Source organism: Pseudomonas faucium, from assembly GCF_021602585.1.
Lineage (GTDB): Bacteria > Pseudomonadota > Gammaproteobacteria > Pseudomonadales > Pseudomonadaceae > Aquipseudomonas > Aquipseudomonas faucium.
This window is the reverse complement of the sequence record NZ_BQIP01000025.1, coordinates 1-56,403: the sequence shown is the minus strand read 5'-3', so window position 1 is coordinate 56,403 and position 56,403 is coordinate 1. Positions and strand designations below refer to the sequence as shown.

Annotated in this window: 47 protein-coding genes, 1 rRNA gene and 1 pseudogene (1 of these 49 only partly in view); 22 read left to right on the top strand and 27 right to left on the bottom strand. The window is 64.6% G+C overall.

All coding sequences use genetic code 11. The features are described from left to right. The 3 genes in view from aguB to L6D75_RS22975 are tightly spaced (at most 3 nt apart) and all read left to right on the top strand, a layout consistent with a single transcriptional unit that may run on beyond the window. Positions 1 to 803: the 3' portion of an N-carbamoylputrescine amidase gene (gene aguB / locus L6D75_RS22985; protein ID WP_176510867.1), read on the top strand. The gene continues 94 nt to the left of window position 1, outside the view; only the last 803 of its 897 coding nucleotides appear in the window; the start codon falls outside the window, past its left edge; its stop codon occupies positions 801 to 803. Positions 804 to 805: 2 nt separating this feature from the next. Further along, a complete protein-coding gene (locus L6D75_RS22980; RefSeq protein WP_176510866.1) occupies positions 806 to 1,891 on the top strand; it encodes an extracellular solute-binding protein in 1,086 nt (361 codons plus the stop codon). A gap of 3 nt (positions 1,892 to 1,894) precedes the next feature. After that, the gene (locus tag L6D75_RS22975; RefSeq protein WP_176510865.1) at positions 1,895 to 2,998 is read left to right on the top strand and encodes an agmatine deiminase family protein; all 1,104 of its coding nucleotides are present in this window, start codon (positions 1,895 to 1,897) and stop codon (positions 2,996 to 2,998) included. Positions 2,999 to 3,126: 128 nt separating this feature from the next. Here the strand turns inward: L6D75_RS22975 and L6D75_RS22970 are convergent, their stop codons facing one another. Then, positions 3,127 to 3,669, bottom strand: a complete 543-nt coding sequence (locus L6D75_RS22970; RefSeq protein ID WP_176510904.1) for a cytochrome b/b6 domain-containing protein — start codon at positions 3,667 to 3,669, stop codon at positions 3,127 to 3,129. Further along, positions 3,669 to 3,935, bottom strand: coding sequence for a PepSY domain-containing protein (locus tag L6D75_RS22965; RefSeq protein ID WP_176510864.1), 267 nt, complete (start codon positions 3,933 to 3,935; stop codon positions 3,669 to 3,671). The genes L6D75_RS22970 and L6D75_RS22965 overlap by 1 nt, the downstream gene beginning before the upstream one ends. Positions 3,936 to 4,126: 191 nt before the next feature. On the opposite strand from L6D75_RS22965, the gene L6D75_RS22960 reads away from it, so the two are divergent. Both L6D75_RS22960 and L6D75_RS22955 read left to right on the top strand, forming a co-directional pair. Then, positions 4,127 to 5,305, top strand: coding sequence for an acetyl-CoA C-acetyltransferase (locus L6D75_RS22960; protein WP_176510863.1), 1,179 nt, complete (start codon positions 4,127 to 4,129; stop codon positions 5,303 to 5,305). A gap of 189 nt (positions 5,306 to 5,494) precedes the next feature. Continuing rightward, the gene (locus tag L6D75_RS22955; protein ID WP_176510862.1) at positions 5,495 to 6,982 is read left to right on the top strand and encodes a methylenetetrahydrofolate reductase C-terminal domain-containing protein; all 1,488 of its coding nucleotides are present in this window, start codon (positions 5,495 to 5,497) and stop codon (positions 6,980 to 6,982) included. Here L6D75_RS22955 and yjiA read toward each other — a convergent pair. From yjiA to L6D75_RS22940, 3 genes are all read right to left on the bottom strand, one after another. Then, positions 6,942 to 7,919: a GTPase gene (gene yjiA, locus L6D75_RS22950; RefSeq protein WP_236193848.1), complete on the bottom strand. Its 978-nt coding sequence runs from the start codon at positions 7,917 to 7,919 to the stop codon at positions 6,942 to 6,944. The genes L6D75_RS22955 and yjiA overlap by 41 nt on opposite strands. A 144-nt stretch (positions 7,920 to 8,063) precedes the next feature. Then, the gene (locus L6D75_RS22945) at positions 8,064 to 8,261 is read right to left on the bottom strand and encodes a YbdD/YjiX family protein (RefSeq protein ID WP_008094130.1); all 198 of its coding nucleotides are present in this window, start codon (positions 8,259 to 8,261) and stop codon (positions 8,064 to 8,066) included. 13 nt (positions 8,262 to 8,274) lie between these two features. Then, a complete protein-coding gene (locus L6D75_RS22940) occupies positions 8,275 to 10,341 on the bottom strand; it encodes a carbon starvation CstA family protein (RefSeq protein ID WP_176515003.1) in 2,067 nt (688 codons plus the stop codon). 164 nt (positions 10,342 to 10,505) lie between these two features. Between L6D75_RS22940 and L6D75_RS22935 the strand changes: the two genes are divergently transcribed. After that, entirely contained in the window at positions 10,506 to 10,868 is a 363-nt protein-coding gene (locus L6D75_RS22935; protein WP_176515005.1) for a PilZ domain-containing protein, read from the top strand. Between the two features lie 263 nt (positions 10,869 to 11,131). Next, positions 11,132 to 12,649 carry a nucleobase:cation symporter-2 family protein gene (locus tag L6D75_RS22930; protein ID WP_176515007.1) on the top strand — a complete coding sequence of 506 codons (1,518 nt, stop codon included), beginning with the start codon at positions 11,132 to 11,134 and terminating at the stop codon, positions 12,647 to 12,649. 114 nt (positions 12,650 to 12,763) lie between these two features. Here L6D75_RS22930 and radA read toward each other — a convergent pair whose 3' ends face one another. Beyond that, on the bottom strand, positions 12,764 to 14,131 hold the full coding sequence (gene radA / locus L6D75_RS22925; protein ID WP_176515009.1) for a DNA repair protein RadA: 1,368 nt from the start codon (positions 14,129 to 14,131) through the stop codon (positions 12,764 to 12,766). 177 nt (positions 14,132 to 14,308) lie between these two features. Here radA and mscL point away from each other — a divergent pair, with 177 nt between their 5' ends. Further along, positions 14,309 to 14,728 carry a large-conductance mechanosensitive channel protein MscL gene (gene mscL, locus L6D75_RS22920; RefSeq protein ID WP_176515011.1) on the top strand — a complete coding sequence of 140 codons (420 nt, stop codon included), beginning with the start codon at positions 14,309 to 14,311 and terminating at the stop codon, positions 14,726 to 14,728. A 33-nt stretch (positions 14,729 to 14,761) separates the two neighbouring features. On the opposite strand, the gene L6D75_RS22915 is transcribed toward mscL, so the two are convergent. After that, on the bottom strand, positions 14,762 to 15,538 hold the full coding sequence (locus L6D75_RS22915) for a ferredoxin--NADP reductase (protein ID WP_176515013.1): 777 nt from the start codon (positions 15,536 to 15,538) through the stop codon (positions 14,762 to 14,764). 210 nt (positions 15,539 to 15,748) lie between these two features. Here L6D75_RS22915 and L6D75_RS22910 point away from each other — a divergent pair, with 210 nt between their 5' ends. Together L6D75_RS22910 and L6D75_RS22905 are read left to right on the top strand one after the other, a co-directional pair. After that, a complete protein-coding gene (locus L6D75_RS22910) occupies positions 15,749 to 16,456 on the top strand; it encodes an autoinducer binding domain-containing protein (protein ID WP_176515014.1) in 708 nt (235 codons plus the stop codon). A gap of 97 nt (positions 16,457 to 16,553) precedes the next feature. Beyond that, complete coding sequence (locus tag L6D75_RS22905; RefSeq protein WP_176515015.1) at positions 16,554 to 17,678, top strand: methyltransferase; 1,125 nt, start codon at positions 16,554 to 16,556, stop codon at positions 17,676 to 17,678. A 122-nt stretch (positions 17,679 to 17,800) separates the two neighbouring features. Here L6D75_RS22905 and L6D75_RS22900 read toward each other — a convergent pair whose 3' ends face one another. From L6D75_RS22900 to L6D75_RS22890, 3 genes are read right to left on the bottom strand one after another with little or no spacing between them, the layout of a single operon-like run. Then, complete coding sequence (locus L6D75_RS22900; RefSeq protein ID WP_081663495.1) at positions 17,801 to 17,956, bottom strand: DUF2474 domain-containing protein; 156 nt, start codon at positions 17,954 to 17,956, stop codon at positions 17,801 to 17,803. An 8-nt stretch (positions 17,957 to 17,964) separates the two neighbouring features. Further along, positions 17,965 to 18,972: a cytochrome d ubiquinol oxidase subunit II gene (cydB, locus tag L6D75_RS22895; protein ID WP_176515016.1), complete on the bottom strand. Its 1,008-nt coding sequence runs from the start codon at positions 18,970 to 18,972 to the stop codon at positions 17,965 to 17,967. Positions 18,973 to 18,975: 3 nt separating this feature from the next. After that, positions 18,976 to 20,412, bottom strand: coding sequence for a cytochrome ubiquinol oxidase subunit I (locus tag L6D75_RS22890; RefSeq protein WP_176515017.1), 1,437 nt, complete (start codon positions 20,410 to 20,412; stop codon positions 18,976 to 18,978). Between the two features lie 343 nt (positions 20,413 to 20,755). On the opposite strand from L6D75_RS22890, the gene L6D75_RS22885 reads away from it, so the two are divergent. From L6D75_RS22885 to L6D75_RS22865, 5 genes are all read left to right on the top strand, one after another. Further along, positions 20,756 to 21,976, top strand: coding sequence for an MFS transporter (locus L6D75_RS22885; RefSeq protein ID WP_176515018.1), 1,221 nt, complete (start codon positions 20,756 to 20,758; stop codon positions 21,974 to 21,976). Positions 21,977 to 22,170: 194 nt separating this feature from the next. Next, positions 22,171 to 23,466: an NCS2 family permease gene (locus tag L6D75_RS22880; RefSeq protein WP_176515019.1), complete on the top strand. Its 1,296-nt coding sequence runs from the start codon at positions 22,171 to 22,173 to the stop codon at positions 23,464 to 23,466. Beyond that, positions 23,463 to 24,548, top strand: coding sequence for a tRNA (uridine(54)-C5)-methyltransferase TrmA (trmA, locus tag L6D75_RS22875; RefSeq protein ID WP_176515020.1), 1,086 nt, complete (start codon positions 23,463 to 23,465; stop codon positions 24,546 to 24,548). The genes L6D75_RS22880 and trmA overlap by 4 nt, the downstream gene beginning before the upstream one ends. A 53-nt stretch (positions 24,549 to 24,601) precedes the next feature. Beyond that, positions 24,602 to 25,501 carry a LysR family transcriptional regulator gene (locus tag L6D75_RS22870; protein WP_176515021.1) on the top strand — a complete coding sequence of 300 codons (900 nt, stop codon included), beginning with the start codon at positions 24,602 to 24,604 and terminating at the stop codon, positions 25,499 to 25,501. A 103-nt stretch (positions 25,502 to 25,604) separates the two neighbouring features. Continuing rightward, positions 25,605 to 26,030: a cupin domain-containing protein gene (locus L6D75_RS22865; RefSeq protein ID WP_176515022.1), complete on the top strand. Its 426-nt coding sequence runs from the start codon at positions 25,605 to 25,607 to the stop codon at positions 26,028 to 26,030. A gap of 116 nt (positions 26,031 to 26,146) precedes the next feature. Here L6D75_RS22865 and pcaG read toward each other — a convergent pair whose 3' ends face one another. Continuing rightward, positions 26,147 to 26,752, bottom strand: a complete 606-nt coding sequence (gene pcaG, locus L6D75_RS22860) for a protocatechuate 3,4-dioxygenase subunit alpha (protein WP_176515024.1) — start codon at positions 26,750 to 26,752, stop codon at positions 26,147 to 26,149. Between the two features lie 10 nt (positions 26,753 to 26,762). After that, positions 26,763 to 27,482 carry a protocatechuate 3,4-dioxygenase subunit beta gene (gene pcaH, locus L6D75_RS22855; RefSeq protein WP_176515026.1) on the bottom strand — a complete coding sequence of 240 codons (720 nt, stop codon included), beginning with the start codon at positions 27,480 to 27,482 and terminating at the stop codon, positions 26,763 to 26,765. Between the two features lie 222 nt (positions 27,483 to 27,704). On the opposite strand from pcaH, the gene ypfJ reads away from it, so the two are divergent. Further along, on the top strand, positions 27,705 to 28,592 hold the full coding sequence (ypfJ, locus tag L6D75_RS22850; RefSeq protein ID WP_176515028.1) for a KPN_02809 family neutral zinc metallopeptidase: 888 nt from the start codon (positions 27,705 to 27,707) through the stop codon (positions 28,590 to 28,592). Positions 28,593 to 28,784: 192 nt separating this feature from the next. Further along, positions 28,785 to 30,704 (top strand): methyl-accepting chemotaxis protein, encoded by a 1,920-nt coding sequence (locus L6D75_RS27665; protein WP_176515030.1) that lies wholly within the window; start codon positions 28,785 to 28,787, stop codon positions 30,702 to 30,704. A gap of 117 nt (positions 30,705 to 30,821) precedes the next feature. Here L6D75_RS27665 and ggt read toward each other — a convergent pair whose 3' ends face one another. From ggt to mdaB, 3 genes are all read right to left on the bottom strand, one after another. Beyond that, positions 30,822 to 32,489: a gamma-glutamyltransferase gene (gene ggt, locus L6D75_RS22840; protein WP_176517458.1), complete on the bottom strand. Its 1,668-nt coding sequence runs from the start codon at positions 32,487 to 32,489 to the stop codon at positions 30,822 to 30,824. A 117-nt stretch (positions 32,490 to 32,606) separates the two neighbouring features. Further along, positions 32,607 to 33,503 (bottom strand): LysR family transcriptional regulator, encoded by an 897-nt coding sequence (locus tag L6D75_RS22835; RefSeq protein ID WP_176517459.1) that lies wholly within the window; start codon positions 33,501 to 33,503, stop codon positions 32,607 to 32,609. Between the two features lie 60 nt (positions 33,504 to 33,563). Then, positions 33,564 to 34,154, bottom strand: a complete 591-nt coding sequence (gene mdaB, locus L6D75_RS22830; RefSeq protein WP_176517460.1) for an NADPH:quinone oxidoreductase MdaB — start codon at positions 34,152 to 34,154, stop codon at positions 33,564 to 33,566. 158 nt (positions 34,155 to 34,312) lie between these two features. Between mdaB and L6D75_RS22825 the strand changes: the two genes are divergently transcribed. Beyond that, positions 34,313 to 34,627 carry a putative quinol monooxygenase gene (locus L6D75_RS22825; protein ID WP_176517461.1) on the top strand — a complete coding sequence of 105 codons (315 nt, stop codon included), beginning with the start codon at positions 34,313 to 34,315 and terminating at the stop codon, positions 34,625 to 34,627. On the opposite strand, the gene L6D75_RS22820 is transcribed toward L6D75_RS22825, so the two are convergent. Next, entirely contained in the window at positions 34,617 to 35,381 is a 765-nt protein-coding gene (locus L6D75_RS22820) for a sulfite exporter TauE/SafE family protein (protein WP_176517462.1), read from the bottom strand. The genes L6D75_RS22825 and L6D75_RS22820 overlap by 11 nt on opposite strands. 78 nt (positions 35,382 to 35,459) lie before the next feature. On the opposite strand from L6D75_RS22820, the gene L6D75_RS22815 reads away from it, so the two are divergent. Both L6D75_RS22815 and L6D75_RS22810 read left to right on the top strand, forming a co-directional pair. Continuing rightward, positions 35,460 to 36,350, top strand: coding sequence for a LysR family transcriptional regulator (locus tag L6D75_RS22815; RefSeq protein ID WP_176517463.1), 891 nt, complete (start codon positions 35,460 to 35,462; stop codon positions 36,348 to 36,350). Positions 36,351 to 36,513: 163 nt separating this feature from the next. Beyond that, complete coding sequence (locus L6D75_RS22810) at positions 36,514 to 36,858, top strand: cupin domain-containing protein (protein ID WP_176517464.1); 345 nt, start codon at positions 36,514 to 36,516, stop codon at positions 36,856 to 36,858. Positions 36,859 to 36,975: 117 nt separating this feature from the next. Here L6D75_RS22810 and mmsB read toward each other — a convergent pair whose 3' ends face one another. Then, complete coding sequence (gene mmsB / locus L6D75_RS22805) at positions 36,976 to 37,863, bottom strand: 3-hydroxyisobutyrate dehydrogenase (RefSeq protein ID WP_176517465.1); 888 nt, start codon at positions 37,861 to 37,863, stop codon at positions 36,976 to 36,978. A 13-nt stretch (positions 37,864 to 37,876) separates the two neighbouring features. Further along, a complete protein-coding gene (locus L6D75_RS22800) occupies positions 37,877 to 39,403 on the bottom strand; it encodes a CoA-acylating methylmalonate-semialdehyde dehydrogenase (protein ID WP_176517466.1) in 1,527 nt (508 codons plus the stop codon). Positions 39,404 to 39,535: 132 nt separating this feature from the next. Between L6D75_RS22800 and L6D75_RS22795 the strand changes: the two genes are divergently transcribed. Then, the gene (locus tag L6D75_RS22795) at positions 39,536 to 40,486 is read left to right on the top strand and encodes a LysR family transcriptional regulator (RefSeq protein ID WP_176517467.1); all 951 of its coding nucleotides are present in this window, start codon (positions 39,536 to 39,538) and stop codon (positions 40,484 to 40,486) included. A gap of 398 nt (positions 40,487 to 40,884) precedes the next feature. On the opposite strand, the gene L6D75_RS22785 is transcribed toward L6D75_RS22795, so the two are convergent. Both L6D75_RS22785 and L6D75_RS22780 read right to left on the bottom strand, forming a co-directional pair. Next, positions 40,885 to 41,175, bottom strand: a complete 291-nt coding sequence (locus tag L6D75_RS22785) for a hypothetical protein (RefSeq protein WP_176517468.1) — start codon at positions 41,173 to 41,175, stop codon at positions 40,885 to 40,887. Positions 41,176 to 42,859: 1,684 nt separating this feature from the next. Next, positions 42,860 to 44,008, bottom strand: coding sequence for a tyrosine-type recombinase/integrase (locus tag L6D75_RS22780; RefSeq protein ID WP_176517469.1), 1,149 nt, complete (start codon positions 44,006 to 44,008; stop codon positions 42,860 to 42,862). Between the two features lie 244 nt (positions 44,009 to 44,252). Here L6D75_RS22780 and L6D75_RS22775 point away from each other — a divergent pair. Further along, a pseudogene (locus tag L6D75_RS22775) lies at positions 44,253 to 44,390 on the top strand (LysR family transcriptional regulator); the annotation flags it as partial. Positions 44,391 to 44,522: 132 nt separating this feature from the next. Here the strand turns inward: L6D75_RS22775 and yfiB are convergent. The 7 genes from yfiB to rrf form a co-directional block, all read right to left on the bottom strand. Then, positions 44,523 to 45,011 (bottom strand): outer membrane lipoprotein YfiB, encoded by a 489-nt coding sequence (gene yfiB / locus L6D75_RS22770; RefSeq protein ID WP_176517470.1) that lies wholly within the window; start codon positions 45,009 to 45,011, stop codon positions 44,523 to 44,525. Between the two features lie 3 nt (positions 45,012 to 45,014). After that, positions 45,015 to 46,286 carry a diguanylate cyclase DgcN/YfiN gene (gene dgcN, locus L6D75_RS22765; RefSeq protein ID WP_176517471.1) on the bottom strand — a complete coding sequence of 424 codons (1,272 nt, stop codon included), beginning with the start codon at positions 46,284 to 46,286 and terminating at the stop codon, positions 45,015 to 45,017. After that, positions 46,283 to 46,849: a regulatory sequestration protein YfiR gene (yfiR, locus tag L6D75_RS22760; protein WP_176517472.1), complete on the bottom strand. Its 567-nt coding sequence runs from the start codon at positions 46,847 to 46,849 to the stop codon at positions 46,283 to 46,285. Before yfiR ends, dgcN begins: the two co-directional genes overlap by 4 nt. 148 nt (positions 46,850 to 46,997) lie before the next feature. Next, entirely contained in the window at positions 46,998 to 49,073 is a 2,076-nt protein-coding gene (gene recD, locus L6D75_RS22755) for an exodeoxyribonuclease V subunit alpha (RefSeq protein WP_176517473.1), read from the bottom strand. Then, on the bottom strand, positions 49,070 to 52,741 hold the full coding sequence (gene recB / locus L6D75_RS22750) for an exodeoxyribonuclease V subunit beta (protein WP_176517474.1): 3,672 nt from the start codon (positions 52,739 to 52,741) through the stop codon (positions 49,070 to 49,072). The genes recD and recB overlap by 4 nt, the downstream gene beginning before the upstream one ends. Next, complete coding sequence (gene recC / locus L6D75_RS22745; protein ID WP_176517475.1) at positions 52,738 to 56,211, bottom strand: exodeoxyribonuclease V subunit gamma; 3,474 nt, start codon at positions 56,209 to 56,211, stop codon at positions 52,738 to 52,740. The genes recB and recC overlap by 4 nt, the downstream gene beginning before the upstream one ends. Positions 56,212 to 56,326: 115 nt before the next feature. Beyond that, positions 56,327 to 56,403, bottom strand: a 5S ribosomal RNA gene (rrf, locus tag L6D75_RS27660); the annotation flags it as partial.

Genomic DNA, 56,403 nt, shown 5'->3' with positions numbered 1-56,403 from the left:
CCGCCCAGGGCGCCCAGGTGATCCTGCTGCAGGAGCTGTTCGCCACGCCCTACTTCTGCATCGAACAGGACCACCGCCACCAGGCCCTGGCCCAGCCCTACGCCGACAGCCCGATCCTGCAGCGCTTCGCCGCGCTGGCCGGCGAGCTGGGCGTGGTGCTGCCGCTGAGCTGGTATGAACGGGCCGGCAATGCCTTCTTCAACTCGCTGACCGTCGCCGATGCCGACGGCCGCCTGCTCGGGGTCTACCGCAAGACCCACATCCCCAACGCCATCGGCTACCAGGAAAAGGAATACTTCAGCCCCGGCGACACCGGCTTCAAGGTCTGGGACACCGCCTTCGGCCGCCTGGGCATCGGCATCTGCTGGGACCAGTGGTTCCCCGAAACCGCGCGCTGCCTGGCGCTGCTGGGTGCCGAGGTGCTGCTGTTCCCCACCGCCATCGGCTCCGAGCCCGGCGCCGCCGAGCTGGACTCGCGCGACCACTGGCAGGTCGCCATGCGCGGCCACGCCGCCGCCAACCTGCTGCCGGTGGTGGCGGCCAACCGTGTCGGCGAGGAAGTCGCCGGCAGCGACCCCGGCCTGTCCATGCGCTTCTACGGCTCGTCGTTCATCTGCGACCACAAGGGCGCGCTGCTGGAACAAGCCGACCGCAACAGCAGCGGCATCTGGCTGCACGACCTGGACCTGGCGCGCATGCGCGAGGACCGCCTGAGCTGGGGCATCTACCGCGACCGGCGCCCGGACATGTACGCGCCGCTGCTGACCCTGGACGGCAACCACTCCCACCTTGCGAGGGCCTGACCATGAAACTGCCACACCTGGCGGCACTCGCCCTGGCCCTGTGCACCGCCCACGCCCAGGCCGAGCAGCCGACGCTGCGCCTGTACAACTGGGCCGACTACTTCGCCGCCGACACGCTCAAGCAGTTCACGGCCGAAACCGGCATCCAGGTGATCTACGACGTGATGGACGGCAGCGAAGTGCTCGAAGCCAAGCTGATGTCCGGGCGCAGCGGCTATGACCTGGTGTTCCCCGGCGACACCGTGGCCGAGCGCCTGATGCGTGCCGGCAGCCTGCAGAAACTGGACCGCAGCCAGCTGCAAGCGCTGGACGACATCGACCCTGGCCTGCGCAAGCTGCATGACCAGTACCCCAAGGCCAGCCAGGCCACGGTGCCCTACACCTGGGGCACCATCGGCCTGACCAGCAATGCCGGGATGATCCGCCAGCGCATGCCCGATGCCCCGCTGGACAACCTCGATTTGCTGTTCAAGCCGGAGCTTGCCGCCAAGTTCGCCGACTGCGGCATCTCGATCATCGACTCGCCCGACGAAGTGCTGGCCGTGGTGCTCAACTACCTGGGCCGCGAACCGCGCAGCGCCAAGCGCGAAGACCTGGCCGCGGCCAGCGAACTGCTCAAGGCGGTACGCCCGTACATCCGCAAGTTCCAGTCGCAGCCGGTGACCGAGCTGGTCAACGAGAACCTGTGCCTGTCGCTGGGCTACAGCGGCGACGTGATCCAGGCCCAGCGCACCGCCGAGGCCGCCGGCAAGCAGCTGGACTTCCAGTACCGCGTGCCGCGCCAGGGCACCACGGTGTGGATGGACACCATGGCGATACCTGCCGATGCCAAGCACCCGGAATACGCCTATCGTTTCATCAACTTCGTCATGCGCCCGCAGAACATGGCCGCGATCAGCAACTTCACCGGTTACCCCACGGCCAGTGCCAAGGCGCGCGAGGCGGTCGAGCCGCGGCTGCGTGACAACCCCGATATCTACCTCGACGAAGCCACCTATGCCCGGCTGATCCCGGGCCGCGACATCCCCCAGGCCGACATGCGCGCGCGCATGCGGGTGTGGACGCGCTTCAAGACTGCACAGGACTGACCCATGCCAAGCCGTAGAACCTTCCTGCAACTGTCACTGGCCGCAGGCCTGGGCGCCAGCCTCGGCTTGCCCCTGGGCCTGGCCCGCGCCGACCAGGCGGGCCGCTGGTTCATGCCCGACGAGGGCGAGCCGCAGCAGCGCGCCTTCATCGCCTTCGCCGCCCAGGACGCCATCTGGGAGGACTTCACCGCCGACGTGCAAGCGGCCCTGGGCCGCATCGCCCAGGCCATTGCCCGCTACCAGCCAGTGACCGTGTTCTGCCGCGAAAGCGAGCGCGCGCTGGCCGAGCGGCACTGCGCCAGCGCCAACACCCAGTTCGTCACCTGCGCGCTGGATGACATCTGGATGCGCGACATCAGCGCCAACTTCGTCGTCGACGAGGGCGATGGGCTGGCCGCGGTGGACTTCAACTTCAACGGCTGGGGCAACAAGCAACGCCACCGCAACGACGCCCAACTGGCCAAGCGGGTGGCCGCCCTGGCCGGCGCGCGCTACCAGCGCAGCGAGCTGGTGGGCGAAGGCGGCGCCATCGAGGTGGACGGCCACGGCACCGGCATCATGACCGAGAGCAGCTGGATCAACGCCAACCGCAACCCCGGCTGGAGCAAGGCCGAAGTCGAAGCCGAACTCAAGAAGCGCCTGGGCCTCGACAAAATCATCTGGCTGCCGGGCATCGCCGGCGAGGACATCACCGATGGCCATGTCGACTTCTATGCCCGCTTCGTGCGGCCGGGCGTGGTGATTGCCAACCTCGACAACGACCCCGAATCCTTCGACTACGAGGTCACGCGCAAGCACCTGGAGATTCTCAAGAAGGCCACCGATGCCGAAGGCCGGGCCTTGCAGGTGCACCTGGTGTCGCCGCCAACGCGCGGGCGGCGCAACAGGTTCAGCAAGAGCGCCGATTTTGCCGCTGGGTACATCAACTACTTCGTCATCAATGGCGCCGTCATCGCCCCGCAGTTCGGCGATGCCCAGGCTGATGAGAAGGCCCGGGCGCTACTGGCCGCGCTGTATCCGGGGCGCGAGATCGTGCAGCTGGACATCGATGCGATCGCCGCAGGTGGCGGGGGCATTCATTGCGTCACCCACCAGTGCCCGGCCTAGCAGGCAGGTCTGGCCTCTTCGCGGGGCAAGCCCGCTCCCACAGGAGCACCACCGGACTCAAGACTTGTGGGGTACCTGTGGGAGCGGGCTTGCCCCGCGAAGAGGCCAGCCCAGGCAAAGCGGCTGCTTCATTCTAAGTGCTCATCAGGCATACGCCGCCGCCCGGTCAGCATCGACAACGGCAGGTTCTCGCGCAACCGCACACTCTCGACGATCGCCGCCAGCACATGCACGCAAACCAGCGCCAACACGGCATCGGCCAGGAAGCTGTGCACCTGCATGGGCCAATCGGCCCCCCATAGCGCGTCAACCTCCTGCGAGGCCCAGCCGGTCAGCCCAAGGCCAGTAATGCCTGCGAGCATCAGCAGCATCACCAGCGCACCAATCGGCGAATGCCCCAAGCGATGGTAGGGCTGGCCCTTGAACAGCGCCCGGGCATGGGCCGCCAGGCGCACAGGGGTTGGCCAGAAATCGGCCCAGCGCGCACTTCGCGGCCCGACGAAGCCCCACACCAGGCGCACCAGCACGCAGCCCAACGCGTAGTAACCGAGCCACTGGTGCCAGTCGTCACCCTCTTCGTTGAAAAAATAATCGGCAAAGAACACGGTGGCGAACGACAGGTGGCACAGGCGCAACAGCGGGTCCCACAGCGTGACGGTCGCGCGTTGCATCATTTGTGGTATTCGGTCTTGACGGCCTTGCCCGAGACCGGGTCATGGTAGATCTCGACCTTCTTGCCCTCCTTGTCGAACCCGTAGATCTCGTAGCAGTTGCCCTTGGTGACCTGGAACTTGTTGATCTTGTAGCCCTGCTCCTTGAGCTGGGCCTGGAATTTTTCCGGGTTTTGCCAGGTGCTCTTGTCGGCGGTGGTGCATTGCGTGGCGGCGAAGGCGGCACTGCTACCCAGCAGCAAGGTGGCGGCAATCAGCATGCGCATGGCGGTGTGCTCCAATCGGTGGGTTGAAAGACGCGGCGGAACGTTTCCAGCTTAGACGAGGCCGGCAGTGGCCTCGTGGCGTCGGGGCATTCATTTGCTTTCCCGATCAATGGCAAAGAAAAACAAACTTAACAAATCAGCCAAAGCCACCGATGCTGGGGCATTACGCCCATTGCCCGGAGAACAACAACATGAACGACGTGGTCATCGTCGCCGCAACCCGCACCGCCATCGGCAGCTTCCAGGGCGCCCTGGCCACGGTGCCTGCCGTGGACCTCGGCGCTGCCGTGATCAAGCGCCTGCTGGAGCAGACCGGGTTGGACCCGGCCCAGGTCGATGAAGTGATCCTCGGCCAGGTGCTCACCGCCGGTGCCGGGCAGAACCCCGCGCGCCAGGCTGCAATCAAGGCTGGCCTGCCCTACAGCGTGCCGGCGCTGACCTTGAACAAGGTCTGCGGCTCGGGCCTCAAGGCCCTGCACCTGGCTGCCCAGGCCATCCGCTGCGGTGACGCCGAGGTGGTGATTGCCGGTGGCCAGGAGAACATGAGCCTGGCGCCCTACGTGATGCCGTCGGCACGCACCGGCCAGCGCATGGGCCATGGCCAGCTGGTCGACAGCATGATCAGCGATGGCCTGTGGGATGCCTTCAACGACTACCACATGGGCATCACCGCGGAAAACCTGGTGGACAAATACGGCCTCAGCCGTGAGCAGCAGGACGCCTTCGCCGCCGCTTCGCAGCAAAAAGCCGTGGCCGCGATCGAGGCTGGCCGTTTCAAGGACGAGATCACCCCGATCGTGATGCCGCAGAAAAAAGGCGAGCCGCTGGTCTTCGAGCGTGACGAACAGCCGCGCCCGGGCACCACGGCCGACGCCCTGGCCAAGCTGCGCCCGGCGTTCAAGAAGGACGGCAGCGTTACCGCCGGCAACGCCTCCAGCCTCAACGACGGCGCCGCCGCGGTGCTGCTGATGAGCGCAAGCAAGGCTAAGGCCCTGGGCCTGCCGGTGCTGGCGAAGATCGCCGCCTATGCCAGCGCCGGCGTCGACCCGGCGATCATGGGCATCGGCCCGGTATCGGCGACCCAGCGCTGCCTGGACAAGGCCGGCTGGCAACTGGCCGACCTCGACCTGATCGAAGCCAACGAAGCCTTTGCCGCCCAGGCACTGGCGGTGGGTAAGGCGCTGGAGTGGGATGCCGAACGGGTCAACGTCAATGGCGGGGCGATTGCTTTGGGCCACCCGATTGGTGCTTCCGGGTGTCGGGTGCTGGTGACCCTGCTGCATGAAATGATCAAGCGTGATGTGCACAAGGGGCTCGCCACGCTGTGCATTGGCGGTGGCCAGGGTGTGGCGCTGGCGATCGAGCGCTGATCTTTCTTCGATAGTGGGGGCCCTATCGCCGGCAAGCCGGCTCCCACATGGCCCCCTGTAGTGTTCGATACTTGTGGGGGCCGGCTTGCCGGCGATGTCTCATTCAGAGCAGCAGCCTGCGCCCGCAGGCATGACCTGGGCCGCCACCTGTCGCACAATGCCACCCTGATCAATCCAGGTGCCCCAGCCATGAGCCTGCTGAAATCGGCGCTGCGCGATAAAACCTTCGTCTGCGTCATGGAGTTCGTGCCCAAGCCTTCGGCGCAACGCTTCGCCGCCATGCAAGCCATCATGGCCCGCGGGCAGCTGTGTGGCTGGCCCATGACCCTGGCCATCGGCGACCGCGTCGCCAGCCCGCTGGACCTCTCGCCACTGGACGCCCTCGCCAGCTTCGACACGCCTTTGCCCGCCCTGCCCCACTTCTCCGGCAAGGACCGCGAACGCCACCACCTGCTTGCGCAATTGCAGCGCATGGACGCCGCCGGCCTCGATCAACTGCTGCTGCTCAGCGGCGACCGCCTGCCCGGCCATCAGCCCGGCGAGCGCCCGGTGCGCTACCTGGAATCGGTCGCCGCCCTGCAGATTGCCCGCCAGGCCTGCCCGCACTGGTTGCTCGGGGCGGCGCTCAACCCGTTCAAATACCGCGAGGAAGAAGGCGGCGCGCAGTACCTCAAGGCGCAGAAAAAGCTCGCGGCGGGGGCCGATTTTCTCATCCTGCAATTGGGTTTCGATGCCGGCAAACACCAGGAGGCGTTGCACTGGATGAGCCGCCAGGCCACGCCAAGACCGCTGCTGGCCTGCCTGATGAGCCTGACCCACGGCCGCGCGGCGATGCTCGACCACGTCGCCGGGGTCACCGTCACGCCGTCGATGCGCGCGCTGCTCGAGGCCGAGGCGGCCGAGTCCAAGGCCTTCGCCCAGGCACGCAGCGTCGATCGCCTGGCGCTGCAGATCATCGGGGTCAAGCTGATGGGCTACGCTGGGGTGCACCTGTCGGGCATCCACGCGCTGGAGCAACTGCTGGCGCTGGAGGCGCGCCTGGAACACTGGCAGGCGCGTGTTCAGTCACTGGCGCAATGGGCACCCGCCTGGGCCCAGAGCTGGCAGATGCCGGGCTTGCCCGCCGTGACATTCCACCCACCTGCAGCCGATTGGCGCGATGGCCAGTCCGTGGTCAGGGCCTCGGCCGGGGAAACCTTGCGCTATCACCTGCTGCACGGCGCCCACGCCGCGCTGTTCAGCCGCCACAACTGGCTGAGCAAGGCATTCGGCTGGGCCGTGCGCCGGCCCGTTTGGGCCACGGGCAGCGGAGCGCGGTTGCTGCACGGGCTGGAGCGCAGCGTGAAGCGGCCGCTGCTGGGCTGCGATACCTGTGGCCGCTGCCGCCTGGAAGACACCTTGTACATCTGCCCGGAAACCTGCCCCAAGGGCCTGGCCAACGGCCCGTGCGGTGGCACCGCGCTGAACCGCTGCGAGTTTGGCGACCGCGAGTGCATCCACAGCGTCAAGTACCGCACCGCCAAGGCCGTGGGCCAGACCGCCGTGCTCAGCGAGCGGCTGATCCCGTGCATCGAAGTCGAAAGCCGCCACCGCAGCTCCTGGCCACAGTGGTTCGAGGCCTCGCCAACACCCCGGCTCAACCCTCAGCCAGCGCCTCGAAGCCAGCCCGAATCGTAGCTTCGGGCAGTTCATCGGCGATGAACACCATCACGCTTTCACGCGCCTCGCCCTCGGCCCACTCGGCGTCCCAGTCGAAGCCGTAGAGCTTGAGCACACCCTGGAACACCAGGCGGCGGTCTTCGCCGGCAATGTTGAGCACGCCCTTGTAGCGCAGCAGTTGCGTGCCGTGGGTTTCCAGCAGCTCGTTCATGAAGTCGCTGAGGCGGTCGATGTCCAGCGGGGTTTCAGTGCGCAGCACCAGGGTCGAGATGCGGTCTGGCGTGGCGGGCTTGAGCACCGGGCGCAGGCCCGGCTTGAGGTTGGCGCCCAGGTCGGGGTTGAGGTTGAAACCACGCACATCGAGCAGTTCGGCCAGGTCGATGCGGCCTTGCTCGACAACGCGGATGGCCGCCCGGCCATTGATCCGCCCCAGGCGCTCCTGCAGCGCCGCCACCGCCGCCGGCTCGACCAGGTCGGTCTTGCTCAGCAGCAGGCGATCGGCGAAACCGACCTGGGCCTGGGCGATGGCCTGGGCCAGGTGCAGCTCGGCATGGGCGGCGTCCACCAGGGTGATGATGCCGTCGAGGATGTAGCGCTCGCGCAACGTTTCGTCGATGAAGAAGGTTTGCGCCACCGGCGCCGGGTCGGCAAGGCCGGTGCACTCGATCACCAGGCGGTCGAAGGCGATTTCGCCGGCATCCAGGCGTTCGAGCAGCAGGTACAGGGCGCGGGTCAGGTCACCATGGATGCTGCAGCACACGCAGCCGTTGGCCAGGGTCATCACCTGCACCGGCTCGTCGCCCAGCAGCTGGCTGTCGATGCCGGCTTCGCTGAATTCATTTTCGATCACGGCGATCTTCAGGCCGTGCTCGGCCTTGAGCATGTACTTGAGCAGGGTGGTCTTGCCGGCACCCAGGAAGCCGGTGAGGACGGTGACGGGAATAGGTGTGTGCACGCAGGCATTCTCCTGTGCGGAAAAAACAGTGGCCCCATCGCCGGCAAGCCGGCTCCCACAGGTTGCTCGCAGCCCTCAAGGCTTGCGGGGTGTCTGTGGGAGCCGGCTTGCCGGCGATGGGGCCGGGGCAGGCAAGCTAGAGGTTCAACAGCACTTGGGCCCGGACTTGCCGCCGTAGCGCGCTTCCTGGCGTTCGCGGAAGAACGCCTCGTAGCTCATCACCGGCTTGTCCGGGTGCTTGGTCTGCATGTGTTCGACATAGTTGTCGTAGTCGGGCATGCCGACCATCAGGCGGGCTGCCTGCCCCAGGTACTTACCCAGTCGACCCAGGTCGTTGAACATCGCAGCAGTCCTCTCAAGCGTCAGGCAGAGCCTGGAACGGGGTTTCCTTGTCGGTGCGTTCCTTGCGGCCGAGGGCGGCGTAGCCGACCTTGACGGCGAAGAACAGCACGCTGAACACCACCAACAGGAACAGCACGGTCAGGCCGGCGTTGGTGTAGGCGTTGAAGATCACGTGCTGCATCTGCCCGATGTCCTTGGCCGGGGCCAGCACTTGGCCGGCGTCCAGCGCGGTGCTGTACTTCTTGGCCAGGGCCAGGAAGCCAACGGCCGGGTTCGGGTCGAACAGCTTGATCAGGCCTGCGGTGGTGGTGCAGATCAGCAGCCACACGGCCGGCAGCAGGGTGACCCAGACATAGCGCTGGCGCTTCATCTTGATCAGCACCACGGTGCCGAGCATCAGAGCGATACCGGCCAGCATCTGGTTGGAGATGCCGAACAGCGGCCACAAGGTGTTGATGCCACCCAGCGGGTCGATCACGCCCTGGTACAGCAGGTAACCCCACAGTGCCACGCAGCCGGCAGTGCCGATCAGGTTGGCGGTCCACGACTCGGTGCGCTTGAGGGCCGGCACGAAGCTGCCCAGCAGGTCCTGCAGCATGAAGCGCCCGGCACGGGTACCGGCGTCCACCGCGGTGAGGATGAACAGCGCCTCGAACAGGATCGCGAAGTGGTACCAGAAGGCCATGGTGTTCTCACCCGGCAGCACCTGGTGCAGGATCTGCGCGATACCTACCGCAAGGGTGGGTGCGCCACCGGCGCGGGCGAGGATGGTGTGCTCGCCGATGTCGCGGGCGACCGCTTCGAGCTGCTCCGGGGTGATCAAAAAGCCCCAGCTGCTGACCGTCTGCGCCACCGAGGCCACGTCGGCACCGACCACCGCGGCCGGGCTGTTCATGGCGAAGTACACGCCCGGCTCGATCACCGAGGCGGCGACCATGGCCATGATGGCGACGAACGATTCCATCAGCATGCCGCCGTAGCCGATGTAGCGGGCGTTGGCTTCGTTGTCGAGCAGCTTGGGCGTGGTGCCCGAGGAGATCAGCGCGTGGAAGCCGGACACCGCACCACAGGCGATGGTGATGAACAGGAACGGGAACAGGGTGCCCTTCCAGACCGGGCCGGTGCCGTCGGTGAACTGGGTCAGCGCCGGCATTTTCAGCTCGGGCATGGTTACCAGGATGCCGATGGCCAAAGCAATGATGGTACCGATCTTGAGGAAGGTCGACAGGTAGTCACGCGGCGCCAGCACCAGCCAGACCGGCAGCACGGCGGCAACGAAACCGTAGCCCACCAGCATCCAGGTGATCTGCACGCCGGTGAAGGTAAATGCCGGGCCCCAGACCGGATCTGCGGCAATCTGGCCCCCCAGCCAGATCGACCCCAGCAGCAGCAGCACGCCGACCACCGAGATCTCGCCGATGCGGCCCGGGCGGATATAGCGCATGTAGATGCCCATGAACATCGCGATCGGGATGGTCGCCATCACCGTGAACATGCCCCATGGGCTCTCGGCCAGGGCCTTGACCACGATCAGCGCCAGCACCGCGAGGATGATGATCATGATCAGGAAGCAGCCGAACAGGGCGATGGTGCCCGGGATGCGGCCCATCTCCTCGCGCACCATGTCGCCCAGCGAGCGGCCGTTGCGGCGGGTGGACAGGAACAGGACCATGAAGTCCTGTACCGCACCGGCCAGCACCACGCCGGCGATCAGCCACAGCGTGCCGGGCAGGTAGCCCATCTGCGCGGCGAGTACCGGGCCGACCAGCGGGCCGGCGCCGGCGATGGCGGCGAAGTGGTGACCGAAAAGAATGTGCTTGTTGGTCGGGACGTAGTCCAGGCCGTCGTTGTTGAGCACCGCAGGGGTAGCTCGACGTGGGTCCAGTTGCATCACCTTGGTGGCGATGAACAGGCTGTAGTAACGATAGGCGACCAGGTAGATGGCGACCGACGCGACCACGATCCACAAGGCGTTGATCGCCTCGCCGCGACGCAGGGCAACCACACCCAGCGCGCAAGCCCCTATGACTGCCAGCGCCAGCCACGGAATGTGGCGTAGCAGGCTATTATTGTTGTTCATGGTTTACTTCCAGCTGGTGGATTGGAAAAGACCGCCCATCGAGTCTAGGGCGAGTCATCGCGCATTGCCACACTTGCTTTGGACTAGAGCCTCTGCGGCCAGATTGCGGTACCTGATGCACATACCCACTAACTATAGTCAGGATGTCACCCGAGGACCCGCCCATGAGCGATCACGACGAACGCAGGCGCTTCCAGCGCATCGACTTCGACGCCCCCACCGAACTGCGCCAGGGCGACCGCCGCTGGCCGGTAAAACTGCTTGATCTGTCGCTCAAGGGCCTGTTGGTCGAGTGCCCCAGGCCATGGGACGCCGACCTGAGCCAGGACTTCGATGCGATCATCCACCTCGACCGCGCCGTGCGGGTGCAGATGCAGGTGGAACTGCGCCATGAAGAGCCCACCCGGCTGGGCTTCGTCTGCCTCTACATCGACATCGAGTCGATGTGCCACTTGCACCGTCTTGTGGAATTGAACGTGGCCGACAGCACCGAAATGATGCGTGAGCTGCGCCAACTGATCGAATAATGGAATGTCTTAGCTAGCTAATAGCTTTCCCACCTTGCGTTTCCTGTCTACCCAGACAGCTTTAAGCCTGGGTAGCAGCACTTTGTACACAGCCCTCTAGCACAGCTTTCAGCGACTTGGTACGCGATCTGCATTGCGGTTCAGGCCACACCGCAACGCTGCCTGTGCGCGCTCCGATCAAAATATTGTATACAATTCTTGTAGCAATCATTTGTAGGAAGTGTCTACAGTAGCGGCACAACAATAAACAGAGAGCCTGCTCAATGACTACGTCCCCTAGCACGTCTCCCGCCAAGCGCCCCGAGGACGAAAACCTCGGCCTTGGTGCCAACCTGGCATATGGTCTGCAGCACGTGCTGACCATGTATGGCGGGATCGTCGCGGTACCCTTGATTCTCGGGCAGGCCGCCGGCCTGAACGGTGCCGAAATCGGCATGCTGATCGCAGCTTCGCTGTTTGCCGGCGGCCTGGCCACGCTGCTGCAGACGCTGGGCCTGCCGTTCTTCGGTTGCCAGTTGCCGTTGGTACAAGGCGTGTCGTTCGCAGGCGTTGCGACCATGGGTGCGATTCTCAGCAGCGAGGGCGGTGGTGGCCTCCCCGGCGTGCTGGGTGCGGTCATGGCGGCCTCGTTGATCGGCTTCCTGATTACCCCGGTGTTCTCGCGCATCACCAAGTTCTTCCCGCCGCTGGTGACCGGCATCGTCATCACCACCATCGGCCTGACCCTGATGCCCGTGGCCGCACGCTGGGTGATGGGGGGCAACAGCGCATCGCCGGAGTTCGGCAGCGTGGCCAACATCGGCCTGGCAGGGCTGACCTTCGCCATCGTGCTGCTGCTGAGCAAGCTGGGCAGCGCGACCATTTCGCGGCTGTCGATCCTCCTGGCCATGGTCATCGGTACCCTGATTGCCTGGGCGCTGGGCATGACCGACTTCAGCAAGGTCGCCGAAGGCCCGATGTTCGCCTTCCCCACGCCGTTCCACTTCGGCATGCCGACCTTCCACATCGCCGCGATCCTGTCGATGTGCATCGTGATCATGGTGACCCTGGTGGAAACCTCGGCCGACATCCTCGCGGTGGGTGAGATCATCGACACCAAGGTCGACTCCAAGCGCCTGGGCAACGGCCTGCGTGCCGACATGGCGTCGAGCATCCTGGCGCCGATCTTCGGCTCCTTCACCCAGAGCGCCTTCGCCCAGAACGTCGGCCTGGTGGCCGTGACCGGGGTCAAGAGCCGCTATGTGGTGGCCACCGGTGGCGTGATCCTGGTGGTGCTCGGCCTGCTGCCGGTGATGGGCCGGGTGATTGCCGCGGTACCCACGCCGGTACTGGGCGGCGCAGGCATCGTGCTGTTCGGCACGGTGGCGGCCAGCGGTATCCGCACCCTGTCGAAGGTCAACTACAAGAACAACGTCAACCTGATCATCGTCGCCGCCTCGCTGGGCTTCGGCATGATCCCGATTGCCGCGCCGACCTTCTACCACCAGTTCCCAAGCTGGTTCGAGACCATCTTCCACTCCGGTATCAGCTCTTCGGCGATCATGGCCATCCTGCTGAACCTGATCTTCAACCACTTCACCACCGGCAACTCGGACCAGCAGTCGGTGTTCGCCGCCGCCTACGAGCGCACCATCCAGTACTCGGACATCTCGGAGCTGCGCGATGGCGACTACTTCAAGGATGGCAAGCTGTTCGATGCCGATGGCAACGAAGTGCCAGTCATGGAACTGGACGAGCATGGCAATGCGGCGCCCAAGCGAACGCCGGTCGCCGAGCATTGACCACTGACTGAGTGGTAACCGAGGGGAGCCGATGCGCATCGTCGGCTCCCCTTTTTGTTTGCCTGCACTGGCCAGTGTGGGAGCCGGCTTGCCGGCGATAGAGCCGCGAGTGAATTACTCGAACAAGGCGTCCAGGGCCTGTTCCAGGCGGGTCACGGCAATCACCTGCAACCCCGGCGGCGGCTCTTTCGGTGCATTGCCCTTGGGCACGATGGCGCGCTTGAAGCCATGCTTGGCCGCTTCCTTCAGGCGCTCCTGCCCGCTCGGCACCGGGCGCACCTCGCCAGACAGGCCGATTTCGCCGAACACCAGCAAGCCATGGGCCAACGGCCGGTTGCGCAAGCTGGACATCACCGCCGCCAGCAAGGCCAGGTCGGACGCGGTCTCCAGCACCTTCACCCCGCCCACCACGTTGAGAAACACGTCCTGGTCATGGGTGGGGATGCCGCCATGGCGGTGCAGCACCGCCAGCAGCATGGCCAGGCGGTTCTGGTCCAGGCCCAGGGTGACGCGCCGTGGGTTGGCCAGGTGGCTGTCATCGACCAGCGCCTGCACTTCCACCAGCATCGGCCGGGTGCCTTCCCAGGTGGCCATCACCACGCTGCCCGGCACTTCTTCCTGGGTACGGTTGAGAAAGATCGCCGAGGGGTTGGAGACTTCCTTGAGGCCGCGGTCGGTCATGCCGAACACACCCAGCTCGTTGACCGCCCCGAAGCGGTTCTTCACGGCGCGCAACAAACGCAGGCGGCCATCGGACTCGCCTTCGAAATACAGCACGGTGTCGACCATGTGCTCCAGCACTCGCGGGCCGGCCAGCGAGCCTTCCTTGGTGACGTGGCCAACCAGGAAGATCGCCGTGCCGCTCTGCTTGGCATAGCGCACCAGCAGCGCCGTGCTCTCGCGCACCTGGGCCACGCCACCGGGGGCCGACTGCAGTTGCTCGGTGAAGATGGTCTGGATCGAGTCGATGACCATGACCCGCGGCTTCTCCAGCCGCGCCGTGGCGATGATGGTTTCGATGCAGGTTTCGGTCATCACCTTGAGCTGGTCCTGGGGCAGGCCCAGGCGCCGCGAGCGCATGGCCACCTGCTGCTGCGATTCCTCGCCGGTGACGTACAGCGCCGGCATGCCCACGGCGATGTTGCACAAAGTCTGCAGCAGGATGGTCGACTTGCCGATACCCGGGTCGCCGCCAATCAGCACCACCGAGCCATCCACCAGGCCACCGCCGAGCACGCGGTCCAGCTCGGTGCTGCTGGTGGTGAAGCGCGGGATTTCCTCGACGCTGACCTCGGCCAGGGTCTTGATCTGCGCCTGCTGGCCGGTCCACCCGGCACGCCCGCTGGGCGCTGCGGCGCCGGCGCTTTCGATCATGGTTTCGACCAGGGTGTTCCAGGCCCCGCATTCGCCGCACTGGCCGGCCCATTTGGGGAAGGTCGCGCCGCATTCGGTGCAGCCGTACAAGCGCTTGGCCTTGGCCATGGGCAGGTTCTCCTGGAAAAAACCGCCATGATAGCCGACAGCGACGTGCCTCGAACGCCTCGAGGAGCGACAAAACTATTCGTTCTAAGCGCAGTCACTACCCCTGAACACCACGCATGAAGCGTTTTAGTGGCTTACACTGCGTTAACCTCACCATTTGCAACAAAGGAATCGAAAATGGGCATGATCAGTGAGTTCAAGGCCTTCGCGGTCAAGGGAAATGTCGTCGACATGGCGGTCGGTATCATTATCGGCGCGGCGTTCGGCAAGATTGTCTCCTCCTTCGTCGGTGACGTGGTCATGCCGCCACTGGGGCTGTTGATCGGTGGCGTGGACTTCAGTGACCTGGCCGTTACCCTCAAAGCCGCCGAAGGCGACGCACCGGCGGTGGTGCTGGCCTATGGCAAGTTCATCCAGACCATCATCGACTTCCTGATCGTGGCGTTCGCCATCTTCATGGGCGTCAAGGCGATCAACAAGCTCAAGCGCGAAGAAGCCGTGGCCCCGAGCGTGCCGCCGGCGCCGACCCCGCAGGAAACCCTGCTGACCGAGATTCGCGACCTGCTCAAGACGCAGAACCAGAACCGCCTGCCCTGACGTGAAAAGGGGCGCCTTGCGCGCCCCCTTCGCTTACCAGTAGTTTTCCACCGCCACCTGCCCTGGGCGCTTGCTCAGGCTCAGTTGCAGGTCGCGTGCCTTGAGCACCTTGCGTGTGTCGTCGATCATCTGCGGGTTACCGCACAGCATGATCCGCGAGTGCTCGGGCGACAGCTGCAACCCCGCCGCCTTCTCCAGCTCGCCGTTCTCGATCAGGGTGGTGATCCGCGCGTTCAGCGCACCCGGGTGCGGCTCGCGCGTGACCACCGGGATGAACTGCAGCTTGCCGGCAAACTCGGCCAGGTAGTCGCGCTGCTCCAGCCCGGCGATGTCGTCGACGTAGGCCAGCTCCTTCGCCTCGCGCACCGAATACACCAGCTTGATGTTGTCGAAGCGCTCCCAGGCCTCGAAGTCCTGCAGGATCGACATGAAGGGCGCAATGCCGGTACCGGTTGCCAGCAACCACAGGTCGCGGCCGCCGACGAAGCGGTCGAGGGTCAGGTAGCCGAATGCCTGGCGGTCGATGAACAACGTTTCACCCTCGCCCAGGCGGCTCAATTCACTGGTGAACTCCCCACCCGGCACGACGATGGAAAAGAAGTCCAGGTACTCGTCATGGGGCGCGCTGACCATCGAATAGGCGCGCCACACCACGCTGCCATCGGCCTTGGTCACCCCCAGCCGGGCAAATTGGCCGGCACGGAAACGGAACCCTGGATCGCGCGTGACCCGCAGGCTGAACAGGTTGGGCGTCAGCGGCTGGACATCGAGCAGGGTCTGGCGGGTGTACTTGTCGGCGCTGGCGGTCATGTGGGGCTCCAAGAAAGGCATGCGCCAAGTGTCTCGCAAAGCGGCCAGGATAAAAACCGTTGGAGTGTAGGGGCACCGAAAATCGCGGGCTGAAACGTTTGCACAAAAACCGTGAGCGCTATAACAAAAAAACCCTACACAACCGTCAGGCTTTTCCTACAATCTGACGGTGCTAACGGATTGGATCCGTACGGACCAAGGGAGTAACAGATGCTTCTCTGGAATCAAGAGCATCTCCAGCAACTGAGCAGCGAGAGTACGCCACAGCGAGTTTTCGACCTGGCAGTGCAGCTGGCACAGGACCTGGAGATGGAGTTTCTGGGCCTGAAACTTAGCCTGCAACTGGCGGCACAATCGCCCAAGGTCTTCCTGTACAGCAACTATCCGCCCGAGTGGATCGAACGCTACCAGCGTGACGACTTCTACAAGCAGGACCAGGCAGCCCTGCGCAGCCACAGCTCGACCATGCCCGTGCTGTGGAGCGACGACCTGTACCGTGAAGCGCCGCAGTATCGCGAGGAAGCCTGCGGGCACGGCCTGCGCCATGGCTGGACCCAGTCGCTGCACGACCTGCGCCACAACGAAAGCCAGATCAGCGTTGCCAGGCCGGTGGGCGAGGTGAGCATGGGCGAGCTTTATGACAAGGCCGGCAAGGTGCAGTGGTTGTGCCACACCTTGCACGCGATCATCTGCGAGTACCACCAGAACCAGCTTTGCCCGCCGACGCCGAAGATGTCCGAGCGCGAGCTGGAAGTGCTTAAGTGGTCTGCTGCGGGCAAGACCGCCGCCGACGTGGCCTGCATCCTGTCGTTGTCGCAAAGCACGGTGAACTTCCATATCCGCAGCGTCATCAGCAAGACCAATGCCTCCAACAAGGCAGGGGCGATCGCCATCGCCGCCATGCGCGGGCTGATCTGACAGCCATTTCTGCGACCTTGCGCAAAGCTCTGTAGAATCGCGTACCCAAACCCGTGGCGATCCGCCGACGGGCAGATCCGTACCCGAGCCAGACGCCATGCCCCTGTTGACCACCCCCTACGCCGAACTCGACCTGATCCGCCAGCCGGATCAGGCCAACGACCCCCTGCAGGCCTTCGATGCCGCCGACGAGTACTTGCTCGAGCAACTGCACGGGCAAGCACCGGGGGCCGATTGCCGGGTGCTGGTGCTCAACGACAGCTTCGGCGCCCTGGCCGCCAGCCTCGAAGGCCACGTACAGGTGGTCAGCAGCGGCGACTCGCACCTGGCGCGCATGGCCCTGGAGAAAAACCTCGCCCGTAACGCCAAGGCCTTCGACAGCGTGCCGTTCGTGCCGGCCAGCGAACACTGGCAAGGCCCGTTCGACCGGGTGTTGCTGCGCGTACCCAAGACCCTGGCCCTGCTCGAAGAGCAGTTGATCCGCCTGCAGGGCCACCTGGCCCCCGGTGCCCAGGTGATCGCCGGCGCGATGATCAAGCACTTGCCGCGCGCCGCGGGCGACTTGCTGGAGCAGTACATCGGCCCGGTCCAGGCTTCGCTGGCGCAGAAGAAGGCGCGCCTGCTGACCGCCACCCTGGCCGAGCGCCCGGCTGCCGTGTCGCCCTACCCCAGCCGCTACCGCCTGGATTCGCCAGCACTCGAGCTGCTCAACCATGCCAACGTGTTCTGCCGCGATGGCCTGGACATCGGCACCCGCGCCTTTCTTCCGCACCTGCCGAGCGGCCTGGGCAACGCTCGCGTCGCCGACCTGGGCTGCGGCAACGGCGTGCTGGCCATCGCCAGTGCCCTGGCCAACCCCGAGGCGCACTACACCTTGGTGGACGAATCGTACATGGCCGTGCAATCGGCCCGGGAAAACTGGCAGGCGGCCTTGGGTGATCGGGAAGCGACGGTGATGGCGGGTGACGGCCTGGCTGGGGTGGAAAAACAGTCGCTGGACGTGGTGCTGTGCAACCCGCCGTTCCACCAGCAGCAGGTGGTCGGCGACTTTCTCGCCTGGCGCATGTTCCAGCAGGCGCGCGAGGCGCTGGTGGTGGGGGGAGCGTTGTATATCGTCGGCAACCGGCACCTGGGCTATCACAGCAAGCTGGCGCGGTTGTTCCGGGGGGTGGAGCAGGTGGCGGCGACGCCGAAGTTCGTGATTCTCAAGGCCCGCAAGTAGGTTTCAAGGGCCCTATCGCCGGCAAGCCGGCTCCCACAGGTACTCCACAGAGTTCAAGCCTTGTGGGGTACCTGTGGGAGCCGGCTTGCCGGCGATTGGGGCGCAAAGCGCCCCCTACCCTATCAATGGGTGGTCAGCCCGGCGGCGCCCATGAACAGGCGCATCACATACGCCGCCACCCCAAGCGCTGCCACGCTCATCGCCCAGATCAGCAGCAACCAGCCCAGCCGCTGCCACAAGGGTTTCTTCTCTTCCAGGCCATGCTTGCCAGTCATCATGCGCCCTCCTAGTGATAGCCGTCTTCGTGGGTGACCTTGCCGCGGAACACGTAGTAGCTCCAGAAGGTATACCCAAGGATGAACGGCAGGATGAACAACGTGCCCACCAGCATGAAACCTTGGCTCTGCGGCGGAGCGGCAGCGTCCCAGATCGAGATCGATGGCGGGATGATGTTTGGCCACAGGCTGATGCCCAGGCCACTGTAGCCAAGGAAGATCAGCACCAGGGTCAACAGGAACGGCGTGTAGTGGGCATTGCGTGCCACCGCCTTGAGCAGGCCGTAGAAGGTCACCAGCACCAGGATCGGCACCGGCATGAACCAGATCAGGTTGGGCATGCTGAACCAGCGGTCGGCGATTTGTGGGTAGGCGATCGGCGTCCACAGGCTGACGATGCCGATCACCACCAGCAGCACCAGCGCCAGCGGCTTGGCCAGGTCATGCATCTGCTGCTGCAGCGGCCCTTCGGTCTTCATGATCAGCCAGGTGCAGCCCAGCAGGGTGTAGGCCACGATCAGCCCCAGGCCGCTGAACAGGCTGAACGGGGTCAGCCAGTCGAGCGTGCCGCCGGCGAAGTGGCGGTCCACCACCTTGAAGCCCTCGATGAACGCGCCCAGCGCAACGCCCTGGAAGAAAGTCGCCACCAGCGAGCCCCAGATGAACGCCTTGTTCCAGATATGCCGCTTGTGCGCCTTGGCCTTGAAGCGGAACTCGAATGCCACGCCGCGGAAGATCAGGCCGATCAGCATCAGGATCAACGGCAGGTAGAGCGCTTCGAGCACCACCGAGTAGGCCATCGGGAAGGCGCCGAACAGGCCGGCACCGCCGAGGATCAGCCAGGTTTCGTTGCCGTCCCACACGGGGGCGACGGTGTTCATCATCACATCACGGTCCTGCTCGCCCTTGACGAAGGGGAAGAGCATGCCGATGCCTAAGTCGAAACCATCCATCACCACGTACATCATGACGCCGAAGATGATGATCACGGCCCAGATCAGCGGAAGGTCGATACCCATGGCTCAGTTCTCCTTGCTCAGGCTGGGGGCTTTGGCGTCGTGGCCATCATCGGCGGCGGACAGCGGCCGTGCCGGTGTGCGTTTCTGGCCGGGGCCGCCTGGGGTGTGCTCGTCGCCCTCGCCGGTTTTCGGCCCTTTGCGCACCAGGCGCATCATGTAGCCAAGGCCCGTGCCGAACAGCGCGAAGTAGACCACCACGAACGCCACCAGGGTGAAGCCGAGCTGGGTATAGCTATGGTTGGAAACCCCCTCCGAGGTGCGCATCAGGCCGTACACCACCCAAGGCTGGCGGCCGATTTCAGTGGTGAACCAGCCTGCCAGGATGGCAATCAGCCCGGACGGGCCCATCCACAGCGTCAGGTACAGGAACGGACGCGAGCTGTACAAGGTGCCGCGTTTGCGCAGCCACAGGCTCCACAGGCCGACCAGGATCATCAGCATGCCCAGCCCGACCATGACCCGGAACGACCAGAACACGATGGTCGAGTTGGGCCGGTCCTCGGGGGCGAATTCCTTCATCGCCGGCACCTGCTTGTCCAGGCTGTGGGTGAGGATCAGGCTGCCAAGCGCCGGGATCTCGAGCTTGAAGTGCGTGGTCTCGGCCTTCATGTCCGGGATGCCGAAGAGAATCAGCGGGGTCGGCTCGCCCGGCACGTTTTCCCAGTGGCCTTCGATCGCGGCAATCTTCACCGGCTGGTGCTTGAGGGTGTTCAGGCCATGGAAGTCGCCGATCACGGCCTGCACCGGAGCGACGATCAAGGCCATCCACATGGCCATCGACAGCATCTTGCGAATCGCCGGGTTGTCACGCCCGCGCAGCAGGTGCCAGGCCGCCGAGGCACCGACGAAGAACGCCGTGGCGACGAACGCGGCCGTGGCCATGTGCATCAGGCGGTAGGGGAACGAGGGGTTGAAGATCACTGCCAGCCAGTCCACCGGCACCACGCGGCCATCGATGATTTCGTGGCCTTGCGGCGTCTGCATCCAGCTGTTGGAGGCCAGGATCCAGAAGGTCGACACCAGCGTGCCCACCGCCACCATCACCGTGGCGAAGAAGTGCAGGCCGCGGCCCACTCGGTTCCAGCCGAACAGCATGACGCCGAGGAAGCCGGCTTCGAGGAAGAAGGCAGTCAGTACTTCATACGTGAGCAACGGCCCGGTGACGGCGCCGGCGAAGTCGGAGAACCGGCTCCAGTTGGTGCCGAACTGGTAGGCCATGACCAGGCCGGAGACCACGCCCATGCCGAAGTTGACGGCGAAGATCTTCGACCAGAAGTGGTAGAGGTCACGGTAGACCTGGTTGTGGCTCCTCAGCCACAGGCCTTCGAGGACCGCCAGGTAGCTCGCCAGGCCAATGGTGATGGCCGGGAACAGGATGTGAAAGGACACGGTAAATGCAAACTGGATTCGGGCGAGATCTAGGGCCTCTAAACCGAACATAGTGCTTCCTCTTCAGATAATCCGGCGTTCGGGCTCGTGGCCCTGGCGCCTACTGCCCCCACGGTTATCGAGTGCGGCGCGTTGGAATTGTTCTGTGCAATCGCAGGGAATCGGGCCCAAAGGCCAATCGTTGAAACTGGAACGATTGATCCAGATCAACGAATGCTAGGAAGCATAGTCCCGAATGGCCCGCCGGGGCGTGTGGTTGATTGCCGCGTGACCGGTTGCCCCACCCCCTGTTGCCGCGCCTGAAAAAGTGCCGACCCCGGCAAACAGTAACGGTTTGTTACAAACAGATGATACGCTGCCGGCCCCTCTACTGCGCCGAGGCCACAGGTTTCCGATGTCCGATTCCACACCGCAGTTGTTGCGCCAGCACCGCCCGTTCATGGCCTTCTGGCTGGCCCGCGTGTTCACCGCCAGCGGCTTTCAGATGCTCACCGTGGCCATCGGCTGGCACCTCTACCAACTGACCGGCAATGTGCTCGACCTGGGCCTGGTGGGCCTGGTGGAATTTGCCCCGCGGGTGCTGTTCATGCTGCACACCGGGCATGTCGCCGACCGCTATGACCGGCGCAAGGTGGCCGCGCTGTGCCAGACCCTGCAGGGGCTGATCGCCCTGGTGCTGGCGCTGGGCAGCGCCACCGACAACGTCAGCCGCGAGCTGATCTTCGCCCTGGCCTTCCTGCTCGGCGCCGCCCGCTCGTTCGAGATGCCGGCGACCCAGGCGCTGCTGCCCAACGTGGTGCCGCCGGGGCTGTTCCCGCGGGCGGTCGCGGCATCGGCGTCGGCGACCCAGGCGGCGACCATCGTCGCCCCGGCGGTGGGCGGCTTCCTGTATGCCTTCGGCAGCATTTGGGTATACGGCCCTACAGTTGCCCTGTACGCCATCGCCTGCGCGCTGATGCTGGGCCTCGACTCGCGCCAGCAGGTGCCCCAGCGTGGCCGCGCCAGCCTGGAATCGCTGCTGGCCGGCATCCGCTTCATCCGCAGCCGGCCGGACATCCTCGGGGCGATTTCCCTCGACCTGTTCGCCGTGCTGCTGGGCGGCGCCACCGCGCTGCTGCCGGTGTTCGCCAAGGACATTTTGCTCACCGGGCCCTGGGGCCTGGGGCTGCTGCGCTCGGCGCCGGCGGTGGGGGCGTTGCTGATGTCGTTGTGGCTGGCGCGCTTCCCGGTCGAGCGCAAGGTCGGGCGCACCATGTTCACCGCCGTGGGGGTGTTTGGCGTGGCGACCATCGCCTTCGGCCTGTCGACCTCGTTCTGGTTCTCGCTGGCGGTGCTGGTGGTGCTGGGCGCGGCAGACATGATCAGCATGGTGATTCGCGGCGCCTTCGTGCAATTGGAGACGCCCGATGAGATGCGCGGGCGGGTGAGCGCGGTGAATGGGTTGTTCATCGGTGCCTCGAACCAGCTCGGCGAGTTCGAATCCGGGGTCACGGCGCACTGGTTTGGAACAGTGCCGGCGGTGGTGCTGGGGGGCGTGGGCACCTTGGTGGTGACCGGGGTGTGGATAAGACTGTTCCCGGGCCTGGCCAGGCGCGACCGCCTGCACAATGGTTGATGGCCCTGACGCCTGCATGCACCGCACAGGGCTTGCCGGCGATAGGGCCCAACGGCCATAGGCCCCTGCCATCCATGCTGGTATGATGCGCGGCTTTTTTCCTCCCCACACAAAACCACGGCAACCGGTACGGTCTGTGCTTTGCTGATGGGGTCGATACATTCACGGCGCCGGGGGCGCCTTGGGGAGCGGGCATGCTGGAAAGGCTGTTTCAACTAAGAGCACACAACACCAACGTGCGCACCGAGATACTCGCGGGCGTCACCACCTTCCTGGCCATGGCCTACATCCTGTTCGTCAACCCGAGCATCCTCGGCGAGACCGGCATGGACAAGGGCGCGATCTTCGTCGCTACCTGCCTGGCCGCGGCCATCGGTTCGACCACCATGGGCCTGATCGCCAACTACCCGATCGCCCTGGCGCCGGGCATGGGCCTGAACGCCTTCTTCACCTACACGGTGGTGCTGCACATGGGCCACACCTGGCAGGTGGCGCTGGGCGCGGTGTTCCTGTCGGCGGTGATGTTCTTCCTGCTGTCGATCTTCCGTATCCGCGAATGGATCGTGAACAGCATTCCGCTGCCCTTGCGCTCGGCCATCGCCGCGGGCATCGGCCTGTTCCTGGCGTTCATCGCCCTGCATAACGCCGGCATCGTCGTCGATAACCCGGCTACCCTGGTGGGCCTGGGCGACCTCAAGCAGCCGGCGCCGATCCTCGCCACCCTGGGCTTCTTCCTGATCGTCGGCCTGGAAGCGCTGAAAGTGCGTGGTGCGGTGCTGATCGGCATCCTCGCGGTCACCGTCGCCTCCATCGCGATGGGCGTGACGCCATTTGGCGGGATCGTCTCCATGCCGCCGTCGCTGGCGCCGACCTTCCTCCAGCTGGACATCGCAGGTGCTCTGGACGTGGGCCTGGTCAGCGTGATCTTCGCCTTCCTGTTCGTCGACCTGTTCGACAACTCCGGCACCCTGATCGGCGTGGCCAAGCGCGCTGGCCTGATGGGCAAGGACGGCCACATGCCGAAGATGGGCCGTGCCCTGATCGCCGACAGCACCGCGGCCATGGCAGGTTCGCTGCTGGGCACCTCGACCACCACCAGCTACATCGAATCGGCCGCAGGCGTGAGCGCCGGTGGCCGTACCGGCCTGACCGCCATCGTGGTCGCCGTGCTGTTCCTGCTGGCGCTGTTCTTCGCCCCGCTGGCCGGTAGCGTGCCGGCCTTCGCCACCGCACCGGCGCTGCTGTTCGTCGCCGTGCTGATGGCCTCGGGCCTGGCCGAAATCAACTGGGACGACGTCACCGAGGCCGCACCGGTGGTGGTCACCGCCCTGGCCATGCCGCTGACCTACTCGATCGCCAACGGCATCGCCTTCGGCTTCATTGCCTGGACTGCCGTCAAGCTGATCTCCGGCCGCCACCGCGACCTGAACCCGGCGCTGGTGATCCTCTCCATCCTGTTCGTGATCAAGCTGGGCTGGTTCAACGCATGAGTGCTGTCTTCGACCCAAGCGCCTACGACGCGCAGCTTCAGGCCAAGGTCGCGCGCCTGCGCGATCTGCTGGCCCCCTTCGGCGCGCCGGAGCCGGCGGTTTTCGACTCGCCGCGCGAGCACTATCGCCTGCGCGCCGAGTTCCGCCTGTGGCGTGAAGACGGCCAGCGCCACTACGCGATGTTCGCCCCGGGCGACAAGCACAAGGCCATCCTGATCGATGAATTCCCCATCGCCAGCGAGCACATCAACCAGCTGATGCCGCGCCTGAAGGCGGCCTGGCAGGCCAGCGAGGCCCTGAGCAATCGGCTGTTCCAGGTGGAGTTCCTCACCACCCTGGCCGGCGATGCGATGGTCACCCTGTGCTACCACCGCCCGCTGGACGAGGCCTGGGAAGTGGCTGCGCGCGAGTTGGCAGAAACGCTGGGCGTGAGCCTGATCGGCCGCTCCAAGGGCAAGCGTCTGGTCATCGGCCGCGATTACGCGGTGGAGAAGCTCGACGTCGCAGGCCGTGTGTTCAGCTACCGCCAACCGGAAGGCGCGTTCACCCAGCCCAACGGCGCGGTCAACCAGAAGATGCTGAGCTGGGCATTCGAGGCCATTGGCGAGCGCGACGACGACCTGCTGGAGCTGTACTGCGGCAACGGCAACTTCACCCTGCCGCTGGCCACCCGCGTGCGCCAGGTGCTGGCCACCGAAATCAGCAAGACCTCGGTCAATGCCGCGCTGAGCAACCTCGACGAGAACGCGGTGGCCAACGTGCGCCTGGTGCGCCTGTCGGCCGAAGAGCTGACCCAGGCCCTGAACGAGGTGCGCCCGTTCCGCCGGCTGGAAGGCATCGACCTGAAAAGCTACGACTTCGGCACCGTGTTCGTCGACCCGCCGCGCGCCGGCATGGACCCGGACACCTGCGAACTGACCCGGCGTTTCGAGCGCATCCTGTATATCTCGTGCAACCCCGAGACCCTGGCGCAGAACATCGCCCAGCTGCAAGATACCCACCGTATCGAACGCTGTGCGCTGTTCGACCAGTTCCCCTACACCCACCACATGGAAAGCGGGGTGCTGCTGGTTCGGCGCTGATCCGCGATGCCGTGGGGCCTGCCCGGCCCCACGGCACGCCGCCAGGAGAGTGGATGGACCAGTTCAGTGCCATGCAGACCTTCCGCCGGGTCGTCGACCTCGGCAGCTTCAGCGCCGCCGCCAGCCAGGCGGGCGTCTCCCACACCGTGCTGTCGCGCCAGGTAAAGCAGCTGGAACGCCAGCTCGGCACGCAATTGCTCACCCGCACCACCCGCCGCCTGCACCTGACCGAGGCCGGCGCGCTGTTCTATCGCCACTGCGTGCAGATCCTCGAGCAGATGCAGGCCATGGCCCTGGAGCTTTCCGAACACCAGCAACAGCCCAGCGGCACGCTGCGCCTGGGCGTGGCCACGGCGTTCGGCGAGCTGGAGCTGGGGCGCTGGTTGCCGGATTTCGTCGAGCGCCACCCGCTGCTGCAGATCGAACTGCACTGCAGCGATCGCTTCATCGACCTGCTGGAGGAGCAGATCGATGTGTGCCTGCGGGTCACCGACCACTTGCCCGACTCCAGCCTGGTGGCACGCCGCCTGGCGAGCAGCGAGGTGATGCTGGTGGCCGCCCCGGGCTACCTGGAACGCCACGGCGCGCCGGGCAACCCCGACGCGCTGGCCAGCCATGCCCTGCTCGGCTACAGCCAGCTGCTGCACCCGCAGCGCCTGCAACTCACCAGCGCCGGTGGCGAACAGCGCGACATCCACATGCCACGGCGCCTGAGCGCCAACTCACCGATGGCCCTGCGCGCCGCTGCCATCGGCGGCCTGGGCATTGCCAGCTTCGATCGCTTCATCGTCCACGATGCCCTGCAGGACGGGCGCCTGGTGCCGGTGCTGGAGCACTGGAAGCTGCCAGCGCGCAGCCTTTACGCGGTTTATCCACAGAGCCGCTACCTGGCGCCCAAGGTGCGGGCGTTGCTGGACTATGTGCAGGTTTACTACGCGCAAGCGAGGTGGTGATTTGTGCGATATGTGCACAGGTCATGGCTGAGTTGGCAGGTATTTGTGCGCGGCTTGTTTGATTAGCCTTCGTTGCACTTTCACTCAACGAAGGAGTTTCACCATGAAAACAGTCATCGCGGGTTTGCTGCTCACCACCCTGGCCGTCGGCGCCCATGCGGCGGAAAAGACCATTTCGGTGACCGACAGCGCGGCCTTGAAATGGCAGGACGTGCCCAATACCAAAGGGGCTGTCAGCTATGCCAACGTCGAGGGCGATATCTTCGGCAAGGGGCCTTACTCAGCGTATGTGAAGTTCAGGAAGGGGACTGATAATGGCCTGCACCAGCACAGCCAGACGTTGCCGACGGTGGTGCTGAGCGGGACTTTTTATGCGGTGATCGATGGCAAGCGCACCGAGTATCCGGCGGGGTCTTACTACAAGTTGCCGGCAGACTTGGTGCATGAGAGTGGTTGTACTGCTGCGGCGGATTGCCTGTTGTTTCAGTATCAGGCCGACGCGTTCGACTTGAAGCCGGTGAAAGGCTGAAATCCTGGGGCTGCTTTGCAGCCCTTTCGCGACACAAGGCCGCTCCTACAGGCGCCGCGCTCATCTGTAGGAGCGGCCTTGTGTCGCGAAAGGGCCGCAAAGCGGCCCCACCCCCATCAGAAGTCGAAGAACACCGTCTCCCCTTCCCCCTGAATCCGGATATCGAACCGATACGCCGTTTTCCCATCCACTTCACAGCGCTTGGCAATCAATGTCTCACGCCGCTGCGGCTGCTCGATCAGGTTGAGCACCGGGCACTTTGCGTTGGCCTCGGCCTCGTCATCGAAATACAACCGCGTATGCAGGTGAATGTTGATGCCGCGGGCAAACAGGCTGAGGTTGATGTGCGGCGCCATCGGCACGCCCGCCGCATTGTTCACCACACCTGGCTTGACCGTGTGCACGGTCCATTCGCCGGCATCGAAGGTAGTGGCGGTGCGGCCAAAACTGTTGAAGGGGTTTTCCAGGTGGTAGGCATCCTGGTACTGGCCATCGGCATCGGCCTGCCAGATTTCCAGGAACGAATCACGCACCAGGTGGCCATTGCCGTCATACACCTGGCCGATCAAAAGGATGTGCTCGCCCGCGGCATCCGGCTTGGCCAGGCGGTTCCAGATTTCCTGGTCGCGGGTCGGGTTGCCGGCCGCTTCCAAAGCCAGGCCGATGTGCACATAGGGGCCGGCGGTCTGCGAGGGGGTTTCCGGCAGCAGTTCGATTGGCATGGCGGGGTCCTCAGCAGTTTTCGAAGTGGGTCTTGCGCTGGCCGCGCAGCACGATGTCGAAGCGGTAGGCCAGGCAGTCCATGGGGTTGGCATGGCTCATGTCGAGCTTGGCGATCAGTTGCTGCACCGCGTCGGGGTTGGCGATCGACTTGACGATCGGGCACATCGGGATCAGCGGGTCGCCCTCGAAATACAGCTGGGTGATCAGCTTGGTGGCGATCGACGGGCCGCTGATGGCGAAGTGGATATGCGCCGGGCGCCAGTCGTTCGGGCCGTTGCGCCATGGGTACGGGCCGGGCTTGATGGTGCGGAAGCTGTAGTAGCCGTCGCGGTCGGTCAGGCAACGGCCGACGCCGCCGAAGTTCGGGTCCAGCGGCGCCAGGTAGCGGTCGTTCTTGTGCCGGTAGCGGCCACCGGCGTTGGCCTGCCACATCTCCACCAGGGTGTTGGCCACCGGCTTGCCGTACTGGTCGACGACCCGGCCGGCGACGATGATGCGCTCACCGATCGGCAGGCCACCGTTGTTGAAGTTCAGCAGCAGGTCATGGTCATGGGCGCCGAAGCCCAGGTGGGAAAAGTCGGGGCCTGTGGTTTCGCTGATCGACTGGGGAATGCTGACCAGCGCCTGGCGCGGCGAGCGGGCGATGGATGTCTTGTAGTCGGGCGTCAGGGCCTTGGGGTGCCAGTTGCGATCACGGATCACGAAGCGGCTGGTGTCCTGGGCGGGCATGCCGGGTTCCTCTCTTGGAATTATGGATATTTCCCATCGGGGCTTCTTCGAAGCCCAATCGCTGGCAGGCCAGCTCCCACAGGGACTTGCAGTTTCAGATAGGTTGCGGGGGATGAACATTGAATTCAGGCATCAGAGGCATAACCAAATGGTTATGAATTAGTGCCTTTGGCCGCAGTGAACTAATCTATTGCTTTGTGTTTCACGCTCTGGAGAGCCCTTATGGAATGGCGAAAAGGCCGACGCAGCGACAACGTGGTCGATGCCCGCGGCGAAGGTGGCGGCGGCGGTGGCATGCGCTTTGGCGGCGGCAAGGGGCTCGGGCTTGGGGCGATCCTGCTGATCGTCGGCATCGGCTGGCTCACCGGCCAAGACCCGCTGCAGATCCTCGGCCAGCTCACCGGCCAGATGGAGCAGCAACAGCCCGCTCCCAGTGGCGCCAGCAACCAGGCGCCCGCGGCCAATGACGAACAGGCGCAGTTCGTCGCCTCGATCCTGGGCGACACCGAAGACACCTGGAAGGCCCTGTTCTCCCAGGCCGGCAAGCAGTACCGCGACCCCAAGCTGGTGCTGTTCAGCGGCCAGGTGAATTCCGCCTGCGGTTTCGCCTCGGCGGCCGTGGGGCCGTTCTACTGCCCGGCGGACCAACGGGTGTACCTGGACATGTCGTTCTTCCGCGAAATGGAAACCCGCTTCGCCGCCGCCGGCGATTTCGCCCAGGCCTATGTGATCGCCCACGAGATCGGCCACCACGTGCAGACCTTGCTCGGCGTTTCGGCCAAAGTCGACGCCGCACGGCGCAACGGCCAGCGCATGGAAGGCGACAACGGCCTGCTGGTGCGCCAGGAGTTGCAGGCCGACTGCCTGGCCGGGGTGTGGGCCTACCAGGCGCAAAAGCGTTTGAACTGGCTGGAGCCAGGTGACGTGGAGGAAGCGCTCAATGCCGCCAATGCCATTGGTGACGACCGCCTGCAGCAACAGGGCCAGGGGCGTGTGGTGCCAGACTCGTTCACCCATGGTACGTCGGCCCAGCGGGTGCGCTGGTTCAAGGCCGGGTTCGCCCAGGGTGAGGTGAACAGCTGCGATACCTTCAGCGCGCGCAGCCTTTGACATTACGTGGGGCCGCCGGGCGGCCCATTCGCGGGCAAGCTCGCTCCCACATAGAGTTACATTTCTGCTGAAAAAGCGTTTCAGCTTCCCCTTCCCTTGCCGATAACCCCTGCACGATTGAGCGGGCATCCAGAACAACAACGCCTCGCGATCGACGATCAAGTGAGCGAAAATTTTCTGGAGAGCGTGCATATGAACAGGTGGTTCGCCAACATCAGCGTCAACCTCAAACTCGGCCTGGGCTTCGGCCTGGTGCTGGTCCTTACCGGCCTGCTGGCCCTGACCGGCTGGACCAGCCTGGGCAGCCTCATCGACCGCAGCAACTGGATGGGCGATATCGCCCAGCTCAACAAGGACCTGACCGACCTGCGCATTGCGCGCCTGCAGTACATGATCGCCAACGGCGACGACGCCGCAGCCGCCAACACCCAGGCCAAGCTCGATGCCTTCAGCAAGCAGCAGGCCTACCTGGCCAGCACCTTCAAGAGCCCGGAGAACGTCAAGCTGCTCAACGAACTGGGGCAGACCATCAGCGAGTACAAGGTCTCGCTGAACAAGATGCGTGCCGGCTACGACAACACCCAGGCCGCCCGCGACGCCATGAACCTGTCCGCCGGCAAGGCCGACGAGGCCATGGACAGCCTGGCCCAGGACGTCATGTCGCGCCCTGAAGCCGACGGCGTGCGCCTGGCCCAATACCAGCTGATCAGCAAGGCGCGCCAACAACTGCTGCAAGTGCGTATCGACGTGCGCGGCTACATTGCCGACAACACCGCGGCCAACGAACAAGCCGCACTGCGCCAGCTCGATGCGGCGCTGTCGGAAACCGCCGAGCTCAAGCGCCAGCTGCCTGCCGAAGCCACCCGCGTGCAGCAGTTCGAGCAATCGGTGCAGGCCTACCGCGATGCCGTGCGCCAGTTCCGTGATGCCGTTGCCGCGATCACCACGGCGCGCGCCGAAATGACCGTGCAGGGCGCCGATATCGTCAAGCGCAGCGACGCGCTGTACAAGATCCAGCTCGAGCGCCGCGACGCCGAAAGCGCCCAGGCCCGCAGCCTGCAGGCCATCGCCACGCTGCTGGCACTGCTCGCCGGCGTGCTGGCCGCGGTGCTCATCACCCGCCAGATCACCCGCCCGCTGCAAGAGACCCTGCACGCCGTGGAGCGCATCGCCGGCGGCGACCTCACCCACGACCTGCGCGTCACCCGCCGCGACGAAATCGGCGTGCTGCAGCAAGGCATCGCGCGCATGGGCACCACCCTGCGCGACCTGATCAGCGGCATCCGCGATGGCGTCACGCAGATCGCCAGCGCCGCCGAAGAGCTGTCGGCGGTGACCGAGCAGACCAGCGCCGGCGCCAACAGCCAGAAGGTCGAAACCGACCAGGTCGCCACTGCCATGCACGAAATGGCCGCGACCGTTCAGGAAGTGGCGCGCAACGCCGAGCAGGCTTCGCACGCCGCCACCGGCGCCGACGACGAAGCGCGGGCGGGCGATCGTGTGGTCGCTGAAGCGATCAGCCAGATCGAGCGCCTGGCCGAAGAAGTGCACCGCTCCACCGAAGCGATGAACCTGCTGCAACAGGAAAGCCAGAAGATCGGCAGCGTCATGGACGTGATCAAGTCGGTGGCCGAACAGACCAACCTGCTGGCGCTCAACGCCGCCATCGAAGCGGCTCGCGCCGGCGAGGCGGGCCGTGGTTTTGCCGTGGTTGCCGATGAAGTGCGCGGCCTGGCCCAGCGCACCCAGAAATCCACTGAAGAGATCGAGGAGCTGGTCGCCGGCCTGCAGCACGGCACCCAGCAAGTGGCCAATGCCATGCACGGCAGCCGCACCCTGACCGACAGCAGTGTGGAGCTGGCGCGCAAGGCCGGGGCTTCGTTGGAGAACATCACCGGCACGGTGTCGAGCATCCAGTCGATGAACCAGCAGATTGCCGCGGCGGCCGAGCAGCAGAGTGCGGTGGCGGAAGAGATCAGCCGCAGCATCCTCAATGTGCGGGATGTGTCGGAGCAGACCGCGGCGGCCAGTGACGAGACGGCGAAGTCCAGCGTGGAGCTGGCTCGCCTGGGTGGGCAGTTGCAGATGCTGGTGAGCCAGTTCCGCGTCTGAGGTTGGGGTTTTGGGGCCGCTTTGCGGCCCTTTCGCGACACAAGGCCGCTCCTACAGGTCCGCGCATGGCTGTAGGAGCGGCCTTGTGTCGCGAAAGGAGGGCAAAGCCCTCCCAGATTACTTGACGATCATCCCCACCCCACGCCCACGCGGGTCGGAAGCGGTCTCCAACTGCGCCCCATTGACCCGGATCGCCTGGATATCGCCCATCTCCCAGCCCTGGTCCTCCAGCACATAGCCCATCTTCTTCAGCTCATCGGCCACCGGCCCGGTCAACGGCGCATAGCTGTCGAAGTAGATGGTGTCCTTGGGCAGCAGCTGATGGTGCACGCGCTGCGCCGCCACCGCCTTGTCCAGCGGCATGCCGTAGTCGTACAGGTTGTTCATCACCTGGAAGATCGAAGTGAAGATCCGCGAGCCACCCGGCGTGCCGATCACCAGCTCGACCTTGCCATCGCGGGTCATCAGGCTCGGGCTCATCGACGACAGCATGCGCTTGCCCGGCTCGATGGCATTGGCATCACCGCCGACCACGCCAAAGGCGTTGGCCGCACCTGGCTTGGCGCTGAAGTCGTCCATCTCGTCGTTGAGCAGGAAGCCCGCGCCCTTCACTACCACGCCGCTGCCGTAGTCGAGGTTGAGGGTGTAGGTGTTGCTGACGGCGTTGCCCTGCTTGTCGACGATCGAGAAGTGCGTGGTCTGGTGCGGCTCCAGGCCCGGCTTCACATCATCGGTTGCGGAAATGGCCTTGGGGTTGACCTGGGCGGCGCGCTTGGCCAGGTAGTCCTTGGCGACCAGCTGGTCGACCGGCACCTTGGTGAAGGCCGGGTCGCCCAGGTAGTCGGCGCGGTCGGCGAACACCCGTTTCTCGATCTCGGCCAGCAGGTGGATGTACTGCGCCGAGTTGTGCGCCACGCCCTTGAAGTCCGCCGCGCGGTCTTCCTTGATGCCCAGCAGCTGGGCCAGGGCGACGCCGCCGGAACTCGGCGGTGGCGCCGTGTACACCACGTTGCCGCGCCAGCTCAGGGCCATCGGCTCGCGCCACACTGCCTTGTAGTCCTTGAGGTCTTCCTTGGTGATCAGGCCCTTGTCGGCCTGCATCTGCGCCACCAGCAGGTCGGCGGTCTTGCCCTGGTAGAACTCGCTGACGCCCTTGTCGGCGATGCGTTCGAGGGTCTGGGCCATTTCCGGCTGCTTGAACAGCTCGCCCACCTTCATGTTGCCGAAGTAGTCGTTGAAGTTGGTGGCGGTCTTGAACAGGCCCTGGGCGTCGTTGCGGTACTGGTACTGTTTTTCGGCGATCTTGAAGCCGTTTTTCGCATAGCCGATGGCTGGGGTCAGCAGCTCGCTCCAGGGCAGCTTGCCGAACTTCTGGTGCGCTTCCCACAGGCCCATCACCGTGCCCGGCACGCCGGCGGCACGCACGCCGACCAGGCTGAGGTTCTCGATGACCTCGCCTTTTTCGTCCAGGTACATGTTGCGGCTGGCAGCCTTGGGCGCCACTTCGCGGTAGTCGAGGAAGTACGGTTTGCCGTCGACGAACAGGGTCATGAAGCCACCGCCGCCGATATTGCCGGCCTCCGGGTAGGTCACGGCCAGGGTGAAGGCGGTGGCCACCGCGGCGTCCACCGCGTTGCCGCCCTTCTTCAGGATATCGGCGGCTACCTGTGCGCCATATTGATCGGGCGCGGCCACCGCGCCACCTTCCAAGGTCACCGCATAGGCCGAAGAACAGCTCAGGATCGCGGCCCCGAGCGCCAGGGACTGGAACAGGACAATACGCATGACACTTCCTTGGTGTTGTTTTTGTTGATCAGTCAGTAAGGCCGAAGCCGGCCGACTGTGCAATCACACGTAGGAAATTTCGCCGCCCTTGGGCAGGATCTGTCGCGTTCAGGCAACTCAGCAGGCGTACATGGCCAGCTTGCGCTGGATGAAATCGAGGAAGCACTGGATGCGCAGGGCCAGTTGCGTGTTGCGGTAGTACACGGCGTGGATCGGCTGGCGGTAGCCGTTGTTGGCATCCTCGAGCAGCACCTGCAGGCGCCCGGCGCGGATGTCTTCGTGGGTCATGAAGTGCGACAGGCTGACGATGCCCTCACCGGCCAGCGCCAGCTGGCGCAGGGTTTCGCCGCTGGAGGCCAGCAGCGCCGGGCGGATCGGCCAGCGGTCGCCCTGGGCATGGCGCAGTGGCCAGTGGTTGAGCGATTCGGGCTGGCTGAAGCCGAGCAGGCAGTGCTGGCTGAGGTCTTCGACACGCGCGGGCGTGCCGTGCTGCTCCAGGTAGGCCGGGCTGGCCAGCACCTGCACCGGGCTGCAGCCCAGCGCGCGGGCATGCAGGCTGGAGTCGGCCAGCTCGCCGATGCGGATGGCCACGTCGGTGCTCTGCTCCAGCAGGTCGATGATCAGGTCGTCGGTGTTCAGTTCCAGCTCGATACCGGGGTACTGGCGGCGAAACTCGCCGATCCACGGCAGGATGGCATGCAGCATGAAGGGGGCAGCCGCGTTGATGCGCAGGCGGCCGGAGGCGGTTTGCCGGTGCATCGACAGGCGCTCCTCCATGTCGTCCATCTGCTCCAGGATCAGCCGCGAGCGCTCGAGGAAAAAGCGCCCTTCCTCGGTCAGGTCCATGCGCCGGGTGGTGCGGTTGACCAGGGTGGTACCGAGCTTGGCCTCCAGGCGCGACAAGGTGCGGCTGACCGCCGAGGGCGTCTGGCCGATCTGTTCGGCGGCCGCGGAGATCGAGCCGCAGTCGATCACGGCGACGAATACCTGGAGTTCTTCGGATCGGGTTTTCACATGGCCGCCTGTGTCTGCTGTTCGCGCTGATAGATAGCCGCTTGCTGGCAGCAAGTCCAGTCAAACAGCCTGGCCGAACACCTTGTCCAGGTGCGCCTCATAGGCTGCCAGCGCTGCCGGTACGTCCGGGCGCTTCATCACATCCACCGCGAGGAAGGTCGGCAGGCCGCTCATGCCGAGGAACTGGTTGGCCTTGTGGAACGGGAAGTACACCGCATCCACACCCTTGCCTTCGAAGAAGTCGCTGGGGTCGTCGAATGCCTGCTGCGGCGCGTTCCAGGTCAGTGACAACATGTACTGCTTGCCTTGCAGCAGGCCACCGCTGCCGTATTTTTGCGAGGCATCGGAACGGGTGCGGCCATCGTTGGCGTAGAGGCTGCCGTGGCCGGCGGTGAAGACCTCGTCGATGTACTGCTTCACGGTCCAGGGCGCGCCCATCCACCAGCCGGGCATCTGATAGATGATCACGTCGGCCCAGAGGAATTTCTCCACCTCGGCCTGTACGTCGTAGCCACCGTCGATGAAGGTTTGCTGCACGTCGAAACCGGCACGGTCCAGGTGCGCCAGCGCGGCGTCGTGCAGGGTCTGGTTGAGGCGGCCGTCGGAGTGGGCGAATTGTTTGCCGCCATTGAGCAGAAGAATCTTTTTCATGCTGACCTCGCGTCAAGGAATCAATGGCCGGCAGATTAGGCATTCGTGGGCACGGGAAACAGCAGGTGCGGGGCAAAATACAATTGATCTGAAGTCACGAATGCATGAACTATTCTTGCCGTAGAATCGTTTCATCTTCCTCCCACGAGTCGTTACCCATGAGTGAGCAACACGCCTTCATCCTCAAGGCCAAGACCCGCCCAGAAATGGCCGAAGCTTTCGAAAACCTGTTCCGCGCCTATGTGGAGCCAAGCCGCCAGGAACCCGGCTGCATCGAGTACCACATGCTGCGCGACAAAGAGGACCCGAGCCTGTTCGTGTTCTATGAGGTGTGGGCCGACAAGGCCGCCCTGGACGTGCACTCGGCGCTGCCGCACATGGCCGCGTTCTTCGAAAAGCGCATGGACTACCTGGAGCGCGATTTCGACATCCAGATGATCGAGATGCTCAGCGCCTCCTCCGCTAGCCGTTGACCATCAGGTGGCCGCCCAGCACGGCCAGGCCGATGAAGAAGCAGCGTTTGAACAGCGCCGCACTGATGCGCTGGCGCAGCCACTGGCCGGCCAGCATGCCCAGCAGTGCCGGCGCCAGCATCAGCAGTGAAGCCCCCAACGCCTGGCCGCCCAGGGCATCCTGCCCGGCCAGGCCGCAGGCCAGCGCCACGGTGGACACGGTGAATGCCAGGCCCAGCGCCTGGATCAACGCATCGCGGTTCAGGCCCAGGCTCTGCAGGTAAGGCACGGCCGGTATCACGAACACGCCAGTGGCCGCAGTGACCACACCGGTCAGCAAGCCGCACAGCGGCCCGAGCCAGCCTTCCCGGTGCGCGGCCACCCGCAGTTGTGGGCCAAGCAGCCCGTACAGCGCGTAGATCACCAAGGCGCCGCCCAGTGCGTGCGCGGCCCACGGCCCACTGTCGATACCCAGCCAGGTACTGCCGGCCAGCGTGCCGACGAAGATCATCACCAGCATCGGCCCCAGCCGCCGCAACAATGCCGGCAGGTGCCCACCGGCTGCCAGTTGCCAAAGGTTGGTGAGGGTCGAGGGCACGATCAGCAGTGCCGCAGCCTGCGCCGGGGGCATAGCCAGCCCGAGCAGGCCCATGGCGATGGTCGGCAGGCCAAGGCCGATCACCCCTTTGACCGCGCCGGCCAGCAGGAAGGTAACGATGACCAGCACAGTGAGTGCCGGGCCTATGTTCTGGTAGAAAGCGATCAAGGTATTCATGGCCGCCATCATGGCCTGCGCCGAGCGGGCTGAAAATCTGCCATATACTCAGCCAGACTCTTGCCAGGACAGAGGCTGATGCACTTCGACCTGATTGACCTTGCGCTGTTCCAGCACACCCTGGAATGCGGCAACATCACTGCCGGCGCACGCCGCAGCCATCTTTCGCTGCCCGCGGCCAGCGCGCGCATCCGCGCCATGGAAGCCTCGCTGGGTACCACGCTGCTCGAACGCAACCGCCGCGGCGTGCAGCCAACCCCCGCAGGCCAGGCGCTGCTGCAGCATGCACGGCAGATCGGCCAGCAGGTCGAACGCCTGCAGTTCGACCTGGCCCAGTACGCCCAAGGCCAGCAAGGCCAGGTGCGGCTGCTGTGCAACACGGCGGCGTTGACCGAATACCTGCCGGAGCTGCTGGCCAGCTACCTTGCCGACAACCCTGGGGTGAGTGTCGATGTGCAGGAGCTGCCGAGCCTTCGCATCGTGCAGTCGATCACCCAGGGCATGGCCGACCTGGGCGTCATCTCCACGGCCGCGCCCAGCACGCACCTGCAGACCCTGCCATTTCGCGACGACCCGCTGGTGCTGGTGACCCCGCTCGATCACCCCCTCGCCGCGCAACCCGCGCCAAGCTTCATCGACAGCCTCGCCCATGGCCATGTCGGGCTGGGCGCGAACAGTGCCCTGGCGCTGTACCTGGAGGAACAGGCCCTGCGCGAAGGGCGGCGGATGCAGGTGCGGGTGCGGGCCGAAGGGTTCGACGGGGTGATCCGCATGGTGGCAAGTGGGGCCGGGGTCGGCGTCGTGCCGATGGCATCGGTGAAGCGTTGGCAGGGCGTGCTGGGGCTGCATTGGGTGGCGCTTGCAGAAGCGTGGGCCAACCGGCGGCTGTTGTTGTGCTCGCGGGATTTTGCCGGGTTGCCGGGGTATGCAGCGGGGTTGGTAGAGCGCTTGGCACAGGCTTGTGAATGATCGTCACCTGAGTGGGCCCATCAGGCTGGCGATGCCAGCTAGCAACTCAACACTGGGCTGCAGATAGCGCGGCCAGACAGCTAAAGGTCGAGCCCAGGCAACTGCGGCGTAGCCAATGGCCCTATGGTGACCCGTCATTCAGCCAGTCACCAGGAGTTGTGCCATGTCCGATTTCATCACCGTTATGCGCGAAACCTGCCCGACGCCGGTCGTGGACGCGACCAAGTGGAAGCGCATCGGCGGCGACCCGCACACCGTCAACCTCAATGCCTACCTGTCGGCCGACGGCAGCAAGATCATGGGCACCTGGATCTGCACGCCCGGCAAGTTCGAAGTCAACTACGAGAAGTGGGAGTTCTGCCACTTCCTCGAGGGCTACTGCATCATCACCCCGGAAGGCGAGGCGCCGAAGCATTTGAAGGCGGGTGATGTGTTCGTGATCGAACCGGGGATGAAGGGCACCTGGGAAGTGGTCGAGACCGTGCGCAAGTATTTCGTCTTCGCCTGACCATCTGGCCGGCGATAGGGCCGCCCAGACAAAAAAAATCGCAGGTCAGGCGCCCTTCCCTCTGGTGCGCAGTTACAGAGGGAAAGCCGCCCGGCCCGCGATGAAGCCCCTCGCTCGTCAATCCTTCTTGCGGTACCCCTCGACGATCGCCGAGAAGTCCTTGCCACCCTCACCACGCAGGCTCATGGCCTGGTACAGCTGCTGGGCCACGGCGCCGAGGATCACCGGCTGGTGCGCCTGGCGTGCGGCCTCGGTGGCCAGGCCCAGGTCCTTGAGCATCAGTTCGGCGCCAAAGCCGCCGGTATAACCGCGCGATGCCGGCGCCGTGTCGATGATGCCCGGCCACGGGTTGTAGGTGTCAGAGCTCCAGCAACGGCCGGTCGAACTGTTGATGATGCCGGCCAGCACCTTGGTGTCGATGCCCAGCGCATTGCCCAGGGCCATCGCCTCGGACACGCCGATCATCGAGATGCCCAGCAGCAGGTTGTTGCAGATCTTGGCGATCTGGCCGGTGCCGACCTCGCCGCAATGCACGATGTTGCGGCCCATCTGCTCCAGCACCGGCTTGAGCGTGGCGAACAGCTCGGCGCTGGCACCGACCATGAAGGTCAGGGTGCCCGCCGCCGCGCCACCGGTGCCGCCGGAGACTGGCGCATCACCCATGTCCACGCCCTTGGCCGCGGCGGCCTTGGACACTTCCCGGGCGGTCTGCGGGTCGATGGTGCTGCAGTCCACTGTAGGCGTGCCGGGGCGCACGCCGGCCAGCACACCGTCGTCGTTGAGGTAGACGCTGCGCACATGGGCCGCAGCCGGCAGCATGGTGATGACCAGCTCGCTGCTGGCCGCCGCTTCCTTGGGCGAGGCGCTGACCTGCCCGCCCAGCTCGGCGAGCTCGGCCAGCACGGTCTTGTTCAGGTCGAACAGGTGCAACTGGTGCCCGGCCTTGATCAGGTTGCGGGCCATGGGCGCTCCCATGTTGCCCAGGCCGATGAATGCGATACGCATGGCGAACTACTCCTTAGCGCAGGCTGATGGTGGTGTTCACACCGTCGTTGACGCTGTCGTCATCGAACCAGCGGGCGGTGACGGTCTTGGTCTGAGTGTAGAACTGCACCACTTGCTTGCCGTATGGGCCGAGGTCGCCAAGCTTGGAGCCGCGCGAACCTGTGAAGCTGAAGAACGGCACCGGGACTGGAATCGGGATGTTGATGCCGACCTGGCCGATGTCGATTTCGCTCTGGAACTTGCGCGCCGCCGCACCGCTTTGCGTGAACAGGCCGGTGCCGTTGCCGAACGGGTTGGCATTGACCAGGGCGATGGCCTCGTCGAGGGTGTCGACTTCCAGGGTCACCAGCACCGGGCCGAAGATTTCCTGGGTGTACACCTGCATGTCGGTCTTGACCCCGGAGAACAGGGTCGGGCCGACGAAGTTGCCCTGCTCGTAGCCCGGCACCTTCACGTCACGGCCATCGAGTTCGAGCTTGGCGCCTTCCTTGATGCCGCTTTCGATCAGGCCCAGCACGCGCTCCTTGGCCCGCTTGGAAACCACCGGGCCAACGTCGGTGCCCGGCTCGCTACCGGCATTGACCTTGAGCTTGCTGGCCGCCGCCTTGATGTCCGGCAGCCATTCCCGCGCCTTGCCCACCAGCACCGCCACCGAGGTGGCCATGCAGCGCTGGCCGGCAGCCCCGAAGGCGGCCCCGACCAGGGCGTTGATGGTTTGCGTGCGGTTGGCATCAGGCAGCACCACAGCGTGGTTCTTGGCGCCCATCATCGATTGCACGCGCTTGCCGTGCTGGCTGCCCAGGTTGTACACGTGGGTGCCGACTTCGGTGGAGCCAACGAAGGAAATCGCCTTGATGTCCTTGTGGGTGCAGATCGCGTCCACCACTTGCTTGCCGCCGTGCACCACGTTGAGCACACCGGCCGGCACGCCGGCTTCCAGCGCCAGCTCGACCAGCATCATGGTCGACAGCGGGTCCTGTTCGGACGGCTTGAGCACGAAGGTGTTGCCGCAGACGATCGCCATCGGGAACATCCACAGCGGGATCATCGCCGGGAAGTTGAACGGGGTGATGCCGGCGCACACGCCGATCGGCTGGCGCAGGGTGTAGGTGTCCACGCCACCGGCGACGTTCTCGGCGAACTCGCCCATCTGCAGGGTGCCGATGGAGGCCGCGTGCTCGACCACTTCCAGGCCGCGGAAGATGTCACCTTCGGCATCGGCCAGGGTCTTGCCCTGCTCGGCGCTGAGGGTCTGGGCGATGCGCTTGGTGTGTTCGCGGATCAGCGCCTGCAGCTTGAGCATGATGCGCATGCGCGCGCCGATCGGGGTGTCGCGCCAGGTCTTGAAGGCGCGCTCGGCGGCAGCCACGGCGGCGTCCACTTCTTCGACGGTGGCAAACGGCACCCGCGCCAGCACTTGCTGGGTGGCCGGGTTGACGATGTCGCGCCACTCGGTGGTTTTCGATTCGACCCACTGGCCGTCGATCAGCAGCTTGACCTGCTCGACCTGGGTCTTGGTGGGGGATTGTGGTGCGTTCATCTGGGTTCTCCTTGGAATTATTGTCAGGACGAGATCGCCAGCGCCGGGCAAACGCGAGGTGGCGTCATGGGGCTTTTTTCGAGTATAGATGTGCAAACATCCAACAAGAACGCACAAAAAAACCGGATCAACATGCAAAAAGACCTGACCTCCCTCAGTACGCTGAACTGGGACGACCTGAAGTTCTTCCTCGAGGTGGCGCGCACTCGCAAGGCCAGCAGCGCCGCGAAACGGCTGAGCGTCGACTACACCACGGTGTCGCGGCGCATCACCTCGCTGGAGGGTGCGCTGGGCACATTGCTGTTCGAAAAGTCCCGCACCAACGGCTTCGTGCTGACCGCCGAGGGGCAGCGCCTGCTGGGCTATGCCGAGTCGATCGAAAGCACCCTGCACATGGCCTGCGAGCAGGTATCCGGCTCGGGCGTGGCGCTGTCGGGGCATGTGCGCATGGGCTGCACCGAGGGCTTCGGCAGCTTTTTCGTCACCCCGCAACTGAGCCATTTCGTCGACGCCTACCCGGCGATTTCGGTGGACATCCTGCCGCTGCCGCACTTCATCAGCCTTTCAAAGCGCGAGGCGGATATCGTCATCGCCCTGGAGCGGCCGGAACATGGGCCCTATGTGTGCTGCAAGCTGTGCGACTACCGGTTGCGGCTGTATGCCACCCAGGGCTACCTGGACAGCCATGCACCGATTCGCCAGGTCAGCGACCTGGTGGGCCACCCGTTCATCAGCTATGTGGACGACCTGGCGTTCAGCTCGGAGCTGCTGTACTTGGCCAACCTGATCCCCAATGCCAGCGCGCACCTGCGCAGCACCAGCGTGATCGCGCAATACACGGCGGCGCTGCAGGGGCGCGGGTTGGCGATCTTGCCGTGCTTCTTGGCGGCGCAGGATCCGCGGCTGGTGACGGTGTTGCCGGAGGAGATCGAGGTGACGCGGCAGTTCTGGATGTATTGCCGGGAGGATTTGAGGAAGTTGAAGCGGATCACCCTGTTGTGGGATTACATCCGTGGAGTGACCGAGGCAAATGCGCCGTTGTTGATGGGCGAGACCCAGGAGATGAAGTTTGCTCAGGCGTAGATCGACAAAAAGTAAGGGTGCCTCATCCAACCCAGGCCGATGGGGCCGTGGCAACGACTTGTGACAGGGGTTGTGACAGCAATTGTGACACCTTTGAGCGCCCTCCGATGCAGGTAGCGACTAAGGCACAAAGCTCCAGCAGTCGTCACAGTCTCCCGCTGCACCCGGACCTACTGCACCTGGGCCTGCTTCAACACGTCGAGTCATCCAGAGCCAGTGGCGCTGAACGTGTATTCCCTGAGCTGGAAGCCGTACGCGGCAAGCTCGGCCATGTGAATCGCCCATGATTCGCTGTATTGGAGATGTCATTGTGAATTTTTATTTTGTTGGTGACGACCTTCTTAATCGTTAGCTGCTTCACTATTTGTCCTCAATGGAGTCGATTCCGCTTCAGCGATTTACGCTGCTTTCCCCGCTAGCCAGCCTACCACCGGCACGACAATAGATACGGCCAGAGCAATACCAGACATCACCGTCGCCCACAGAAACTTACTGTTTTCCTGCTGGAGGCCAGCTAAAACGGAAGCCAGCAATGGGAAATTGACGCAACGGTTATCCTCGCCAGCAATAGGAGTATAGAAGGCGACCCTACTTCCATCGGCCCTGATATAACCGTACTTTTCCTCCATGTGGTAGTACAGTCGGCCGAACACTATATCGCTATCTACATTCAATTCTCTAGCGATCATCTTGCAATCAATTGGTACGTATATTTTCGACCTGCGACCGTTCTGGACACCGTTCTCCCCAGAATGGTTCGTGAATTCTTCGTAGTACAACTTATAAATAATGTCTAAGACTCTACGATCAGAGGGAGTTTTCATCTTTGGCATCCTTGGCTGAGATAGCTCAGTTTACCATGCTGGCGCCAGGCCATCAGTCCACCCCCGATGCCAGCGACCCACATCATCCTGTAAGCTTTCAGGACCATGCATCACCGCCAGGATAAGGGAATCCCCGATCTGGACGACAAGGCCGCCGCAACCGCTGACGCCCTAGAACTACTGATGATGAATCAGGCAGCCCTCAGAGCCGCTATCGAGGAGCTGAGCACCTGGATTCGCCAACGTGGCTCTGTGAACGTCCATGACAACACGATGATGGCTTTGCAGGCTCTCGACACGAACGCTGATGCTATCGCTTCAACGATTGATTGCCTACGGAAGCAGCCGCGTGTTTAGTAGTAGCGTCCGCTTAGGTAAACGGACGCCCTATAACCAGCCCAAACGCCGCTAGAGATTATTCTTAAGCCAATCGGAACCAGCCTTATTAAACCCGTTCCAAGCACCATCGCCAGTCAATTTGACCACCAACAGCTCATCATTTTGGTCAATGTAGGGCAGTAGGTAGTCCCGAATCGAAATGCAGGTACTATCAGACTTAACAATCCAAGTCGAATCTAGGTGGTGCCACCATATCCCCACCCTTTTGATGGCCTCGATGAGTTCACCGTAATTCTGAGCGGGCTTGTTTAAGTCATAGCCAATGAGAAATGTAGCCATAGGTCAACTCTCCAAAGTGATTTAACAAAGCGGCGTCAAAACCGCCCAATTGCTTGAGCGGTTCAACAGAGCTAGGTCAGCGAGGGAGCGATCTGAGGTGCTGACATACGTCCTCCCACCTTCCGAAGCGGAAGCGGCGGTAGCGATGCACAAGCACACACTTGGAGCTGGCACTAATGGTCATGATGGTCTTACCTTTGTGAATGCGAGAGTGGTTCGCAAGCATCCAGAGGCGACCACCAATCAGTTACCTGTTGACGGCTAGGTCAGCAGTTGGCTAAATGGCGTCCTTCTCTCGATGTAAGCGTCTACAAACGTATGCGTCGGAGGGTGCGGGTAGTCACGTTTCTGTCGCCAAACGTATCGTGGCTACCTGCATGCATTCTTCAGCAGAACCCCCTTAATTGGGGGTTTTTGCGTTTGTGCTGCCACCATAGCGGCATCTTTTTCCACAATCAATAGCTCTGCGCCACCACCACCTGTTACTAACCTGTGGATAACATGTGCCTTAACTGGGTGCAAAGCCCCGTAGGCCTTGGCTTTCGCGGCGTTCCGCTTACGGAAGCCGTTCGTCAATCTAACAGAAAAAAATTTAACGCCGACCTCCTACAGCTCGATTTAAGCCCTGGAAACGACAAGCACCCCGTTCCCCAAGGGAACGAACCATTTATCGTCATTAGGGCCTATTGAGGGCCTCTAGAGGGCAAACCCAAATCGCGCTGTGTTTTTGTCCAGGCCTTCTGTGGTCTAGGGGGACAGCTCCATTTTCGAGTTATCCACAGCTTAATTGTGAGAGCTGGCGCTTACTGGACAGCTAGTTGAGGGGAGCCGTATTGGCGTTTCATTTATGGCCTCTCTTGTCTTCGCGAATTCAGGAGCCCTCGAAAAGCTGCTGGAGCAGCTCTGCGACAGTCGCTGTCGGCACGCCCGAGCCATACGTATCGAACGTGATCGTGCCAGAAGCGTGCCCCATCACAGCCTGAGCGTGAGTCGTTGGAACACCTTTGGCCTGCATCAACGAAGCCAGAGAATGCCTCAGTGAGTGGAAGACCAAGCCGCGCTCATAGGTATCTCCTAGAGCAGCAGGGATAGCCTGCTGGTTTACCCACTCACCTGACGGCCTGTAACCAATTTGGGTTAGCGACCCGCTCCCGCTGCGGCAGGTTTCATCGACATACCTCAGGAACGCTGCTAGGTCGAAGCCATAGGCACCGTCAGTAAGTGGCACCAGCCGCTCGCTCTGCTTGTTCTTGATAGACTTTCCCTCCCCTGCCTCGTTGATGTGAATGGCAACAATGCCAGGCTCCATGGTGACGACATCCTCCGTAGTCAACTGGCAGATCTCCTTCAGCCGCCCGCCAGTGATGATTCCCAGGCTGAGCAACCATCGTTTCCATGAGGTCTCTGGGAGACAGTTTGCATAGTTCATCAACTTGCTCACCTGATACTGGGAGAATGCCTTACGGCTCGATGCAACCCCCTTTGTCAGCTTCAGCTTCTTGTCGTAGGTCTTGATCAGGTGGCCGTTCTCGACAGCCCAGGTAAAGACGGCTGAAAGCTTCACAATCAGTTTGTTCACTGTCGAAGACCTCCGACCTTCTGCCCACCGCTCCCGGAATGCCACAAGGTCTGCCCTGGAATGGTTCCTCAAATCCAACCCATCCAGATTCTCAGCAATCACCTTGTGGCACAGAGTCGTCTCCTTCAAGGTCGTAGGCTTCTGGTCCCCGCCACGATCAGCCATGTAGAGCTGCGCCAGCACATCGAAAGTCATCGGAGTGGCCAGTGGCTCCATTGCCATACTCGTCACCTCACTATGCGGTGCGAATACTGGCAAAGGGGTAACACCAACGTTCCGGTACAAGTCTCCCCAGTGACGAAGTGGGTGGCCGTCATCAGAAGACATAAGCGTACTGCTCACCAACATCAGCAGATGCTCCCTCAAATCACTCCATGAGGCATCAGGGCGTTCCAGATGGAACGATTGAAGCGATGCAGTGAGACGATCAGATGCTTGCATTGCCCATCTGCGGTCAGTGGTCTTGAGGGAGACAGACACCGTGCGATTCACGCTGCCCGTCACACGAAGGCGCAGGTAGTAGATGCCGTGACGACGGTAATGGTAGGGGCTCGCCAACCGGCAAACGGGTCTCAAAGCAAACGTGCGGTTTGTGACAGCACTTGTGACAGGGTGCTCCTGTGGACGGGTGTTCATGGTGGTTAAGCCCTTGTAATCGCTGGGTTAACCCTTTCCCTCTTTGTCGTTCTGGATGTACTGCCGGGAGGATTTGCGCAAGTTGAAGCGGATTACCTTGTTGTGGGATTACATCCGCGGGGTGACTGAGGCGAATGCGCCGTTGTTAATGGGCGAGACCCGGCAGATGCGCTTCGCCCAGGATTGAGTAACTGTGGGAGCGGGCTTGCCCCGCGCACACGGGCGAAGCCCGTGCCAGCCTACTCAGATGTCTGGGCTGGCCTCTTCGCGGGGCAAGCCCGCTCCCACAGGTTTCGCCCACGCATCCGCCATGTGACTGTCAGTAGGACGCCACCACGATCGACACCCGGCGGTTCTCGGTACGCCCGGCAATGGTCCGGTTGTCCGCCACCGGCTGGCTACTGCCCAGCCCGCGGGTGACGATGTTCTGCGCTGGCATGCCGACGCCGATCAGCGCCTTGGCCACACTCTGCGCGCGGCGCTCGGACAGCTGCTGGTTGTACGCCGCCTTGCCCGAGGCATCGGCATGGCCGTCCACCCGCACACCCTGGATCCCTACCCCCAGCAAGGCCTTGCCAATGCGCTCGACAATCGCCTCGCTCGGCCCGTTGAGGCTGTCCAGGTCGCTGCCGAACAACACCTTGCCCGACAAGTCGAACGCCCAGCCCTCCTCGGTCGGGGCAAAGCCTTCGCGCTTGAGCACGGCGATCTGCTCGGCGGTGAGCCCCTTGGGCGTGCTCTGGCAGCCGCTCAGCGCCAGCAAGGCCAGCAGGATTGCGAGGACGGGATAACGCAAACGATGAATCACGGTTTACCTCCTGTTCTTGAACTCGGCGGCGGACCGTTCCGTCTGCGCCGCTTGCCATTGGCCACGGCGCTTGCGCTTGGCCTGGTACATCGCCGCATCGGCGGCATTGAGAAGGCTGGCAGGGTCGCTGCCATCCTCCGGGTAATAGGCGATACCGACGCTCAGCGAGGTGGTCAGGGTGCCGCCCTCGTCCAGCTGCATCGGCAGCTGCATGCTGGCGATGATCTTCTCGGCGATGCGTTCGGCGTCCTCGCGCGACTGCAGCGGCGTGAGCAAGATCGCGAACTCATCACCGCCCAGCCGCGCCACCAGGTCGTGCTCGCGCAGTTGCGCGCGCACGCGGTCGGCGATGTTGATCAGCACCTCGTCGCCCACGGCGTGGCCGAGGCTGTCATTGATCTGCTTGAAGTGGTCGCTGTCGAGGAACAGCAGCGCCAGGTGGTCGCGCTGCCGGGCAGCGTTGCGCAGGCTGCGGTTGAGCCGGCCTTCGAAGAAGGCACGGTTGGGCAGGCCGGTGAGGCTGTCATGGCTGGCCTGGTGCGCCAGCACCGCATTTTCGTTCTGCAGGTGGCTGTGCCAGACCTCCAGCTCGTCGAGCAGGGCATTGAAGTCGTTGCCCAGTTCATTGAGCTCGGCAATCGGCGCTTCCGGCACGCGCCGGTCGAAACTGCGCTCGCGCCGGGCGGCGTGGGCGACGCTGGCCAGGCCACGCAATGGGCGGACGATATCGCCGAGCATGCGCTGGGACAGGTACAGGGCGACGAAGGCGCTGAGCACCGTGCAGAACAGGATGCCGGCAAGCCCGCCAAGCAGGAACAGCAGCAGACTGCGGCCCTGGGCGATCAGCTCGATGTGGCCCACCTGCTGTTGCTGGTGATAGATCGGCAGGTTGACCGGCTGGTCCAGCAGCGCCGTGGCGACCTGGGCTTCCAGGTGCGCGAGCATGCCGTCGTCGCTGCGCTGCCAGTGCGCCAGCGCCTCGCCGTCGTTGTTGAACACCTTGGCGTCCGCCACCTCCTCGGTACCGGCGATCAGCGCCAGCGCTTCGTTGGCGGCGGCGCTGTCGTCGAAGACCACGGCAGCTTCCACGGTGTAATTGATGGAGCGGGCAATCAGGTGCACGTTGTGGTTGGCGTAGACACGCAGCGCCAACACGCCCAGCAGGGTCAGCGATATGCCGGCAAGGCCCACGGCGAGCAAGGCCACGCTGAGGTGGCCACGGCCCAGCACCGAGCGCAGGGTCGGGCGTACCACCGGCTTTTTCCCCACCTTCATGGTTGCACCGCCCGGCGCCGCGACAGCTGCAGCACGCTGGGGTGGATACGCACGCCGGAGCGCGCCACGGAGTCCAGGTTGACCTCGAAGGCCACTTGCTGGTCGCTGACCCGCAGGCAGAACAGGCTGCCAACGGTGCAGGGGTCGTCGGCTTCGCTGATGCTCAGCACCGGGTGCCCGCTGATGGCCTGGAACAGGCGGTCACGCTGGCCAGGGTCGAGCTTGCCGATGTAGACGGCGTCGCAGGCCTCGGCCAGCTGCCGCTCGTCGGCCAGCAGGCGGCGCACTAATAGCGGTTGGCCAGCCCGTTGCACGTTGCTCTTGATCAAGTCGTCGGCATATTCGGTGGGGCCGACCAGGCACAGGCGCAAAGGCGTCGGCTCGGTCGGCCAGCGGGCGTAGCTGAGAATGCCCAGCACCACCTGGGTCACGGCCTTGGCGCGTTGCTGGGCTTGGGCGGAAGTGGCGGAGCCGTCCGCGAGGGCGGGGCCGGCCAACAGCAACAGGGCGGCCAGCAACAGAGAAAGCGCACCGCCTGTCAACCGCTCCCTGGCCCCTGTCATGTGAGAATTCTCTCAAAACCCTATATGAACTCGGCGCAACGATAGCACAACGCTGGCCTCCTGGAGGAGCGCAGCCTTGTGTCGTCTTGGATGGCCCCATCGCCGGCAAGCCGGCTCCCACCGGGGGCGTGGCTTGCCGGGGATGGGCTCAGAGCTGCTCGAGCATGAGGCCGGAAATACGCCGGACCTTGCGCAACACAGCCTCCTCGAAAATGCCTTGGCGTGGCTCGATCAGGCTGAAGCAGTGCTTGGCCCGGGTGATGCCGGTGTACACCAGCTCCTTGGTCAGCACCGGGTTGAGCGCATCCGGCAGCACCAGCGCAGTGTGGCTGAACTCCGAGCCTTGCGACTTGTGCACGGTCATGGCGAACACGGTTTCCACCTCGTTGAGGCGGCTGGGCAGGACGAAGCGCACGCCGCCGTTGCCGTCGTTGCGCGGGAAGGCCACGCGCAGCAGCGGCTCGCCCTGCTCGTCGGGCAGGCGCAAAGCGATACCGATATCGCCGTTCATCAGCCCCAGGCCGTAATCGTTGCGCGTGACCAGCACCGGGCGCCCTTCGTACCAGGGCTGCTGGCTGTCGATCAGCCCGGCGTTGTGCAGCACCCGCGCCACCCGCTCGTTGAGCCCTTCCACCCCCCAGGCGCCCTTGCGCACCGCGCACAGCAACTGGAAGTCTTCGAAACTGTGCAACACCTTGGCCGCCCATTGCTCCCAGCGCGGGTCGTCGAAAGGCGTGCCGGGTGCCGGGCGCAAGCGGCCGATGGTGCGCAGGTAGCTGCGATAGCCCTGCGGCCCGTCGGCGCCGCGGTTCAGGCCATCGAGCAGCAGGCGGTCGAAGGCGCGGTCCTGCTCGCCGCGCAGGGCCAGCCCGAACACATCGCTGGGCGGCAGGGTCAGCAGGTCGCGTGCCGCCTGCGCCTGCTGACGGTTGACCAGGCGGGCCAGCTGGCCGATGCCACTGCCTTCGCCAAAGCGCCGGGAAAAACGCAGCATCACCACTTGCTGGGCCAAGGGCTGGCGCTGCTCATCACCGGCCTTGAGGCCACTGCCGGCCAACGACTGGCCGCCGATCTGCTCCAGCCAGGCTTGGGTCTTTGGCGAATAGCAGCCCTCTTCGGCATCACGGCACAGGTCGCCCAGCACCGCGCCGGCTTCGACCGAGGCCAGCTGGTCCTTGTCGCCGAGCAGCACCAGACGGGCCTTCGGTGGCAAGGCATCGAGCAGGTTGGCCATCATCTCGAGGTCGATCATCGAGGCTTCGTCGACCACCAGCACATCCAGGGGCAGCGGGTTGCCGGCATGGTGGCGGAAATGCCGCGACCCCGGGCGGCTGCCGAGCAGCCGGTGCACGGTGCTGACATCGGTGGGGATCTGCCCGCGCACCTCGGCGCTCACCTGCAGGCGCTCGACCTGCTGGCCGATCGATTCGGTCAGGCGCGCCGCCGCCTTGCCGGTGGGGGCCGCCAGGCGGATGCGCAAGGGCCTGCCCTGCTCCACCGCCGGGGCCTGCAACAAGGCCAGCAAACGCACCACCGTGGTGGTTTTGCCGGTGCCGGGGCCGCCGGTGATGATGCTGAAACCGGCCCGGGTGGCCAGGCCACAGGCCAGCTTCTGCCAGTCGACTTGGCCCGCCAGGGCGCCCGCGTCGAACAGCTGCGCCAGGCGCGCCGGCAGATCGGTGGGCGTTGCCTCGTGCAGGCTCAGGCGCTGGCGCAAGGTGGCATCGATGCGCCGTTCATAGCTCCAGTAGCGGCGCAGGTACAGGCGTTCGCCGCTCAGCACCAGTGGCCGTGCCTGCTGCCCGGGGGTATCGGCGGCGGCCACCAGCGCACTGGCGGCGATGCGCTGCAGCCAGGTGCGCAGGTCGAGGTTGGCGAGCAGCTGGGAAGGCAGCAGCAAAGGGCCGCTCAAGGCGTCGCCCTCCGGCGGCAGCGACAGGGCGAAGTCCGGCTCGGCGAGGGTTTGCTGCAAGTCGAGGCAGACATGGCCGTGGCCAAGCTGGTGGCTGGCCAGGGCGGCCGCCAGCAGCAGCAAGGGGTCGCTGCCGGGCGCACGCTCTTCGAGGAAGGACACGAATGCCCGGTCCAGCGCCCGCAGCCAGCCACGCTCCACCCAACGGTCGAGCAGCTGCAGCAGGTCGCCGCTGCTGTGCTGTGGCTGCAGCGCCTGCAAGTGTTCGGCGTTCAGCGGCGTGGGCAAAAGGTCGTCGAGGGTTCGGCTCATGGCGCGACTCCGGCAAACAGGTCTTGCTGTTGTGGCTGATGAACGCCACGGAACAGTGCGTCGAGCGCTTCGATCAGCGCGCGCGGGGGCTTGGCGAAGTACACGCCATGGCCACTGCGGCTGGCGCCACGCAGGAAGATGAACAAGGCGCCGCCGACATCGCGGTCGTAGTCGTAATCCACCAGCCGTGCGCGCAACTGGCGATGCAGGGCCAGCAGGTACAGCACGTACTGCAGATCGTAGCGGTGTTCGAGAATGGCCTTTTCCATGGCCTGCGCGTCGTAGGCCAGGATGTCCGGGCCGAGCCAGTTGGATTTGTAGTCGGCCACGTAGTAACGCCCCTGCCATTCGAACGCCAGGTCGATGAAGCCCTTGAACATGCCATTGAGCAGGGTCGGCTGGGCCGCCGGGCGGGCTGCGCCGGCGTGGGTGTGGCGAAGCACCAGCTGGTCGAGTTGCTCGGCGTCGACCTGATGGCTGGCGAACCAGAACTCCATTTCGATCTGGTACTGCTGCAGCTGGGCCAGCGTCACGCTTGCATCCTGGGCCGGCAACGGCTCGTTGAGCAGCTGCTGCAGCCACTGGCTGAGGGTGGGGATCCAGCCCGTCCAGTCGCGGCGGTTGCAGCGCTGGCCGACCGTGCGTTCGATCAGCCCAGGGTTGCCGGCGACTTCGGCAAAGCCTTCTCGGCCGGCCCATTCGAGCAGGCCATGGAGGAAGGTGCCGGGGTTCGGGCCACGCGGGAAGCGATGGATATCGCCACCCTCTGCCGGGGCTTCACGCACCAGCTGGGCATCGACCACTTCGTCGTCGAGCAATTGCTGGGCCTGGGAGCTGTCGGCGCCGAGGGTCTGTTCACCGACCCGCAGCGCACTGTAGGAGGCGATCCACCAGTGTTCGGACGCTGCGCGTCGCGGCTTGCGCGCCGGCAGCAGCTCGCGCTCGGCATGGGGCGGCTGGTAGCACTGCTCGTCAGGCTCGGGCAGGCCTGGGCTAGCGATGTGCGGGCAATCGCACAGCAAGCTCTGCAGCCATTCCGACAACTGCGCCGAAGCCGCCAACGGCAGGCCGCCGCCCAGCAGGTAGCCCAGGGCCGAACGGTGCAGTTGCGAGCTCTTCTGGCTGCCGCGCTTGAGGTCGGCGACACCCAGCCAGCAGGCGTGCTGGGCACGTGTGAGGGCGACGTAGAGCAAGCGCAGGTCTTCGGCCAGGCGTTCGTCGTCAGCCTGGGCGATCTGCTCCTGGTCCGGGGTCAGGGTGAGTTGCACATTGCCGAGGCTGTCGTGCCAGGCCAGCGGCAGGCGGCTGCCATCCACCGGTTTGCTGGTGCAGATGAACGGCAGGTAGACCAGTGGGTATTCCAGGCCCTTGGACTTGTGGATGGTCACTACCTTGACCAGTTGCTCATCGCTTTCAAGGCGCAGGATCTGCTCTTCGCCGGCCTGCCCGGCGTTGGCCAGGTGCTCGGCCAGGTGGCGAATCAGCGCTTGTTCGCCATCCAGCTCGCCGGCCGCCTGCTGCAGCAGCTCGGCCAGGTGCAGCAGGTTGGTCAGCACCCGCTCGCCATCGCTGCGGGCGATCAGCGTGCGCGGCAAGTGGAAGTCGTGCAGCAGGTGGCGCAGCATCGGCAACACGCCCTGGCGCTGCCAGGTATCGCGGTAGCGACGAAAACGCATCACCCAACCTTCCCAGACGCGCTCGTCCTGGTTCAACTGGTCCAGTTCGGCCAGCGACAGGTCGAGGGTCAGGCTGGCCAGGGCGGCCTTGAGCAGGCGTTCGGAATCGGGTTCGGCGCAGGCCTTGAGCCAGGCCAGCAGGTCGTGGGCCTCCTGGGCGGCGAATACCGAGTCCTTGTCGGAGAGGTAGACGCTGCGCACGTCGCGGGCCGCCAGTTCAGCGCGCACCAGCTGCGCCTCGAAGCCATCGCGCACCAGAATGGCGATGTCCGAAGGCAGGCACGGCCGCAGCTCGCCCTGGGCATCGCGAAAACCGCTGACGCCGCGCTGGCCACCATTGAGCAAGGCGACGATGTGGCTGGCACAGCTGGCCGCCAGCTGCTGGCGGTACAAGGTGCTGGAAACGGGCTCATCGCTCTGCAGCTGCCAGCATTGCAATGCCGCAATGGGCTGGCCGTCGACCAGCAGCGTTTCGCTGCGGCCCTTGGCGCGTACCTCGATGAACGGCAGCGGGTTGTCACCGTTTTCGCGGAACAGGAATGCCCCCCGCCCCTGCTCACGCCCCTCGGCCTGCAGGAACACGCGGTTGACCGCAGCCACCATCGCCTGGCTGGAGCGGTAGTTGGTGTCCAGGCTGTGCAGGCGGCCGGCGGTGGCGCGGCGGGCGGCCAGGTAGGTGTAGATGTCGGCGCCGCGGAAGGCATAGATCGCCTGCTTGGGGTCGCCGATCATGAACAGGCCGGTTTCCGTGCGGTTCTCGCCGATGCGGTAGATGCTTTCGAAGATGCCGTACTGAACCGGGTCGGTGTCCTGGAATTCGTCGATCAGCGCCACCGGGAACTGCTCGCGAATCAGCCCGGCAAGGCGCTCGCCGGCCTCGCTGGCCAGGGCGTGCTGCAGGCGCAGCAGCATATCGTCGAAGCCCATTTCGGCGCGGCGGCGCTTTTCCACTTCGAAACGCGCCGATACCCAGGCCGCGGCATGCTCGAGCAGGCGCGCATCGGGGCTGGCCAGCGCCTGCAACTGTTGGGGCAGGCCCTGCATGGCCAGCAGCGCCGGATGCTCAGGCGGCGCGCCGACCTTCCACGCTTCGGCCATGCCGGCCGGGGTCAGGCGGGTGAAGCCGGTGCCCAGGTCGAGCTCCACTTCCTGCTCATCGCCGGCCCAGGTGCGCAGCTTGTCGAACCAGGGCTCGAAGAAGCGCGCCTGCAGCTTGCGCCCATCCGCTTGTTTGCCAGCGACTGCGTCGCGGCAGATCTGCTGCAGCTCGTCAGCCCATTGCAGCCAGGGCGCCTTGAGCTGCTGCAGCTGATCGATGCGCTGCTGCAGCGCGGCGTCGATCAGGGCTTGTGGCTCCTGTTCGTCCTGGTGCAGGCGCACCCGGCCGAACAACGGGCGGATGCGCGGCAGCAATGCGTCCGGGCTGCCCCAGTGGTTGCGCACCCAGTTCAGCGCTTCGCCATGCATGCCATAGCAGAAGCGCCGCCAGTAATCGCGCATGACCTGGCCGAGCAAGTCGCTGTGGTCGGTTTCCAGGCTCTGGGTGAACAGGCTGCCGCTGTCGAAGGCATGCTCGCGGAGCATGCGCTGGCACCAGCCGTGGATGGTCGACACCGCCGCTTCGTCCATCCACTGCACCGCGACCTCCAGGCGGTTGGCACAGCGGGGCCAGAGCGCCTCGGGGTAGTCGTCACGAAGCTGGTGCAGCAGCGGGTCGGCGGCTTGCAGTTCGCCCCGGAAAAACCGCGCAGCCTCGGCCAGGCGCGCGCGAATACGCTCGCGCAGCTCCTTGGTGGCGGCGTCGGTGAAGGTCACCACGAGGATCTGCGGTGGCAGCAATTCGCGGCCAAAGCCTTGCTCGCCGCCATGGCCGAGGATCAGGCGCAGGTACAGCGCAGATATGGTGAAGGTCTTGCCGGTGCCGGCACTGGCTTCGATCAGTTGGCTGCCGTGCAGGGGGAAACTCAAAGCCAGGGGACGGGCCTGGGTCATGCGCCACTCTCCGGGTTGCCCAGTGTTTGCCAGGCTGCGCTGAATAACGGGCGGTACAGGGTTTCGCACCAGCCTTCGAAGGTTTCGTCGGCGCTGAGCGCGCTGAAGTCACGGAACTGCCGGGCCAGGGCCAGGCTTTCGCTGCGCTCGCCGAAGCTGGTGCGGCCATCGCCTTCGTAGGCCTTGATGGCGGCGGCGAGGGCTTTGTCCGGGTCTTGCTGGGCCAGCCAGGCGAACGCGGTCTTGGCGGCAACCGGCAGCGGTGCATTCATCGCCGCCTGGCGGGACACCAGCAGATGGCCCAGCAATTCGGCAGCCTCGCCTTGTGGCAGTGGCGCGAGCAGCAGGGTGATGTCGCTGGCCAGCAGTGCGCTGTGCAGCGGATAGCCTGCGGCGCAAGCCGCCAGGTGCATGACCCAGCTGGGGACCAGCCGATGCCACTTGAGGGTGCGCCCGGCGCTGATGGTATTGGGCACCGTGGTGATGCTCAGCAGGCTTTGGTCTTGTGCCTGGTAGACCCGGCCCAGCCAACCCTCGAGCCGGTGATCGGCGTGCTGGAAGTGGATCGGCAGCGCGCCCTCGACCACGCTGGGCCAGCGCTGCAGGAGCTGGCGATGGCGCTGGAGCAGGTCGGGCAGCGGCTGGATCAGCTCGGCCTGCAGGATTTCACCAAACCCGGCCAGCGGCAGCATGCCGCACGCCTGCAGGCGGCGTGCCTGCGCCTGCAATGCCTGTTCGGCCTGCTCGGGGTCGGCCAAGGCTGCGCCGAGCAGGCTCTCGCTGGCGCTGTAGCGTTGCAAGGCGTCGAGCACGAAGGGCTCTTCGTCCGGCGTCGGGGCTTCCAGCGCCTCGAAGAACACCTTCAGCCGTTGGCTGAAGAAATGCCGTACAGGGTGGCGGAGAAAATCCTGCAGCTGCGTGAGGGTCAGGGCTTCGTCACTGGCGTAGGGCGGCAGGCCCGCATCTGGCGGCGCTTGCCCATCGGCCTGCTGGTGCAGCAACTGCCACTCATGGGCATAGCTGAACAATGCGCTGCCTTTCTGGAAGTAGCGTGGGCTGAAGGGTTGCAGCGGGTGCTCCTGGGTCAGCGCATGCAGCAGCTGCTCACCGGCCTGCGGGGCATCGGTGGTGCCGGCCGGGCGCCATCCGGCGGCCAGATGGTCACGCAACTGGCCGATCAGCACCGAGGCCGGGCGCTCGCTGTTGTCGCGAATGCTACGGCCGACCCAGCTGATGTAGAGCTGATCGCGTGCCGACAGCAGGGCTTCGAGCAGCAGGTAGCGGTCATCCTCGCGGCGCGAGCGGTCACCGGGGCGGTAGTCGCTGGCCATCAGGTCGAAGTCTAGCGGCTGCTGGGCGCGCGGGTAGTCGCCATCGTTCATGCCCAGCAGGCAGACCACCCGGAACGGGATGGCGCGCATGGGCATGAGGGTGCAGAAATTCACCGAGCCGGCGAGAAAACGCTGGGACAACTTGCCCTGGTCCAGCCCCGACAGCCACGCCTCGCGAACCACGGTGAGGGGAAGCAGGTCTTGCAGGGCAACCCCTTCGCAGACTTCCAGCCAGCTATCGCGCAGCTCCTGCAATTGCATCAGCAAGAACTCGTCGTGCTCGCCCTCGGCCAGGAAAAACACCTGCAGCAAGGCTTGCAGACGGTCACCCCATTGCCCGGCGGTCGCGGGCTGGGACAGGGCCTGGTAGGCCACATCGAGGGCATCGAGCAATGCCACCAGCGGGCCGATCAGCGCAGCATCCAGGCCGCCGATCTCGTCATACGGCTCGATGCCGTCGCAGCCCTCGCCCACGCCTACGGCATAACCGAGCAGCATGCGGCGCAAGCCGAAACGCCAGCTGTTCTGCTCAAGGCCTGCGGGCAGGCCAAGGGTGGCGCGCTGTTCGGCATTCAGGCCCCAGCGGATACCCGCGCCTTCGATCCAGCGATGCAGCGTTGGCAGGTCGCCTTCGCGAATGGCGAAGCGCGCGCGCACGGCAGGTACATCGAGCAGGTCGAGCACTTCGCTCACGGCGAAGCGGCTATCGGGCAGCTTGAGCAGATGCTCCAGGGCAATCAGCAAGGGATCGCGCCCTCGCTGGCCCTGGTCGGTGAGGGTGAAGGGGATGTAGCGCGGGTCTTTGCGTTCCAGCTGGCCGAATACGGCGCGGATGTGCGGTGCGTAGGTGTCGATCGCCGGCAGCATGACGATGACATCCCGCGGGCGCAGCGTGGGGTCGGCACTGAAACGGGCGAGCAACTGGTCGTGGAGGATCTCCACTTCCCGTTGCGGGCTGTGGGCAACGTGGAAGCGCACCGAGCGGTCTTTGGCGAGGTCGACTTCGGGCCAGCGCTGGCGGGTTTCGGCGAGGGGGCGCAGTTCGAGAATGTCGTCCTGCAGTTGGTTGAGCAGCGTGGTGGGCTGGCCCTCGCTGAACAGGTCGATGCGCCCTTCGCTGAACGCGCCCTGGTAGCTGCCTGGGTCGTCGTAGCTGTCGAGCAGGTTGATGTAGTCACGGCCCTGTTTGCCCCAGGCGGCCAGCAGGGGATGGGCATGCTGGTGCAGCGATTCGTCGTCGAGCTGCAGGGGCATGCCTTGCTTGCGTTGCTGGCGTTTGTACTGGTGGCGCAGCAGGTCCTTGTCGGCAACGATATCGCCCCAGTGGTGGCGGCAAGGGTTGTGCACGCACAACAGCACCTGGCTGAAGCGGGCAAGGCCGGCCAGCGCTTCCAGCGCCTGGGCGGGCAAGGACGAGATGCCAAACACGATCACCCGCGAAGGCAGGCCGGCAGGTGCCTGCTCTAGGGTGTTGATGCGCTCGATGAAGCGCTGGTGGACCCCGGCTCGGCTCTGGGCCATGCCCTGTTCGCCGACATCTTCGAGCAGCGCCCGCCACAGTTCAGCCTGCCAGCGGTTGCCGGGGGCCAAGGGTTTGCGTTCGCTGCGGGCGGTGTTGAGCACGTGGTTGCCGGCGGCCCAGTCCTTCAGCCAATCGGCGCGGTAGACCTGGTACTGGTCGAACAGGTCGGCCAGGCGCTCGGCTAGCTGGTAGCGTTTGCGCAGGTCACTGTCGTCGGTGAGGAATCGGCGCAGGGGCTCGAAGTGGGGGCGTTCGATCAGCTCCGGGAGCAGGCGCATCAGGCGCCAGGTTAGCGGGGCCTTGTCGAGCAGCGAGACTTCGGGAATCTCTTCGCGGCCCAGCACTTTTCTGTACAACTGCCACATGAAGCTACCCGGCAGTTGCACGTCGATGGCGGCGGCTATGCCGCAACCGCCCAGGTCGTCTTCCAGTGGGTCTTCGGCCAGGGCGAGCTTGAGCCATTGGGCAATGCCGTTGCTCTGTACCAGCGCGATTTCGTTTTCCAGCGGAGCCAGGGGGTAACGGCGCATCCAGCTCACTACCAGGCTGCGCAGGTCGTCCAGGCGGTTGCCGTGGACAATCATGAAGCCTGGGTGAAGTGAAGAGGTGCTGGCCATTCAAGGTCCTCTGGCGGGCGTTGCGAAATGAGGGGGAACGATATCACGGCTGGTAAACAGCCAGAAAAGACAAAACCCCTACCTGCTCGCGCAGATAGGGGTTTTGCGAAATGAATCTTGACGATGACCTACTCTCACATGGGGAAACCCCACACTACCATCGGCGATGCATCGTTTCACTGCTGAGTTCGG

What these genes read in the sequence shown, in the direction of transcription:
- pcaG (WP_176515024.1), bottom strand. Translation starts at nt 26,752, where the DNA reads ATGCCAATCGAACTGCTGCCGGAAACCCCCTCGCAGACCGCCGGCCCC.
- L6D75_RS22880 (WP_176515019.1), top strand. Translation starts at nt 22,171, where the DNA reads ATGCTGGAAAGGCTGTTTCAACTAAGAGCACACAACACCAACGTGCGC.
- L6D75_RS27665 (WP_176515030.1), top strand. Translation starts at nt 28,785, where the DNA reads ATGAACAGGTGGTTCGCCAACATCAGCGTCAACCTCAAACTCGGCCTG.
- recB (WP_176517474.1), bottom strand. Translation starts at nt 52,741, where the DNA reads ATGACCCAGGCCCGTCCCCTGGCTTTGAGTTTCCCCCTGCACGGCAGC.
- L6D75_RS22865 (WP_176515022.1), top strand. Translation starts at nt 25,605, where the DNA reads ATGAAAACAGTCATCGCGGGTTTGCTGCTCACCACCCTGGCCGTCGGC.
- L6D75_RS22955 (WP_176510862.1), top strand. Translation starts at nt 5,495, where the DNA reads ATGAGCCTGCTGAAATCGGCGCTGCGCGATAAAACCTTCGTCTGCGTC.
- L6D75_RS22815 (WP_176517463.1), top strand. Translation starts at nt 35,460, where the DNA reads ATGCACTTCGACCTGATTGACCTTGCGCTGTTCCAGCACACCCTGGAA.
- L6D75_RS22900 (WP_081663495.1), bottom strand. Translation starts at nt 17,956, where the DNA reads ATGATGACTGGCAAGCATGGCCTGGAAGAGAAGAAACCCTTGTGGCAG.
- L6D75_RS22795 (WP_176517467.1), top strand. Translation starts at nt 39,536, where the DNA reads ATGCAAAAAGACCTGACCTCCCTCAGTACGCTGAACTGGGACGACCTG.
- L6D75_RS22890 (WP_176515017.1), bottom strand. Translation starts at nt 20,412, where the DNA reads ATGTTCGGTTTAGAGGCCCTAGATCTCGCCCGAATCCAGTTTGCATTT.
- L6D75_RS22970 (WP_176510904.1), bottom strand. Translation starts at nt 3,669, where the DNA reads ATGCAACGCGCGACCGTCACGCTGTGGGACCCGCTGTTGCGCCTGTGC.
- L6D75_RS22870 (WP_176515021.1), top strand. Translation starts at nt 24,602, where the DNA reads ATGGACCAGTTCAGTGCCATGCAGACCTTCCGCCGGGTCGTCGACCTC.
- recD (WP_176517473.1), bottom strand. Translation starts at nt 49,073, where the DNA reads ATGAGCCGAACCCTCGACGACCTTTTGCCCACGCCGCTGAACGCCGAA.
- L6D75_RS22825 (WP_176517461.1), top strand. Translation starts at nt 34,313, where the DNA reads ATGAGTGAGCAACACGCCTTCATCCTCAAGGCCAAGACCCGCCCAGAA.
- ggt (WP_176517458.1), bottom strand. Translation starts at nt 32,489, where the DNA reads ATGCGTATTGTCCTGTTCCAGTCCCTGGCGCTCGGGGCCGCGATCCTG.
- cydB (WP_176515016.1), bottom strand. Translation starts at nt 18,972, where the DNA reads ATGGGTATCGACCTTCCGCTGATCTGGGCCGTGATCATCATCTTCGGC.
- L6D75_RS22800 (WP_176517466.1), bottom strand. Translation starts at nt 39,403, where the DNA reads ATGAACGCACCACAATCCCCCACCAAGACCCAGGTCGAGCAGGTCAAG.
- ypfJ (WP_176515028.1), top strand. Translation starts at nt 27,705, where the DNA reads ATGGAATGGCGAAAAGGCCGACGCAGCGACAACGTGGTCGATGCCCGC.
- trmA (WP_176515020.1), top strand. Translation starts at nt 23,463, where the DNA reads ATGAGTGCTGTCTTCGACCCAAGCGCCTACGACGCGCAGCTTCAGGCC.
- L6D75_RS22915 (WP_176515013.1), bottom strand. Translation starts at nt 15,538, where the DNA reads ATGACCGCCAGCGCCGACAAGTACACCCGCCAGACCCTGCTCGATGTC.
- L6D75_RS22965 (WP_176510864.1), bottom strand. Translation starts at nt 3,935, where the DNA reads ATGCGCATGCTGATTGCCGCCACCTTGCTGCTGGGTAGCAGTGCCGCC.
- radA (WP_176515009.1), bottom strand. Translation starts at nt 14,131, where the DNA reads ATGGCCAAGGCCAAGCGCTTGTACGGCTGCACCGAATGCGGCGCGACC.
- dgcN (WP_176517471.1), bottom strand. Translation starts at nt 46,286, where the DNA reads ATGAAGGTGGGGAAAAAGCCGGTGGTACGCCCGACCCTGCGCTCGGTG.
- L6D75_RS22905 (WP_176515015.1), top strand. Translation starts at nt 16,554, where the DNA reads ATGCCCCTGTTGACCACCCCCTACGCCGAACTCGACCTGATCCGCCAG.
- L6D75_RS22780 (WP_176517469.1), bottom strand. Translation starts at nt 44,008, where the DNA reads ATGCAAGCATCTGATCGTCTCACTGCATCGCTTCAATCGTTCCATCTG.
- L6D75_RS22885 (WP_176515018.1), top strand. Translation starts at nt 20,756, where the DNA reads ATGTCCGATTCCACACCGCAGTTGTTGCGCCAGCACCGCCCGTTCATG.
- mdaB (WP_176517460.1), bottom strand. Translation starts at nt 34,154, where the DNA reads ATGAAAAAGATTCTTCTGCTCAATGGCGGCAAACAATTCGCCCACTCC.
- L6D75_RS22975 (WP_176510865.1), top strand. Translation starts at nt 1,895, where the DNA reads ATGCCAAGCCGTAGAACCTTCCTGCAACTGTCACTGGCCGCAGGCCTG.
- L6D75_RS22935 (WP_176515005.1), top strand. Translation starts at nt 10,506, where the DNA reads ATGAGCGATCACGACGAACGCAGGCGCTTCCAGCGCATCGACTTCGAC.
- L6D75_RS22945 (WP_008094130.1), bottom strand. Translation starts at nt 8,261, where the DNA reads ATGTTCAACGACCTGGGTCGACTGGGTAAGTACCTGGGGCAGGCAGCC.
- L6D75_RS22980 (WP_176510866.1), top strand. Translation starts at nt 806, where the DNA reads ATGAAACTGCCACACCTGGCGGCACTCGCCCTGGCCCTGTGCACCGCC.
- mscL (WP_176515011.1), top strand. Translation starts at nt 14,309, where the DNA reads ATGGGCATGATCAGTGAGTTCAAGGCCTTCGCGGTCAAGGGAAATGTC.
- mmsB (WP_176517465.1), bottom strand. Translation starts at nt 37,863, where the DNA reads ATGCGTATCGCATTCATCGGCCTGGGCAACATGGGAGCGCCCATGGCC.
- L6D75_RS22785 (WP_176517468.1), bottom strand. Translation starts at nt 41,175, where the DNA reads ATGATCGCTAGAGAATTGAATGTAGATAGCGATATAGTGTTCGGCCGA.
- L6D75_RS22930 (WP_176515007.1), top strand. Translation starts at nt 11,132, where the DNA reads ATGACTACGTCCCCTAGCACGTCTCCCGCCAAGCGCCCCGAGGACGAA.
- L6D75_RS22820 (WP_176517462.1), bottom strand. Translation starts at nt 35,381, where the DNA reads ATGAATACCTTGATCGCTTTCTACCAGAACATAGGCCCGGCACTCACT.
- yfiR (WP_176517472.1), bottom strand. Translation starts at nt 46,849, where the DNA reads ATGACAGGGGCCAGGGAGCGGTTGACAGGCGGTGCGCTTTCTCTGTTG.
- L6D75_RS22810 (WP_176517464.1), top strand. Translation starts at nt 36,514, where the DNA reads ATGTCCGATTTCATCACCGTTATGCGCGAAACCTGCCCGACGCCGGTC.
- L6D75_RS22940 (WP_176515003.1), bottom strand. Translation starts at nt 10,341, where the DNA reads ATGAACAACAATAATAGCCTGCTACGCCACATTCCGTGGCTGGCGCTG.
- L6D75_RS22910 (WP_176515014.1), top strand. Translation starts at nt 15,749, where the DNA reads ATGCTTCTCTGGAATCAAGAGCATCTCCAGCAACTGAGCAGCGAGAGT.
- recC (WP_176517475.1), bottom strand. Translation starts at nt 56,211, where the DNA reads ATGGCCAGCACCTCTTCACTTCACCCAGGCTTCATGATTGTCCACGGC.
- L6D75_RS22960 (WP_176510863.1), top strand. Translation starts at nt 4,127, where the DNA reads ATGAACGACGTGGTCATCGTCGCCGCAACCCGCACCGCCATCGGCAGC.
- pcaH (WP_176515026.1), bottom strand. Translation starts at nt 27,482, where the DNA reads ATGCCCGCCCAGGACACCAGCCGCTTCGTGATCCGTGATCGCAACTGG.